Genomic DNA, 57,671 nt, shown 5'->3' with positions numbered 1-57,671 from the left:
GGGTGTTTGATTTTGAGTGGCGTCTATTGCGTTTCGAATCAGGTTTCCAAGAACTTGGCTTAGCCTGGCTTCTTCACCCATCACCATAGAAATATTGGAGGCGATTCGTACTCGAATATCGACGTTTTCGAGATCGGCTTGGTGAATGCGTAGGGTTTCTTGCAGTGCGTCTGTCAGTGACACTGGGTATGGTTTTTCAAGTCTTTTAAAGGCGAATGACTTCAATTGGCTGGTCATGTTTGCCATTCGGTCGATAAGACTCATCACGAGATCCATGTTCGCTTTCAACATCTTGGTCTCGCCTCGTTCCATCAGTAATTGATTACTTGAAAGCAGAGTTTTTAGTCCTGTCAGTGGCTGGTTAAGTTCATGAGTGATCGCACTCGACATCCGCCCTAGTGCGGCAAGTTTGCTTGATTCAACCAGTTCTTGTTGTGCGTCTTTCAGGTCTTGTGTTCGCTCTTCTACACGTAGTTGAAGCGTTTTATTAGCATTTTGCACTGCAATTTCTGCTTTTTTACGCTTACTAATATCGATCACGGTACACAGATAATAAGTGGTCGCATGCCAAGGAAAGGCGCTTATAGAGAACAGTACCGGAAAGTAGCTACCATCGCTGCGCCTTGCCATAGTTTCGACGCTGGTTATTTCGGCCAGTTCTTGGTGTTGCTCTAGGTTCTGAAGCAATTGCAAGGTGGTTGAATTTGGATTGCCTGCCTCAAATAACTGCCAAGCTTTGATGTTACTGATCATTGAATCGGATAGTGAGAAGTAGTTCTTGGCCATGAGATTAATATCATGGATATGACCATGTTTGTCGATCAGCACTAGCCCAACGTGCGTTTTATTGATCATCCCAGACAGACGCTTTTCCGACTCTTCGATGAGTTTTTGTATTCGTAAATTGCTGAGCTTTTTCTGACGTCTTTGATAAAGAATAACCAGCAATAACAGAATGAACAGACAACCTACTGCGACGCTCCAACTTATCCAACTTGTGGTTTGGTTTAGGCTGGTTAACGGCGTTAGGTAGGTTAAGCGCCAATTCAGGTCGTCTAACTTTATGGATTGAATAAGGTAATCTTTATCTTTCAGTCGCCATACGCGAATGTGGGTTTGGTCATATAGCTCACGCTTTGTAGCGAGCGGTTGTGAAGTGAAATTTTCATTGAACCAATCTGCATTCAATCGGTGATCACTCGATAGAAAAAACTGATCGCGAGGGTTTTGAAACAAGATGGCTTCACCATCGGCAAACCATTGGTCGATCAGTAATGATAAATCAATTTGTACTGCAACAATGCCTACCACATCGGATGCTCGATAAACGGGTGCAGCAATAAAATAATCGGGTGTGACGCCTTTATTTTTGGTTACTAGGGAGATCGCACCGCCTTGCTGGTGGATCTTAGCGACAATAGTGCTGGCGCTTTTTTTACTGAGTTTGTTCCTTTCTACGCTAGAAACAAGCAAATCACCGTTTGCAGAGAGTAGATACCATCCTTTGGTGTTAGCCGCTTTGTCTAACTGAATCAGCTGTTTTTTAATGTGTTTTTGGAGGCGAATGTCACCATCAATAAAACGCACGCTGGTTTCATCGTTCGTCACGAGATAAGGCAAATAGTAAAAACGTTTGAGCGTGCGTCTTGCTTCGGCAATGTATCCAAGGAAGCGCTGTTCTGCGTAACGCTGAGCTTGTTCTAGCTTCCATTGGCTTATGCCACTTTTGGTAGTTACCTGAACTAAACCAATCAATAAACAGGCAAACAGGAACAACCAATATCGATTTTTGTTAACCATTCTTGATTAAATCCTTTTTAAATTATTGAGTTGAAAAGCTGCGTTTTATTACCACATGGAAGGTTGAATCTGGAACAAATTGAAGCTAGCAAACATTATAAAACTGTTAAAGGAGTGTTATTCAAAGTGGGAGCTAGCTCCTTTTAGTCTGCGGCTTTTTTACATACCGTGGTCGATATTATTTAGGTGTAAGCGATGGGAAGAGATCATGCAACGTATTGCTTTGATTGAAGATGATGCAATTGTGCGTCAAGCAACCAGCCAATGGTTGCAGTTGGCAGGCTTCGATGTCACCGCATTTGAGGTTGGACAAGACGCGTTAGATGCGGTCGTGGAAGGTGATTTTCAGACCATCATTAGCGATGTGCGCTTACCTGATATTGATGGTGTTGAACTGTTAAGTCGCTTTAAAGATTTGGTGCCAGAAGTACCTGTTATCTTGATCACCGGACATGGTGATGTCGATATGGCCGTTAAGGCATTACAGCAAGGCGCGTATGATTTTATAGAAAAGCCGTTCGATCCAGAGCGTTTGTCTCAAACGGTATCGGAAGCGGTAGATAAACATCAAAGTGGTCAAGATAGGATAAATCGTCAAAGCTATTTGGATAACCTGAAGGGCATTGAACAAGTTCTGATTGGCCGCAGCAGAGTGATGTGTGCATTACGAGAACAAATACAAAAGGTCGCTTCAATTGATACCAACGTGATCATTTATGGTGAAACTGGCTGTGGGAAAGAGCTCGTTGCCTCTTGTTTACATAAATTTAGTCAGCGTAAACCTCATCCTTTTGTGCCACTAAACTGTGGTGCGATTCCAGAGAATCTATTTGAAAGCGAGCTGTTTGGTCATGAAGCCGGGGCATTTACTGGTGCTGCTAAACGACGCATTGGTAAGCTTGAATTTGCCGACAAAGGTACGGTCTTTCTTGACGAAATAGAAAGTATGCCGTTGTCGATGCAAGTAAAAGTGCTACGTACTTTACAAGACAATGTTGTTGAACGTGTCGGTGGTAATCAACAGCAACATGTTGATTTAAGAATAGTTTCAGCTTCGAAATGCGACCTTTTAAATCATCCTGACTTTCGCCAAGATCTTTTCTATCGTTTGAACGTTGCTCAACTGCATTTACCTCCCCTTAGTGAACGAGAAGACGATGCTCTTATCCTTTTTGAACACTTCACTCAAGAAGCGAACAGCGAAACCCGAGCGGCCAGTGAAGCCGATCGCTATGCCTTGTTGTCGTATGCATGGCCGGGCAATGTGCGTGAACTGCGTAATGTTGCGATTCGTTTTGCGCTGGATGAAAGCCTGACCGTTGGTGATATTTTGGCGTGTCGTCCTAATTCTGTCACAGAGTCCACAGCGGCAGGCATCCCGTTGGCGGTTCAAGTGCAGAGCTTTGAACGGAAAGTGATTCATGATGCGCTAGTGCGTTATCAAGGACGCATCAATGATGTTATGCAAGACTTGGATTTACCTCGTCGAACATTGAACCAAAAGATGGTGCGTTATGGGTTGAATCGAAGTGACTACGTCGATTCTCAATGATCGGTTTGACAGTCGTGTTTATTGGATATTGATGAGCAATAAATGGCTCATCGTATATTTATCACTTTACAAACATTGATCACATAAATATAACATGATGTGACCTGACCACCTTTAAGGGGATGTTAACTGCGGCTTTGGATAAGCAAAAAATAGCTTACTCATTAGTAGTGAAATAAGCAGAAAATGGCTTACTTTAGGTGGCTTTTAAAATAAATCATAATAAAAACAGTAGTTTAAAAATTGGCATTGTGCTTGCTATCTAGTGATTGTTGTTAACAAAAATATAACGTGAATAACCCTACATGGAGAGTAACAATGAAATACAACAAGCTAGTTAAAACTTTAGCGATAGCAATGGCTTCTCTTGGCCTTATCAGTAATGCGTCAGCTGAAGAAGATCGCAGCTATATTTTAGCGACGGCCTCAACGGGTGGTACTTACTATCCGGTAGGTGTGGCCTTAGCGACATTGAGTAAAGTTAAGCTTGCGCCTAAGCAGCACTTTTCTTTAGCGGCTATCAGCTCTGCGGGCTCGGGTGAGAACGTAAAGTTGTTGAATGAGAACGAAGCTCAGTTCGCCATTCTACAAGGTTTGTATGGTGCTTGGGCTTGGCAGGGTTTGGGGCCATATGAGAAATCTGGCAGACAAACTCAACTGCGTTCAGTTTCCATGTTATGGCAAAACGTAGAACACTTTATTGTGCGTTCAGATCTAGCAAAAACAGGTACAGTAAGCGATCTAGAGAACCTAAACGGTAAGAAATTCTCTATCGGTAAGAAGAACTCTGGGACTGAAAACTCAGGTCGTCAAATCATGCAAGGCCTATCCGTGGACCCAGAACAATTTAAACTCGCCTTTATGGGTTACGGTGGCAGTGCGAGCGCATTACAAAATGGCACAATTGATGGTATGAACACGCCTGCTGGTGTTCCTGTTGGTGCGGTGACGCAAGCCTTTGCAGCACTGGGTGAAGATATTCAAATCTTGTCGTTTACCGATGCACAAATCAAACAAGCGAATGGTGATTATAATATCTGGACCAAGTATGAGATCCCAGCAAACACTTATCCAGGTGTCGATAAACCAATTACTACGATTGCCCAACCTAACTTCCTAGCGGTTCGTGAAGACATTTCTGAAGAAGATGTGTATCAACTGACCAAAGCTATCTATGAAAACCTACCTTTCCTACAAGGTATCCACAAAGCAACCAAAGCAATGGCACTTGAGAAAGGGATCGCAGGCCTTCCTGTTCCGCTTCACCCTGGTGCTGCTCGTTACTATAAAGAAGTGGGTATAGAAATCCCTTCTGAGTTGATCGTCGACTAACTCTTTGTATTCGATTAGCCATTTATCTTTAACTCGCTATTTGGCGTGAACTGAATATTCGCGTTAATTAATTGCTTGGTGCGTTTTCATCTGTTTCGGCTACTTTGTCTGATTTGACCGTCTCCGACTCGTTCGATTATTTGAAGTGAAAACGCACCACCTTACTTTATGGATTTTCTCTGCGCGTTTGGCTGTGGAGAGCAGGAGTTTTCTATGAGCGATTCGCTGCAGCAGGAACTGAAAAAATTCGAATTGCCTACCCGAACAGATTTCCCTTGGGTAGGCAAAGCAATAACGACTATGGGAGTGATACTCTCCCTCCTACATATTTGGTTTAATACCTTATCTACCTTGCCAGAGCTTTGGATTTCGGCGACGCATTTCGCTGGTTTCGCAATCATTTGCGCACTTTGGTATCCCGCCCATGTATCGCTTAAAAAAAGCAAAATAGCATTAGCTATCGATATTGGGATTGCCTTGGCTGCTTTAGCTTGCCTTATCTACATTCCCTTTGCCGAAGATGCGTTGTATGACCGAGGCGTAAAATTTATCGCCAGTGATTGGTTTTTCTCTATCTTGGCGATTGCCATCGTCATTGAGCTGATTAGACGCACTATGGGCTGGTTCATTCCAGTGCTTATCTTAGTGTGTTTAAGTTATGTAGTGCTTTGGGGACAATGGACCAGCGGTATTTTTCATTTTCCGGGTTTAAGCCTTGAGACGTTACTTTATAGAAGCTTTTATTCATCAGAAGGGATGTTTGGTTCGATCTCAAGAATCAGTTGGACCTTCGTGTTCATGTTCATCCTATTTGGCGCATTTTTAGTTCGATCTGGTGTCGGCGACTACATTATTGATGTATCCCGTGCCGCGGCGGGCAAAGTGATTGGTGGCCCTGGTTTCATTGCCGTTATTGGCTCCGGCTTGATGGGCTCTGTCTCTGGGTCGAGCGTAGCAAACACAGTATCGACGGGCGTGATCAGTATTCCCTTGATGCAAAAGGCAGGTTTCCCTTCGCGTTTCGCGGCAGGTGTTGAAGCGGCTGCATCTACTGGCGGGCAGCTGATGCCACCTGTGATGGGTGCGGGCGCGTTCATCATGGCCTCTTACACGCAGATCCCTTATGTCGATATTATTGCGGTTTCCTTTGTTCCTGCGCTTATCTACTTTTTGTCTGTGGCCTTTTTCGTTCGTATTGAAGCGAAGCGTAGTGGTGTACAAAAGGTGACCTCTGGCTGTGAACCTTTGTTAAAGGTATTGCTGTCGGGTTGGCACAACCTGATCCCATTGGCCGTGTTAGTGACTTTGCTCGTTCAAGGTTTTACGCCGACTTACGCTGCGGGTATTTCGATTCTTTCTGTGGTGGTGGCATCATGGTTCTCTAAAAATCACAAAATGGGACCGAAAGCGATCATTGAAGCTTTGTCTCAAGGCGCAAAAAACATGGCGACAACGGCTGTGCTATTAGTTGGTATTGGTCTAGTTGTTAATGTCATTAGCACTACGGGAATTGGTAACACCTTCTCTTTGATGATCAACAGCTGGGCGAATGGCGAGTTACTGGTGATGATTGCGTTGATCGCACTGGCGTCTTTGATTCTGGGTATGGGGTTACCAGTAACGGCGGCTTATATTGTGTTGGGAACATTGTCTGCTCCTGCCTTGTATAAATTGATTGCTGAAAGTCAGTTGCTCGACTTGTTGGTGTCAGGGCAGCTTCCTGAGCAAGCTAAAGCCATCTTTATGTTGGCTGCGCCAGATAAGCTTGATCTATTGAACGCACCGATGGCGTTGGAAACGGCGAAAGAGATGATTGCGTTGGTTCCTGCTGATTTTGTGGAAACTCTGCTTGAACAGAGCCTTGGCTTAGAAGCAATCAGTCTCGCACTGCTTTCGGCTCACTTAATTATTTTCTGGTTATCGCAAGACAGCAACGTGACTCCGCCTGTTTGTTTAACTGCATTTGCGGCTGCAACCATTGCTAAAACACCCCCGATGAGAACAGGCTTAATGGCATGGAAGATCGCCAAAGGCTTGTATTTAGTACCATTGTTGATTGCCTACACTAACTTGGTAAGTTGGGATGTGACCTCCGTTTTAGTCACGGGTGGCTTTGCTGTTATTGGTACTTACGCGTTTATCGCGGCGATTGAAGGTTATCTAGAGAGCGAAGTTAATATTATTACTCGAGTAGTGTTGGTTGCGATAGGTGTAGCTCTAGTATGGCCTGATGTTTCAGTCGTGATCCGTTTGGTATGTGTTGCCATTTTTGTTGGCATCTTTATCTACAGCGGTCGTAAATACGATGCTAATCAAGTGAAAAAGGAATCAGAAATTGAGGAAAAAAAGTTACCTCAAACCGGGTCTAACACTGTCGCGTCTTCCCTATAATTAAAGGATTGAATGTAGGAATATTATGAACTCAACATACGACTATATTATCGTTGGTGGTGGCATTGTTGGTGTGTCGACGGCATGGCAATTACAGCAAGCTCACCCTGATAAAAGTATCCTTTTAGTCGAAAAGGAGCGTGGCTTCGCGCTGCACCAAACGGGTCATAACAGTGGTGTGATTCACGCAGGCGTTTACTACGCTCCGGGCAGTTTAAAGGCGGATTTTTGTAAGCGTGGCGTAGAGCGCACCATCGCCTTTTGCAGCCATCACGATATCCCTGTCGAAAACTGCGGTAAGCTGTTGGTCGCGACCAATGAGCAGGAAGTCGAGCGCATGAATGCGCTCTATCAACGTTGTCATGATAACGACATTGATGTCGATTTGTTGGACCAAGCGCAACTGAAACTTGCCGAGCCTAACATCACGGGCTTGGGCGCGATTTATGTCAAAACCACCAGTATCGTCGACTACAAAAAAGTCACCGAAGTAATGGCTCAAGAGTTTGTTAAGGCGGGTGGCAAGCTCAGTTTAGGCACAGAAGTGATCATGGCGGATGAGCAAGAAGATGAAGTGCAGTTAACGTGCAAAGTAGATGGTCAAACTCTACAACTGAACAGTCGATTCTTGATCACTTGTTCTGGTTTGATGGCCGACAGAATGACCAGCATGCTTGGCATTGAAACCGACTTTCAAATCGTCCCTTATCGTGGTGAGTATTATCAGTTGGACGCGAAACACAACCAGGTGGTGAATCACCTTATCTATCCGATCCCTGACCCAGAACTGCCTTTCTTGGGCGTGCATTTAACACGCATGATTGATGGCTCCGTAACAGTAGGGCCAAATGCAGTTCAAGGCTGGAAGCGAGAAGGTTATGGCAAGCTTAACTTTAGTTTCAAGGACACTTGGCAGATGCTGAGCTTTGTGGGCTTTTGGAAGGTGACTGCGAATAATCTGAAAACCGGTTTGGTCGAGTTTAAGAACTCGTGGTGGAAACCGGGCTATCTAAAGCTAGTGAATAAATATTGCCCGAGCATTACGGTGTCAGATTTCAAACCTTACCCAGCAGGCATTCGCGCCCAAGCGGTCCTCAAGGATGGTACCTTGGTTCATGATTTTCTGTTTGCCGAAAGCCCAAGAAGCTTGCATGTGTGTAACGCGCCATCGCCAGCAGCGACCTCTGCAATGCCGATTGGTGAATACATTTGTGGCAAGGTAATGAAAAAGACGGCTTGATGATAACTGAGGATCATTGATCGAACTTTTCTCCAAAGAGAATAAAAAATCCGCGAGCTCAATTCTATTAAGGATCGAACTCGCGGATTTTTAGTTTTCGCCATCTTTGTTCGGATTAACGTTAGTTAGTCAATCGATTAACCTTACAGCCAATCAGGGACGAAGTTAGCGACGATAGTGACATCACTAAAGTTACGGTAACCGCGCACCATGATGTTGAATTCACCCGCAGGTTCGTTCAATACACACTGTTCGTTGCTGCTGTTCTGGTATGGACGGCAGTCGTAGTTCGCTTTCGATACGGTACCGTTGTGTTTCACATACAAGTCGGCATCGCCACTACGAGGGCCGGTCAAGGTTACGGTTAATTGACCTGCACTTTCCGTCGTAAATGTGAAGAATTGCTCTTCACCATATCCTGCAGTAAGTCCTTCAACAGGCACGTCATTTTGCAGCTCTTTAAGACCTGCAACAGGCGAATCAAGGCTGGTTTCTACTAGGTAAGCAATTGCCAACTTAGCGAACTTGGTCGCGTGTGTCGCCGTTGGATCTGAGTTTTCAAGCGTGTCGTGCTCTGTATGGATACTTGGGTTGTAATCATTGAACATGCTCTCGAATGGCATGGCTGCTGGGTAGCCAACATTGTGCCAAGAGGCGTGATCAGAACAGGCATAGCCGCAATCATCAAAACCGTAACTGATGTCGCTCGCGTAAGTGTCGATCAGCTCGCTTAAGTAGGCGGTGAGGTTGCTGTCGGTGTAGTCCGTGATGAAGGTGATATCGTGCGCAGAACCGTTGTAGTTGGTCATGTCTAATTGCAATACGGACACAACGTTGGCTTGCTCATCTCTTAAAGCGTTGGCGACATCTTGAGAACCACGTAGGCCCACTTCTTCTGCCGCATAACCATAAAACTTGATGGTCTTGTCTGGCTGAATACCACTGGCGATCATCAGGCGAAGCGACTCTGTTACCGTAGCAATGCCAGACGCATCATCATCAGCTCCCGGTGAGATTGTGCCTTCGCTTGTCCAAGAACCTACCGTTGAATCAAGATGGCCGCCAACCACCACGATCTCTTCAGGATATTTAGCACCAAGCAGTGTCACTTCAACGGATTTTTGCGGATATTCAGCATGCGCGATTTGGCGTGCAGACGCATACGGCACATCTTGAATTTCGGTTTTCCAGCGCTCTAAAAGCCAATCCGAAGCAGCGACACCAGTAGAAGTAGTATAAAAACGGTTGGTGAAGTTGGTTAGATTTTCGATGGTCGTGACCATGTTGTTCGGCTCGACCTGAGCGAGTAGATCGTTCACTGTGTCTTGATGGCTGATCACTGGCTTTTCGAAGCTGCTCATGGTCAGTGGCATAGCTGCCGCTTTGAGTGCACTTGCTTTGTCTTCGTGCACCATGTAGCCACCACAACGGTGAGTTTCTTCATGCATGTGGCTGGATAGTTTAGCCAGCTCTTTCTGGTTGATTTTCGCGACGATGGAATGCTTGTTTCCCGTCACGCTTGGGTAAACCGTTGCGCCATGCTGAGTCATTATATGCTGTGCGTCCGCATCGGTGGTGATCCAAACTTCTTCGTTCGCTGGTGGTGTGATACCTAGGGATGCGTAAACCGCAGTACTGTTGATTAGGGTTAAAGATCCCCCGAGCACAGCCAAAGCTAGCATGCTTTTTTGAATAGCCATTTGTCGTCCTTTTTATGGTGAGTATTGTTATCTTGATGGGTTCGATTTTTGTGTAATGCGTGGTTTTTCATGTAGACGTTTCATTCGCTAAATAACTCATTAGCCAAATAGCGAAAAGGGCTCCTATAAGGAGCCCTGAATCTACTTTCGATTATTGAGTCTTAATGAAACGGTAATGCTTGGTTTCTGAACAGATATCGCTTGAGGTACACACTTGGTACTCAACATCTACTGTGCCGTTGTGACGGAACTTGTCGACGTATGAGTTGAAGTCTGTAGCACCAACATTCTTGCCATTACGCTTAATCACGAAGTAGTCGTTGGTATCGTAATCCCATGCCAGCTTAACGCGCGCCTTGCCGTTCGGGTTTTTGTTACCAAACTTCAGTTTTAGTGGGAAGCCTTCTGCTGAGTCACCTTCAATCGTAATCGACTTGCTGGTTGATGTTGCAACGCCTGCATCGTCAGTCACGGTTAGCGTTACCACGTAGTTGCCTGCTTCAGCGTAGGTATAACGAGTCACTTCACCTGTTTGCGTGTTGCCATCGCCTAGGTTCCATTGGTAAGAAACGATCTGACCGTCGCTATCCGAACTTGTGCTGCGCAGTTCTACTTCTTTGCCGACAATCGAGTGTTCGAAAGAAGAGACGGGCGGTACGTTAGCGTTGCCTGATTCGTACGATGCTTTTAGGTTTGCACCTGCGTAATCTGAGTAACCTAAAACGTTAACCGTATAACGACCTGCGGTTGGGTTTTCAATCACACACACTTCATCGGTCACGGTTTCGCTCTTACAGATATTCTCTTGAGAGCTTGGTGCGTAATCTAGGCCGACATAAATATCTGGGTCACCCGTAGACACAGTAAGATCAATCGTCAGTTTCTCTTGGCCTGATGGTACTTCGATATCAAAGTAAGTTTTCGAACCTGTTTCACCAGCAACTGCGGCTTCAACACCATTTTCAAGGCGTTGATATTCCGGTTCTGGTGGAAGAGGTGGTTCGCCACACGGTGATACACCCACTAAGTTAAACGCAGAAACAACATCATCAGCACTGTAGCCAAGATCGGTTGCTGAGTTCTTCACGCCACAAGCGCCTTGCCAGAAATCACTGTTTTCAGACCAGTAGATTTGGTTGGCTAGCACGAACAGTTCGAACGCTTTCTTGGTGTCCCAACCTTGTGTGGTTGCAAGATGGTAGAACGCCTTGTTGAACACGCCAGAGCTGTAGTGCACGTTTAAGCCATCGTAGTACTCGGATGCATTGTTGATTGAAGAGCCATCGCGTGATGGATCGTCCATGTAACGCAGCGCTCCTTCGCCTTTGAAGATATTGCGCCCGACCATCCAGTCGTTGGTGCCTTTCATGTAGTATTCTGCGGCTTCACCTGCCATGTCAGAAAAGGCTTCGTTCATACCGCCGGATTGGTTTGCGTATATCAAACCTGAGTTTTGCTCAGTGAAACCGTGGCTCACTTCATGGGCTGATACATCTAGGCTAACAAGCGGATAAAAGAAGCTTTCACCATCACCAAAGGTCATGGCCTTGCCGTCCCAAAATGCATTCTCGTAGTTTTCACCGTAGTGAACACGCATCATGAGCTTGAAGGAGAGTGGTGCTGTGTCGAACCAGTTTTTATACATGTCGAACACGATGTTACCGAAGTAGTGTGCATCGTTGAGTGGCGAGAACGCGCCGTTCACGGCTTTATATTCGTTACGAGGGCATTCATAGCTGTAAGTAGTGTCGCCGTCGGTCGCACCATTCAGGTTAACAGTGACCACGTTTTCAGACTCCATCACACACTCTGTGCCCACTTCTTGAACATCAAGGTAGTGGTAGTCGGTGCCGTACTCGTACATGCCTGTTTTTTCGTTACCGCCAGGGCCAGTACCGATCTGAGCGTGGGCAATACCTTCCCAACGGTCGATGACTTCGCCTGTGTGCGCGTCTAGCATGGTGAACGGTCGAGTCGGCTGTTCACTGCCTTCTACTAGGTAAGAGACAACGTACACTAGTCGTGCTTTATCTACGCTTTGTTGTCCGATGCCTTGCTTCACTGAACCTTGATAGATAAATAGCTGATGTTGGACGTTGTCTAGAGATTTGCTGGTTAAGCCTTGAGTCTTTAGATCTTTACTTGCGAGTTCAACCGCTTGAGCGCTGTTGATTGATGGCTTAACAAAAGATCGTTCTAAGGTCGTTGTTTTAAGGTAGCTTCCTTGAACCGACTTTAACGCGCCACCTTGCGCACTTTGGGTGGCATTTAGGTAGTGCCCCCATACTGGCGTTCCCCAGATGTTTTGCTGGATCTTTACTTTGTAGATGCCACGCTTTTTCAGGTTTACTTCTTTCACCATCTTGAAGCTAGAGGCGTTACTGACTCCTAACTGAGCGTTTAACCCAGAGAAGTTAGTAAAGTTGATCGGTTGATCGATTTGAACGGATTCACTTGCATGCACTGACAAAGACATAGCACTGGCTATAGCAACGGCAACTAAACGCTTTCTTATTTTCATTGTTATTTTCTCTTTCCATGTAAAATCAAAGAAAACGTAACAAAATTCTCACAGCGAATTTACATCATTCGATCTGATTAATTAGTAGCATGGCAATGATCTCTTTTATTCATGAAACTTATATTTATCGTATTTACAGATAGTTATCGTTTCTGTTTATTTTTGAACGCACTCATAGGTTTTATTTATAAAATCATGACACTTTTATTAAGTGTTAATTGTTCTTGGAAATTAAGATTTTTGTGCAAATTGATCTGTGCCTCAATTAACGAGTTTCGGGTTGATAGAAGGAACAACGATTTGGGCGTGTCAGTTTGACCGAGAGGCTATTAAGCAAATTTAAGGGATATTTTGATGATAAATCGAAGATTTTCTGGCTTATTTTTCGAATTGTTAGTTATAACAAGGCAGGGTAATTCAGAAGTTCTTTGGCACAGAGCACAAAACCGGTTGGATGAAAAAAGCCAGCGACGGGTCACTGGCTTAGATTAACTTAGTTTGTGCAGGCTACTGATTCAAGGTACGTAACTAAAGCTAATTACTGCTTTTTACCACCAACTTGAACGTAGTCGATACCGATAATACGGTTGATGATACCCAGAACAGAGCTTGTGTCAGAGTTTGTAGAACGAATAGTTTCAACCGTTGCGCCTTCAGGTACCAATTCCATTGCACGATCTTGTGTGTTACCAGGAACTTGGAAGCCTACTATGTTGAAGCTTTCAGCGTGCGCTGTGTAAACTTCTTCGTTGTGGCTGATACCTGAACAACCTGCTAGTGAAACAATGCCTAAAACAACTAATAACTTTTTCATAAAAATACCCTAAGAATGATTGGAACCTAGATGGCAAGGCACAAAGGCAGTGGCATGATTATCTAGATTTAATAAGTTCATGGGAGACAGCATCTCCCGACCGATGTTGAACATTATTCCAGAGGTGTTTTGTAGTTACTGTATGGGTTTGTCAGCTGAATCATTACATAGCTGAATGGTTATGGTGAATACTGCACCTTTTAAGGCTTGGCTCTGACCCACTTCCACGGTTGCGTTGTGTTGAGCGCAGATCTTCTCGACGATAGACAACCCTAAACCATGGCCACTCTTGGCTTTGTTACGCGCTTTATCGCCAACGTAAAACGGTTCAAACAAGCGAGCCTGATGTTCTTGAGTCACACCATCACCATCATCATGTACAGCTATCTGCAGTTGCTCTTGATGCGCGCTGGCTTCAATTAACACTTGAGAGCGTGCGAATTTCATGGCGTTGCGTACGAGGTTATCCAGAGCGCGGTTCAGCAGTATTTCATCCGCAAGAATCTCGTAAGGTTGCTTTGGTAGTGATAGGTTGATGTCGAGCTCTGTATCTTTGTTCCAACGTGTCATCGCGTGGCCAAGAAAGTCATTGATCTCGACAGGCTGCTGCAAATTCTCGAGGCCGCAGCTATCTAGCTTGGCGTAGCACAATAGCTCGTCGACCATCTTCTCCATCTCTTCCGTATCTTCCACAATGCTTTCTACAGTCTCTTGCTGAGACTCGTTGAGCGGTGTGTCTTTGAGCATTTCAGCTTGCCATTGGATACGGAATATCGGCGTGCGCAGCTCATGGGCGACCGCATTGGTGAGCGAGCGATTACTCTCAATCAGTCGGTGAATGCGGTCTGCCATTAGGTTGAAAGACTTATTGAGTGAGCCGATTGCAATGCCGCTTGAGGTCTCGGCTCGCGAGGAGAGATCCCCTTCAGCAAAGGCGAGCGTCGCCGATTCAAGCTTCTTAACTCGGCGGAAGATGATAAATAGGTGGCATACGCCGTATAAGATAAAGCTGGCTAGGAAGAACAACCAAATGAGGTCATCTTCCAATTCTATTTTTTGCCTAACGAACGCTTCGCTGTTGGGTAGGTAATGATAGGTATTGTCACTGCTTGCTAAGCGAAACCAAAGGTCACGCTCATCATCGTGAAAGATAAAGGTATTTGGGTTGGTCGAGAAGAACTCTGAAACAGGGCTTGGTATTTCATCTTTTGGGTTGAACGTAATCAGTTTATTTCGAGTGGTTTCGACAAACTGGTTCATGGCTTGTTGAGCCGCTTCAAGCCCCTGATTTTTTGCGATGTTTTCTATGAGTTGCTGGTGGGCTGTGGCTTCATAATCTTGCAGAACATATTCGTAGTCAGTATTGAGCTGATAGACACAGATTTCGTAGGCGACAATGCCGCTCATGAAGCAAACTAACAGCCCTAATAGGGACTCCAAAAAGATACGTCGCATAATCGCTCTCTTTCATTACGCTCGTACTGAGCGAAGTTAATGCCAGGCGGTTGAAACAAACAAGTAGCCTTTACCGCGAATGGTCTGAATTTTCTCTGCTGGTGTATGGTCGTCGCCTAAAATCTTCCTCAGACGTACAACCTTGTTGTCAATCGTCCGGTCTATTCCGTCGTACTCAATGCCGCGCAATGTTTGCGTCAAGTAATCACGAGATAACGGCGTATCTGGGTTGCTTGCCAATAACCAAAGTAGGTCAAACTCACTGTCAGTGAGTGATAAAACCGCACCTGAAAGCTCGCACTTTTTATAAGTGTTTTTCAGAACGAGTTGATCAAACTGCAGGGTGTCTGAGTCATCGACTGAAGCGGTATTGGTGTCTTGGCGGCGTAATAGCGAACGAACTCTGGCCAGCAGAACTCTTGGTTTGATTGGCTTTGTGACATAGTCATCAGCCCCTGTCTCTAAACCAGCGACGTGGTCAAAGTCGTCATCGCTAGCGGTGAGCATCAAGATTTTACCTTTATAGTGCGTACGCGTCTGTCGGCAGATTGTAAGTCCATCAGTTACAGGAAGCATCAAATCCAGCAGTACGATGTCAGGTTGGTCCGCGAGGATGGTGTGTGCGGCATCACTGCCATCGTCCAACACCGTGACATCAAAATCTTGCGCGACAAAGTAGTCCTGCAACATTTTCTGAAGTTTCAAATCGTCTTCCACGATGATCATTCTAGGTTTTGTCATTCCATTATCAGCCTTGTCGTGCGTTTTACTTATTGAGATTAAGTGAGCGAGTCTTCGTCGTGATGAACCATTACTATCATGCGCTGTTGCATATTGAGTTCACATGCTTCACCAAATACCTAAAGCGAATGATTAAACACTTTATAAGTTAGTTCAATGATGAATTGGCATTTATAGGAAAATAAAAAACATTGTTCAAATAGGTTCGACATTCTCATACATTCCCGCGACAGATAAATTCAACGCTAAATAATAGAATTTTCCCATCAAACACTTTGGGAATGACGCATGAATAACTATAGAAAAACGTTACTGGCACTGCCTTTGATTATTTTAGCTGGGTGTAACTCAAGTTCTAACTCAGGTTCAAGTTCTGGTAACACAGCGACTAAAGCACAAGTGAAACCTAAGGCGGATTACGTATTTTCGTCAGTGAAATTAGGCAAGTTGTATCAAGAACGAGAAGAGCTTCAAGAGTCGATGAAGCTGACCTATGACGGTGTGCAGTATGACAAAATTCAATTTGCTGAAGACATCAGTGAGAAGCAAAAAGTAGTTAGGCTTGCGAGCCGTTTAGGTCAAAGTGTTGACCTGTATTTTCCTGATGCAGGGTTTGATAGCTGCGGTATCTACACAGAGAGCAAGGGTTTGGACGTGTTTGATTGCAGCGCGGCGCTACGCTCTGTTTCTAATGAGACAACGTTAATCCAAACAAAAACGAACAGTGCAAAAGCCGTTGAGCTTGAGTACCAAAACGAGTTGTCGCAATACGTGACGAGCTTGGGTTCGACAATTCTGAGTAACACTAAAAATGGTAATAAGGTCACCATCACCACTTCATTTGCTTTCAATGCCTTTTACCGAGATGTGCTCAAAGAAACTGGCGCTGTTGAGCGAATTCAATCGACTCTAGGTGCATCCACCTATTCTCAGCTTTTTGATATCGTAAAGTTGTACCCGGGAAGTGAGATGACGTTGAAATTCACCAATCATATCGGTGGCAGCGCTGATGACGAGATCAACATGTACACCGGACGCATGATCCACCACAACAAGATGACCACAATCGTCACTGCTACGGGGTCGGTGTTCTCGGGAGGCACGGATCTGTTCGCTGCGGGTAACCCACGGGTTTTGCAACGAGCAGATACCTCCAAAGCTATTGAGCTTAATAAACAGGTTGGTGTGCACAGTTGGGCTGAGGATGATAAAACAGCCAAAGACTTCCCATACAAGAACGAAAGCCATCGCAAGCAAGCGACCTACTTTAAAAAGGTCATGGGAGATACAGGAATCGACTTCTATATATTCACTTTAGATTCTGCTCCGGCTTCTGGTGAACACTGGGTGACTAAGGCCGACTCAGATAAATACGATTTCATTACACGTATTGAGTAGCTTAGGCTCGTAATAACATAAGAAACGACTTGATAAGGTTGGTGATGACGTTGTTGTCACCAACCTTTTTTGTTCATTTTTTGATTCGTTACCTGTGTTGATTGTGGATTTCCTTGTCTTACATTTCAGTATAAAAATTCCTTGATACTTCCTTTTCACTCCCTCCCCAAAAAGTTTCTACACGGACTCTCACTGATTGATTTTTGAACTTTCCAAGCAAAAACATTTGACCATTAACTATCACACCTCAAATCTTTAATTGTTTTCGTTAGTGCTCTAAATGATAGTTAATTTATTGTTTTATAATGATTTTTGTTGTTTTAAATGCTGTATTGTTACGATTTTGTTTTAAATAATCATTTGAACCCTAACTAAATTTCTGTCATTTTATATTTAACTGAACGTTCAATATAAAATAAAAGGACTGAGAAATGCCGAAGGTTGGGATGCCTGATATACGTAAACCACAGCTTGTTCAAGCCACCATGACGGTGATTGATCGAGTGGGTTTGCATGCCGCGAGTATTGCGTTGATCAGCAAAGAAGCGGGAGTCTCCACTGGTATTATTAATCACTATTTTGGTGGAAAACATGGGCTGCTCGAAGAGACCATGCGTGAAATCCTTCGCCAACTTTCTAATACCATCACGACTTCACTAAAAGTGCTTCCTGTTGATGCTCACCAACAGAGAATTAACGCGATCATCGATGGTAATTTCGAAGGTTACCAAGCAGAAAATAAGGTCGCGAAGGCGTGGTTGGCATTTTGGTCATATTCAATGCATGACGAGCAGTTGAAAAGACTGCAGCGTGTGAATGAAAAACGTTTGATTTCACACTTACGTCTTGAGTTGAAAGGTATTTTGAATCATGAACAAGCGGATCTTGTTGCTCACGGGATTGCGTCTCTGATTGATGGTTTATGGCTGAGAGGCACATTAAACCCAGATGGTATCGATGCTCAGAAGGCTCGCGCCATCATCAACGATTACCTTGATAAACAACTGACGTTCTACTCGTGCAGTACCAAATAGAACGCAGTGTTAGAACTAGAACAGCACTAGAACGACCAATACTTACACCCAAAATTCAAACTAGACCAGTAGAGTCTAATTACAATAATTAAGTCAGAATCTCAAATGGAAATGAACTCGTTATACATCGATGGCGCAGCGGTTAAAGCAACCTCTGGTGAAACCTTTGATAGCATTAACCCTGCCAACGGTGAACCTATCGCGACGTTAGGCCAAGCATCTTCAGCAGATGTCGACAGCGCTATTGAATCTGCGAAGCGCGGATTTGTGGTATGGTCAGCAATGACAGCGGTAGAGCGCAGTCGTATTCTTTTGAAGGCCGTTGAAATCCTTAGGGCTCGAAATGATGACCTTGCAAACCTTGAGGTTGTTGATACGGGCAAGCCGCTGCAAGAAGCAATTGAAGTGGATGTGGCGTCTGGCGCTGATGTTATTGAATACTTTGCTGGCTTGGCTCCAACGCTACAAGGCGACCAACAGCCGCTGAGTGAATCTCAATTTTTCTACACTCGCCGCGAACCGCTAGGCATCTGTGCGGGCATTGGCGCGTGGAACTACCCTATCCAAATCGCGATGTGGAAATCGGCTCCGGCATTGGCCGCGGGTAACGCGATGATTTTCAAACCTTCAGAAGAAACGCCGCTCACAGCGCTCAAGCTTGCTGAGATATTTACCGAAGCAGGTCTTCCTGATGGCGTGTTCAACGTGGTTCAGGGCGATTACCGTGTTGGTCAGATGCTAACGGCGCACCCAGATATCGCGAAAGTGTCGTTCACGGGCGAAACCGGTACCGGTAAAGCGGTAATGTCGGATAGCGCTAAGACGCTGAAATCAGTCACCATGGAACTTGGCGGCAAGTCACCAATGATCGTGTTTGATGATGCGAAATTGGATGATGCAGTGTCAGCTTCGATGGTCGCAAACTTCTACACTCAAGGCGAAGTGTGTACTAACGGTACCCGTGTTTATGTACACGAAAACATCTACAACGCATTCATCGATCAACTTAAGACGCGCACTGAGAAGCTGATCATTGGTAACCCAATGGATATGGAGACTCAGATCGGCGCGTTGATTTCTAAAGAACACCTTTCAAAAGTCCTTGAAGCCATTGAGCTAGCAAAACAGTCGGGTGCAACCCTGTTGACGGGCGGCTATCAAGTGACAGACAACGGCCTCGAAAACGGCAACTTTGTTATCCCAACCGTGTTTGTGGATTGCGAAGACAACATGCCTCACGTTCAGCAAGAGATCTTCGGCCCTGTGATGTCAGTGTTGAAGTTTACGGACGAAGACGATGTGATTCGCCGCGCTAACGACACCAAATATGGCCTTGCGGCTGGTGTGTTCACGCAAAACCTTTCTCGTGCGCACCGTGTTATTCATCAAATGCAGGCAGGTATTTGTTGGGTGAACACGTGGGGCGACTCACCCGCAGAAATGCCTGTTGGTGGTTACAAGCTTTCAGGTATTGGCCGTGAAAATGGACCAGAAACCCTACTTCATTATACGCAGACTAAGAGCATTCTTATTGAACTTGGCGATTACGCCAGCCCTTATGCCTAACGCGTAACACTCAATTTTATGGGTTAGCTTAATAGAGCTAGCCCTACTGACTCATCTCAGGGAAATCAAAATATGGAACAACGCTACGATTATATTATCGTCGGCGCGGGTTCGGCCGGCTGTGTGTTAGCGGATAGGCTAACGGAAAGCGGTGAACATAGCGTTTTATTACTGGAAGCTGGTGGTACGGATAAGAGTATTTTTATCCAGATGCCAACCGCACTTTCTTACCCAATGAATACTGAAAAGTACGCTTGGCAATTTGAAACAGAGCAAGAACCGGGTCTTGATGGACGCGAACTGCACTGCCCACGGGGCAAAGTGTTAGGCGGCAGCTCATCAATTAACGGCATGGTTTATGTTCGTGGCCACGCGTGTGATTTTGACCAATGGGAAGAAGAGGGCGCAGTGGGTTGGAATTACCAAGCTTGTTTGCCTTACTTCCGCCGTGCTGAATCATGGAACAAAGGCGGTGATGAATACCGTGGCGACAATGGCCCTGTCGGCACTTGTAATGGTAACGATATGGAGCTCAACCCGCTTTACCAAGCATTTATCGATGCAGGTAAAGATGCCGGTTACCCAGAAACCAACGATTACAACGGCTACCAGCAAGAAGGCTTCGGCACTATGCATATGACGGTAGACAAGGGTGTTAGAGCCTCAACCTCTAACGCTTATCTACGTCGAGCATTGAAGCGTTCAAACCTGACCTTGAAGAAAGGTATCGTGGCGCGTCGTTTCCTACTTGAAGCACAAGACTCAAATGGTCAATCGGGCTTGAAAGCGGTTGGTGTCGAGTTTGAAAAGTCAGGCAATACCCAGGTGGCTGTGGCGAACAAAGAAGTGATCTCTTCAGCGGGTTCTATCGGTTCCGTTCAACTGCTTCAGCTTTCTGGTATCGGCCCGAAAGCCGTGCTTGAAAAGGCCGGCGTTGAGCTTAAACACGAACTAAGCGGTGTCGGTGAGAACCTTCAAGACCACCTAGAAGTGTACTTTCAATATCACTGCAACGAACCTATCACGCTCAACAGTAAGCTTGGCTTGGTCAGCAAGGGCATGATTGGCGCCGAGTGGATTCTGACTCGCAAAGGCCTTGGTGCCACTAACCACTTTGAATCGTGCGCGTTTATTCGTTCTCGCAAAGGGTTGAAGTGGCCAAACATTCAATATCACTTCCTGCCAGCAGCGATGCGTTACGACGGACAAGCGGCCTTTGATGGTCATGGTTTTCAAGTACACGTTGGGCCTAATAAGCCAGAGAGTCGCGGTACGGTTGCGATCACTTCTGCTGACCCGCATGCCAAGCCAGAGATCATTTTCAACTACATCTCGACTGAGCAAGACCGCCAAGATTGGCGCGATTGTATTCGTTTGACGCGTGAGATTTTGTCGCAACCTGCGATGGATGTGTACCGAGGCGAGGAGATTCAGCCGGGTCTAAGTGTGACTTCTGATGAAGCAATCGACGAATGGGTTAAGCAGAACGTGGAAAGTGCGTATCACCCTTCATGTGGCTGCAAAATGGGCGCTGATGATGATCCAATGGCAGTGCTTGATGAAGAGTGTCGCGTTCGCGGTATTGATAATCTGCGCGTTGTCGATTCGTCGGTTTTCCCTGTTATTCCAAACGGCAACCTTAACGCCCCGACCATTATGGTGGCTGAGCGTGCTTCCGATTTGATTTTGGGTAAGCCAATGCTCAAAGAGCAGGACGTTCCAGTGTGGATTGCACCTGAATGGCAAGACAAGCAAAGAATCAATAAACCAGTAAGAGAAGCGTAAGCCTCTGTTATTGATATAAAAATAATAAAAAGTAACAACCAAAATTAGTCAAAAGTCAGCAAAACTGCCCTGATTAGTATGAGTTAGGGCAGAAAAAGGAAAGATAAAAAGGAATCATTATGACGACTCAACATAAACAAACCGCTACAAAAAAGGTATTAGCAACATTAGCCATCAGTTCATTTGCATTTGGTGCTAACGCTTCTATTGAACCACAGCAATGTGAAAACGTCCGCTTCGCTGATGTAGGCTGGACTGACATTACCGCAACAACCGCCGTTACTTCTGAACTATTAAAAGGCCTTGGTTACAAAACCAAAACCGACCTACTTTCAGTACCGGTGACATACTCTTCAATGGCGAACGGCGATATTGACGTATTCCTAGGCAACTGGATGCCAACCATGGAAGGCGATATTGCTAAGTACCGTGAAGAGGGCACGGTTGAAACCGTTCGTGCCAACCTTGAAGGCGCAAAATACACGCTAGCCGTACCAAAATACGTGTACGACTCAGGTGTAAAAAGCTTCGCCGACCTAGCAAAACATGCCGACAAATTTAAAGACCGCATCTATGGCATCGAGCCGGGTAACGACGGTAACCGCCTAATACAATCAATGATTGATTCAGACGCGTTTGGCTTGAAAGATTTCAGCCTAGTGGAATCAAGCGAAGCGGGTATGGTGTCTCAAGTATCACGCGCAGCACGCCGTAGCCAATGGATTGTTTACCTTGGTTGGGCTCCGCACCCGATGAACAGCAATGTTGAGATGGAATACCTTTCAGGCGGTGACGACTTCTTCGGCCCTAACTACGGTGGCGCGAATGTTTACACTAACGTTCGTTCAAACTACCTGTCTGAGTGTGCAAACGTCGGTCAACTTCTACAAAACCTAGAATTCACTCTAGAGATGGAAAACCAGTTGATGGAAGAGATTCTTAACCAAAAAGTGAAGCCAGAAAAAGCGGCTCAACAATGGTTGAACAACAACCCTCAACAAGTTGAAGCTTGGCTAGACAACGTAAAAACGCATAAAGGTGAATCAGCGACTCAAGCCGTTACTGAATACCTAAAGCAAGTTAAAGCTTAGTTCTACCTATCTCAACAGCTACATAAATAATAAAGGTGGGCTTGCCAATTTAGCGATTGGTTTGAAGTAGCCCACCCATAATAAAAGGCAATATTGTGAATTTTATTACGGAAAACAAAATCCCTGTCGGACAATGGATGGAAGCGGGTGTTGATTGGCTAACAATCAATGCAGCAGGATTCTTTGACGCTATTTCGATTTTTCTAGAAACCGTCATTATGTTTTTAGTCGATGTATTTAAGTGGATGCCGCCTGCTCTGCCAATCGTGATTACCGCTGCGATTGCATGGTACTTACACCGTAAACCTTCGTTAGTGATCTTTGTGGTCGCGGCACTGCTGACTATTCTTAACCTCGGCTACTGGCAAGAAATGCTGGAAACCTTTGTTCTCGTCTTTGCGGCGACAACGATTTCCGTATTAATTGGCGTACCGGTTGGCATCATGGCTGCTCACCGTCCTTGGCTCTATACGATGTTGCGCCCAATTCTCGATTTAATGCAGACCGTTCCGACGTTTGTGTATTTGATTCCAACTCTGGTTCTATTCGGCTTGGGCATCGTGCCTGGCTTAATCTCGACCATTATTTTCGCGATAGCTGCACCGATTCGTTTGACTTATTTAGGGGTAACGAAAGTCCCTGAAGAGCTGATTGAAGCGGGTAAAGCCTTTGGTGCAAGTCGCATGAAGTTACTGCTCAAAGTTGAATTACCAGCCGCTCTACCAAGCATCATGGCGGGTGTCACCCAATGTATTATGTTGTCGCTTTCGATGGTGGTTATCGCCGCTCTTGTTGGTGCTGACGGACTTGGTAAACCGGTTGTTCGTGCATTGAACACAGTGAACATCTCACAAGGTTTTGAAGCCGGACTGGCGATTGTATTAGTCGCTATCATTCTTGATCGCTTGTGCAAAACACCCAATCAGAAGGAGGCTTAATCATGTCTAGCTCTCAGGAAAAAAAGACAATGGACGCGATTACCATTAAAAACCTTGATGTTGTTTTTGGTGATAAGTCGAAGCAAGCGCTCGAGCTACTCGACCAAGGGAAAACTCGTCAAGAGATCATTGATGAAACTGGTCAAGTCGTGGGCGTAGATAATGTATCTCTCACGGTTGAAGAAGGTGAGATCTGCGTGCTGATGGGCTTATCGGGCTCGGGTAAATCTTCATTACTTCGTGCTGTGAATGGTTTGAATGAGATCAGCCGTGGTTCATTGGCAATCAAAGATGGCGATAAGCTGGTGGATTTGGGTGAGCAGTGCGATGAAGCGACACTGCGTCATTTACGCACACACCGCGTTTCTATGGTGTTCCAAAAATTTGCCTTAATGCCTTGGTTAAACGTGTTAGATAACGTGGCGTTTGGTCTTGAAATGCAAGGTGTCGCCAAAGATGTTCGTCGTGCTAAAGCGCGTGAACAACTTGAAATGGTGGGTTTGGCAGAGTGGGAAACCAAGTATCCGCATGAACTCTCTGGCGGTATGCAGCAACGTGTCGGCTTGGCACGAGCGTTTGCCATGGATACTGACATTCTATTGATGGATGAACCGTTCTCGGCGCTTGACCCATTGATTCGTGCTCAACTGCAAGATGAACTGATCACGCTGCAAAACAAACTCAACAAAACGATTCTGTTCGTGAGTCACGACCTAGATGAAGCACTGAAGATTGGTAACAACATCGCGATCATGGAGTCAGGCAAACTGATCCAACACGGTAAGCCGGAAGAGATCGTACTCACACCGAAAACGGAATACGTGAAGGACTTTGTTGCTCATACTAACCCATTGAATGTACTTAAAGGCCGTTCTTTGATGCAGCCTCTTGACTCACTGACTCAAGAGAATGAAAGCTGGAAGATCTGCGATTCTAAAGATCTCTGGATTGAACAGAGTGAAGGTGCTTTATCGGTAAAAGGTGAACCGACGTTGGCACTTGTTGAGTGGAGTGAGTCTGACGACTTAACGGCTATCAACGCATCGAGTGTCGTAGTGGCAAGCCCTGAAATTGGTATGCGTGATGCGATTAAGCTCAAGCAGATCAGTAACCATCCGATTTTGCTGGTTGAAGACAATCAATTGGTTGGGATCTTGGATAACAGCGAGTTCTACAACGCGCTGACCGGTAATTTTCAACTAAACAGTGCTGCTTAATCTTTTGAACTAAAATAGTCAGATGTCGAAACATTAAATAGGTAGTGAGGCCATCACAATATCTTTACCTATTTGACTGCTCTACTTTTTTATTTGTTAACGACTTCTGGCTTTTTGTTACCTTGTTAGCCGATATAAGAGCGAAAATCGTGACTCATTGAGCAAAAGTGTTGCCCTGCGCAAATTCAGAGGCATAGAAAAGATTGAGAATAGTATGAACATCAGTACAATGCGGAAAAATTAATGACGTAATTTATCAATTTACAGTGTAATTCGAGCGGTCCTGACTCCGATTTCATGAGAGCTCTTCGCTTCGACGCTGTAAAATCACTCACAGTATATTAGTACAAAGGTCTGCATCTTGGACAAACATGACGAAATCCTGGTCGCTATTCGACAAATTATTCGCGCTATCGATTTACACTCGAAAAAGCTGAGTAAAGAGTATGGTTTGACTGGCCCTCAATTAATCTTAATGAGAGCAATCCAAGAAATGGGTAATGTGACGATCAAAGAATTGTCTAATCACACCAATGTAAGCCAAGCCACCACAACCACGATCATCGATCGCCTAGAGTTGAATGGCTACGTACAACGTATCCGTAGTGTTGCTGACCGCCGTAAAGTGCATGCGAACTTGACGGAAAAAGGCCAAGAGCTGCTAAACAATGCGCCACCGCCGCTGCAAGATAACTTCGTTAAAAAATTCCAAAACCTAGAGCCGTGGGAGCAAAGCTTACTGCTTTCTTCAATGCAGCGAGTATCATCAATGATGAATGCAGAAGACATCGACGCCGCTCCAGTACTTCAACTTGAAGGCATTGCAAACGTAGCCAAGAGCTAATGTAATTTTTAAATTGTTTATTTAGAACAAAAACTTAAGTAACTATTAAATGGTCGCACTAAGCGGCCATTTTTGATCCTGCCATTTAAAATCTCTATTTGCCCTGCGTGTTAGTTACGCCTTCTTATTTTAAATTCCCCTGACTTTTTGCCCCGTTTGTAGCCGCCTCATTGGATTGTAATCAAAACTCCATTGACGATTCTCTGACAATAAAACACTAGACCGACCGGTCTGTTTTGTATTATTGTGTGCTCATCTTAACCACGAGGTGATGTATGAAACACGAATTGACGCCAACACAAATGACCATGACGTTGAACAGCATGCAGGGAGCTTTTGCACAGAAACCGATGCCAGCGATATCGGAGAGGATTGAGCATCTGCTCGCACTTAAATCTGCGCTAATCGATTACACAGATCGTTTGTGTGTAGCTGTGAGTGAGGACTATGGTCACCGCAGCCGACAAGATACTTTGATGGCTGACATATTGCCTTGTATCGGAAATATTGATCACAGCATTGAATGTTTGCCTCATTGGTCGACATCTTCAATTCGTCATTCCGGCCCATTGCTTTCAACCTCTCGTGTTGAAGTGGTTTATCAACCCAAAGGCGTCGTCGGGATTATTGCCCCGTGGAATTTCCCGATCATGTTATCCGTCGGCCCGCTTATTTCGGCTCTGGCTTCAGGCAATCGCGCCATGATCAAGATGAGCGAATTTACCCCAGCGACGAACCAAGTATTAACAGCGCTATTGGCGGAAGTTTTCCATGCCGATGAGGTGTGCTTGGTTGAAGGTGAGGTAGAAATCGCAGCCGCATTTTCGGCGTTGCCGTTTGATCATCTTCTGTTTACAGGGTCAACCCAAGTGGGTCGCCAAGTGATGAAGTCAGCGGCTGATACGCTAACCCCAGTCACGCTAGAGCTGGGTGGAAAGTCGCCGGTTATCGTTGCAGAAGACATGCCGATGGATATTGCGGTAGAGCGAATCATTTATGGTAAAAGCCTAAACAACGGCCAAGTGTGTGTCGCTCCAGATTACGTGCTACTCCCTGAAGATAAGCTCGAAGCCTTCATTCTGGAGTACAAAAAACAATACCAACAGCTGTTTGATGAAGGGATCTACTCTGAGAGTTTAACCTCGCTCATTAACCCTCGCCAATGTGATCGTATTGCTGGTTTATTGAATGAAGAGCAGGAAGCAGGGACACGAATCGTTGCTTGCCATGATGAAGCGATGGACCTAGATACTCATCGCTTGGTGACACATTTGATCGTTGAACCAAGCCTGTCATCCAAGGTGATGAACGAAGAAATTTTCGGCCCATTATTGCCCTTGATTACGTATCGCAATGTCGAAGAGGCGTTCCAAGTCATCAATAGCAAACCAAGGCCGTTAGCACTCTACCTAATGAGCTTTGATTTGAGCTTACAGGCTCAGGTTAAGCACCAAGTTCACTCCGGTGGCATGTGTATCAATGACTGTGTTTTTCATTTAGCGGTTGATGACGCGCCGTTTGGTGGCATTGGCGAATCAGGGCAGGGCAATTATCACGGCAAAGAAGGGTTTATCACCTTCTCTCACGCTAAAACAGTATTGGAAACCGGCTTAGATCATCGCGTTAAGCATCTGTTTTCAAAAGAAGACAACGAATTAAAGACGGCTGTGATGAACATGCTAGGCAAGTAAATCGCACCTGACATTCCGCTATTCATTTTAGAAATTATTTAAGAGGTTACTTATGTTAGAACGTTTTTTTGAAAGAACCATGAAGTCTTATTTGATGATTACGGGATTGTTGACTGCGACTGCTTTTTCTACCTTTCTGGCACCGGATTGGAGTATGCAGACGCTGTTCTCCTACAACGAGGCGATGATGGAAAACAAAGAGTACCTGTTGGGTACTTATCAGCACTGGGGGGTGATGGTTGGTTGTATTGGCGTGCTTTTGATGTTCTCTGCCAAGTACAAGTCACTACGTACTTCGACCATGATTTACAGCGCGTTTGAGAAGTCGATGTTTGTTGGCATCTTCTTATACAACGTTTGTATTAATGACTATGAGTGGTTTTACGGTTGGAGTGGTGTGTTTGCGCTTGACGCGTTTGTAACCATCTACTCTTTGGTTTATCTCTACTATTACCTCAATCGAGATAAAACCAAGGTGCCCGCTCACTTGCGTTAACCTCGGTTGTTTAACTCATTGAATCAAATATTCCTAAGCCCGCATTTGCGGGTTTTTTTGTATGTGCGAAATGATCTTCAAGGATCTTAATTGACATATCTTTGACATTTACACCCTAGACCGACCGGTTTGTATTGGTTATTGTTTAGTCATCAACTAGAAATGAGGTAACCACCATGACAGCCAATAATTTTAATTTTCAACTGAAAACCATTGTTCACGCTCAGGAGAACGGCATCGAAAATATTCCGTCTCTGTTTGCTCGATTGGGTGCGAAGCGAGTCGTGCTTTTTTCTGATAAGGGCTTGGAATCGTTGGGCTTTGTTGAGCAATTCTCGGCACTGTTTGTTAATCCGGAAGCTAGCCAAGATGCTGCGCAACTCGTCGGCGTATATACCGACATTGCTCCGGATGCGACGTGCGACAACATTAACTCTGCAATTGAGTTTGCGAATAACTTGAATGCAGACGCTATTTTGTCAGTCGGTGGCGGTAGTGTGATTGATGCTTCGAAAGGCGTGAAATACGCACTTCATAAACAGATTGATGATATCCGCACTGTGATTGCCGGCGGTGGCTTTATGGAAGTGTGGCCAAATAACGAAGACATTCGAGTGCCCCACATTGCGGTGCCAACAACAGCAGGCACGGGCGCAGAAGCTTCTCCGATTGCTGTTTTTTACAACGAGCATGAAAACATTAAGGCAAGTTTGGTGGCGTCTGGTTTAGAAGCTGACATTGCGATTCTTGATCCGACTGTTACCACCAAACTACCAGCTCATCTGACTCGCTCAACAGCAATGGATGCATTAACGCACGCCGTTGAGGCCATTGTTTCTCCAATGAGCAATGCCTTTACCGATGCTTACGGCATTCAAGCTGCAAAACTGATTGTTGAAAATTTACCCGTGGCACTTGAGGAGCCTGAAAACCTAACGGCACGCGGCAATCTTCTTCAAGCGAGCACGATGGCGATCTCTGCGTTCTACTCTTCACTGGGCGGTATCCCAATCCACAACTGTGCTCATGCATTTGGTGCGATTAGCCATATCTCGCATGGCGATGCCAACACGGTATTGATGCCGGTTGTGATTGAAGCTCTGCCGGAATTCTATATGCCAAACGCATTCAAATTAGCTCAAGCGTTCTCGCTAGAGAGCACTGGAACGGATGAGATGATTTACCAACGAGTTTTGGATTTCTTACACAACTTCCAAACCCAAGTTGGTGCGATGAAGCGTTTCAGTAGCTGGGAATTTGATGACCAAGAGAAGCGCAATATTGCTCAAGCGATTGAGAAAGATATCTGCTTCCAGTTCTACCCAATCTCAAAACAAACGATTGAACAGATTATTGAAAAATCAATTTAGTGTCTGATTAAGCATCCAAAAACTCACTGTAAATCGAGGACAAATTATGAAGATTGAAAACGTATTGCTATCGAGCTTGTGCATCATCGCGCCATTCCTACTTTTCACCTAATTCACTCGACAGGGACGTTGTGACCTTTATTCCTGAGGAGGAAATAAATGTTCAATAAACGTTTAACTACCGTGACTTTGACTGGTGTTTTGGCTGTTCTGCTTTTTGCCAAGGCAAGCGTTGGAAGTGAAAGCTCCGCGGCTTTGTCTGAACAGCACCGAGATGTTGTTCAGGTGTTGGATGAAGCCTATGGAGGACAGCCTGAAGCACAACTTGCTCTCGCTTATCGGTATTTGAGTGGTGATGGTGTTGAGCAGAATGACGAGAAAGCGGCGGAATGGTTTGAAACTGCAGCCAGTGCCGGTAGCCCTGAAGCTCAAACACAGCTTGGCCTAATGTACTTCTCTGGAAGTGGCGTTGAGGTTAGCCAAGCGGAAGCTGTCACCTGGATAGGTCTGGCAGCCGCTCAAGATTATGACCCTGCGCTCGACTTATTACATTGGATGTCCCAAGCCGCGCACTAATTAAGATTCTAACCAAAGTTAGTCACAGAAAAGGTTAATCACAGAAAAAGCTCATCACAGAAAATTTAACTACAGCTATCGGAGACATCTTATGCAGACATTCAAGAAATCCCTACTATTCACCGCGATGGCCGCAGCAAGTAGTGCCGCCTTCGCCGCCGAATCAGACAAGCCGAACATCGTTGTTATTGTCGGTGATGATGTTGGCTTTGCTGATACCCAGCCTTATGGTTCAGAAGTCGAAACACCGAACTTAATGGCGTTGGCTGAAGAGGGGGTTAAATTCACCAACTTTCATGCATCACCGACCTCATCAGTCACTCGCTCAATGATGTTAACTGGAGCGAACAGCCACGAGGTTGGGCTAGGTACCTTTGATTATGCTGTCTATCCGGACGCGATTGGTAAGCCGGGCTATGAAGGTTACCTGACCAAGAAAGGCGTAACAATAGCTACGTTGCTCAAAGAAAATGGCTACAACACGTATTTATCGGGTAAATGGCATTTAGGTCATGATGATGGGTTCCTGCCCGATGACCGCGGCTTTTCGGAAAGTTATGGCATTTTAGCGGGCGGTTCTAATCACTTTAACCGCGACATGATGTTCCCAGCCAAAAATGCAGCGACAGCCGATGCGCTGCAAAAAGGTGACATTCCCGGTGTTGAAGTTGAGCCTACCTACAGAAACGGTGAAGTGGTTGAGGACAAATACCAAGGCGAGTACTCCGACCAAGTTTACACCAACGAACTCATCAAGATGATCGATGGCAAGAAAGACGACGGTAAGCCTTTCTTCGCTTATCTTCCTTTCACTGCCATACATCTTCCTCTGCAAGCTCCAGAATCAGCGTATCAAGATAAAGTCGACTACTACGTCGAGCATGGTTGGGATTCGATTCGTGAAGACCGCTTTGAACGCATGAAGGAGATGGGCGTCATTCCTAAAGATGCGGATATCTCAAGTCGTAATGCATTAAGTCGTCCTTGGGACTCTTTGTCTGAGAAAGAACAAGAGTGGTATGGCAAGAAGATGGCGGTGGCGATGGGCATGATGGAGATGCAAGATCAACAAGTCGGTCAGGTTGTTGATTACCTAAAAGATATTGGGGAATACGACAATACCTACATCATGTATCTGGCAGACAACGGCCCTGAAGCGACCGATATCACCGGTGAAAACACCAGTGATCTGATTCGAACATGGACGGCGCATAATTTCGACAACTCGACGGAAAACCTAGGCAAAGCAAACTCCAGCGTTTCATTGGGCCCAGAGTGGGCAAGTGCATCAACCGGTGGTTTGTCTTGGTATAAAGCTTACACGGCTGAGGGCGGTATTCGTGTGCCGTTTATCGTTAAGCCTGCAAAAGCCGTCTTAGAGGGGGAGCAAGCATTAGAGCCTGGTACTCAAACTGATGATTTGTCACAAGTAAAAGACATCGCAGCCACCATTCTTGAAATCGCCGACGTAGAGCATCCAGGCACTAAGTATCAAGGCCGAGAAATAGCACCGATGAGTGGTGTGAGCTTGTTGCCTTACTTTAAGGGCGAAACTACAGAGGTTCACAATGCGGATAATGCGATTCCATTTGAATTGTTCGGTAGTGGCATTTTGCTCAAAGGGGATTACAAGATCATCCGAATTTCTACAGGCATGGGCGGTGACAGTGAATGGCACCTGTACAACACCAAACAGGATCCGGCTGAGCAGCATGACTTAAGAAACCAGATGCCAGACTTATTCCTAGAGATGGTTGCTGAGTATCAAGAGTACGAAAAAGCGCATAACATTGTGCCAGTTGATGAAGCGTGGAACCCGTTTGAGAACGTGAAATAGAGGAAATGAATCAGTTGGCCAGCTTAGCGCGGTAAAGCTGAGTTGGCCGCTAGATACCGTGTAAAGGAACTACGGACTGTTTTAGCCAATACAAAAACTTTTACATCGAGGTACTTTTCATGACGACATTGTCACTATCAAATCTAAGCACTATTCCTCAATTTAACGGTAAAGCACACAGTAAACTTCAGGCATTGGCCAAACCGATTGGGGCGGTATGCAATATCAGCTGCACCTACTGTTATTACTTGGAAAAGCAACAGCTGCTTGAATACCCTAAGGGCACTCAATATGTGATGGATGAGGAACTGCTAGAGCGGTATATCAAGCAGTACATCGAAGGCCAAAACACTCCAGAAATTATCTTCTCTTGGCATGGTGGCGAGCCTACCTTACTGGGGATTGAGTACTTTAGAAAGGTGGTTGAACTGCAAAACAAGTATTGTCCGAGCTACAGTAAAATTAGTAATGACCTGCAAACTAACGGCACTTTACTCAATGACGAGTGGTGTGATTTTTTCAAGAAGAACCACTTCATTATTGGTGTGAGCATTGATGGCCCCGAGCATTTGCATAATCACTATCGCACCACCCGAGCGGGCAAGGGGACCTTCTCTCAAACCATGCGAGGGATTGGTTTTCTAAAGAAGCATGACGTTGAGTTTGCAACTTTAACTTGTGTGAACGATGTAACGGGCCAAAACCCGTTAGAAGTTTATCGTTTTTTACGCGATGAAGTGGGTTCGAAGCAGCTTCAGTTCATCCCGGTCGTGGATAAACGAGAAGCTCACATCAACAACCAATGGCTTTCCCATCAGCAAGCGATCATTCCGGTTTCGGGAGAGGTCGAATCTTGGAGTGTCGGTTCTGCACAGTGGGGAGAGTTTCTTAAAGCCGTTTTTGATGAGTGGTTCGAACATGATTTTGGTCGAGTACTTATTCCTTACTTTGAAAACTTTGTCGGTGTATGGATGGGAAGAGACAGTACCATGTGCACCTTGAGTGAAATTTGTGGAAAGGGGCTGGCGGTCGAACCTAATGGCGATGTGTATTCATGCGACCACTATGTTTACCCAGAATTTAAGTTGGGTAATATCCACGATAAGCCATTGTCAAAATTAGCGTTTTCACCAGACCAACAAACCTTTGGATTTGCTAAGCAAAAGTCACTACCTAAACAGTGCCAAACTTGTGAGTTTAAGTTTGCTTGTCATGGCGAGTGTCCTAAAAACCGAATCATCACCAGTCGTGACGGTGAGGCTGGGTTAAATTACTTGTGTGAAGGTTGGCTCAAGTTTTTCAAACATATCGACCCTACACTTAATGCCCTTTTGCAAGCCAATGGGATGCCGCAGCGTGCAAGGTAAAGTTATCTTACTGGTGACAAATAAAAGTCGAAGTAGACAATCATTGAGCTTGAAAAAAAAAGCTCGCTAAATATGCGAGCCTTTGAGCATTGTCGTTGATTAGTCTTTTGAACTCAAAGCGAGTAAGGTTTCCTCCATCGCATTGCTTAGAATCGAACGATTTCTTTGCATCGCAGCTATTAACGTAGATCCTAGCCAAAGACCGTAAAGCGTTCGAGATAGCGATTCTGGCTCTGCGATAGTGAAATCACCAGCCTCATTGCCTTCTTCAAACAGTTTTTCCATACGTAGGATTATCTTCTCAGCACCTTCTGCCATGGTTGATTGCAATGGGTTAGCAGAGCCAGATACTTCTCCCGCCAGTTTTACGACAAGGCATTGGATATTGAAGTCCTCAGTCAGTTTTGATGCGCACCAAAACTCGAAATAGGCTTTAACGCGATCACGACGAGAAAGCGACTCATCACTTAAAAAGTCATCCAGCTTAGCGAGATGCTCATCAAAGTAGTTGGTAAGAAGGATCTCACCAAAGTGCTCTTTGGATTTAAAGTAGTGGTAAAAAGAACCCTTCGTGCCTTCCGCTTGGTTGATGATCTTCATCAGGCCAACACCAGCAAACCCGTGTTCATTAATAAGGCTAAATCCTGCATCGAGCATAGCTTGTCGCATGTCTTTCATTGTTCTTACTCTTTATGCTGAGAATGAGGAATAGTGTAACGAGCAACATACCAACCGTCCAGTCTAGCGCGTTAGGACGCGGTCAATAATTGACTCGTTTCGTGAAAGTGACTTTTCTCTTATTGGCCTTCTAAGCGACAAAACTTTTTTCAAGGTAAACACATCCTATAAATCGAAAATAACAACCTTAAAGGGCTTGTTTGGTGCCTTAAAATGGCTAAATTAGGGTGTTTTAAGTTGCTGTTTTTGTTCGTTTTTAATTTGGTTTTTTCTTAAGATCGCAATGGTAGTCTTAGCTTAATTTCTTTAGGGGGCTAAATGGACACCAATAACAGCACTTATCATCAGCACAGTTTTGCTCAGCAAGACTTATCAGAGCTTACATTTACAGCCTGCACGTTTATCCGTTGTGATTTCAGACGTTCGAACTTGCGTGATGCAACGTTTATTAACTGTAAGTTTATTGAACAAGGCGATATTGAGGGATGCCACTTTGATGTTGCCGACTTACGAGATGCAAGCTTCCAGAATTGTCATCTGGCGATGGCGAATTTTAATAATACGAATTGCTATGGGATTGAGCTACGTGAATGCGACTTGAAAGGGGCGAACTTCACTCGTGCTAACTTTGCCAATCAGGTGAGCAATCACATGTATTTTTGCTCGGCATACATCACGGGTTGTAACCTGTCTTACGCTAATTTTGAACAGGCTTGTTTAGAGAAGTGCGAACTGTTTGAGAACCGTTGGATAGGCACTTATCTTGGTGGCGCGTCACTAAAAGAGTCTGATCTCAGCCGAGGTGTGTTTTCGGAAGACGTATGGGGGCAATTCAGCATGCAAGGTGCTAATTTATGCCATGCTGAATTAGAAGGGTTAGATCCTCGCAAGGTAGACACATCGGGGATTAAAATCGTTGCTTGGCAGCAAGAGCAACTGCTTGAGACCATGGGTATTGTGGTAATGCCTGATTGATTTTTTTCACTCGGTTGGAGTCAACCACAGTCGATAGAAGAAAAGCCCAAAGCTAATAACTTTGGGCTTTTCCGTATTTGGTGTCCCATCTGACTTTTTTATGCAAGTCGTTTGCATGTCGTGAGGCTAGATGAGTGAGTCAGCAGTTTGTTATGTCGTAAAATTTCAGTTGAATGGTGTTTGGATTTCATACGCGATCTTGATCACTGATTTTAGCGTGTTACATTCCTTGCTTTACGAATATAAACATCATCATTATCACAATTAATTTATGGTCAACCGTCTAACCTGAGCTCATGTCTCATTTTCTTATTTTAAATTAATTTAGGTTATTGGGGTTAATGTCAAACTTAGACTATTGACTTGTTTCTAATTATAAATTTGTAATTTAATTACAGCTTTAATTTGAGGGGTAGCGTAGAAATATCCGATTGACAGTTATTTATAGGTGACTAAAGTCACGTTTCTTTGCCATTTCTCGATTCGACAACTTCCATTGATAATAATCCCAACAACAACGAATAAGAATAACTGGGATATATTATGCTTTATGACCTTATTGACCACGACTTAATTGATGTCATTAACCACTCTGAATATAAGTGGGAAGATGCAGTTAAAGAAACGACTCGTTATTTGCAAGACAAAGGTTACGTTACCGATAACTACGCAGACGCGATCATTCAGTCAACGCATGATAATGGACCTTATTATGTTCTTTGTCCAGGCATTGCTATGCCTCATGCCCGTCCAGAAGCTGGTGTACTAAAGACAGGGTTAGGTATCCATGTTTTTTCAACCCCAGTTGATTTCGGTTCAGAAATGGGACCAGCGAATGTCTTATTAACATTAGCTGCAAAGGATTCAGATACACACATCGAGGTTATTCAAGCACTTAGTGAAATGTTAGTTGATGAAGAAAACATTGCCAAGCTTGCGGCTTCATCTTCAAAAGCTGACGTACTTGAAATTATTAAAAGCTACTAAGAATAACCTTTGAAAATAAGGAATATACCGTGTCTACAAATATAAGAGCAAAAGTGCAATCTTTTGGTGGTCATTTGACTGCGATGGTATTGCCAAATATTGGAGCCTTCATCGCATGGGGATTTATTACTGCATTATTTATTCCAACAGGTTGGATGCCTAACGAATATTTTGGTGAATTAGTGGGTCCGATGATCACTTATTTACTTCCTCTGCTTATTGGTTATACCGGTGGACAAATTGTCGGGGATAAGCGTGGTGCAGTTGCTGGTGCGATAGGTACTATGGGTGTTATCGCTGGCGCTGAGATTCCAATGTTTGTTGGCGCAATGATCATGGGTCCATTGAGTGGCTGGGTGATCGTACAAATCGATAAACGCTTACAAGACAAGATCCCTTCAGGTTTCGAGATGGTGGTAAACAACTTCTCGCTAGGTATCTTCGGCATGTTGATGTGTCTGTTTGCTTACGCGATTGTTGGTCCTGCTGTGACTGCAGCGAACCTATTCGTTAAATCGGGCATTGAAGCACTGGTTGCTACTGGCTTCTTACCGTTACTTGCGATTATTAACGAGCCAGCAAAAGTTCTGTTCCTGAATAACGCTATTGATCAAGGTATCTACTATCCATTAGGCCTGCAAGCCGCGGCGGAAACTGGCAAATCTATCTTCTTTATGGTGGCGTCTAACCCTGGTCCTGGTCTAGGTATGCTTCTGGCTTACGCTAAGTTCGGTCAAGGTTTAAGTAAGAAGTCAGCACCAAGTGCAATCATCATTCACTTCTTTGGTGGTATCCATGAGTTGTACTTCCCATACGTTTTAATGAAGCCAATCATGATTCTCGCGATGATTGCGGGTGCAGCGACAGGCATCGCAACATTCAACCTGCTTGATGGTGGTCTGGTTGCTGGCCCAAGCCCTGGCTCAATCTTCTCTTACTTAGCTCTAACACCAAAAGGCAGCTTCTTCGCAACCATCGCTGGTGTAGCAACAGCAACGATTGTGTCTTTCCTAGTGGCAAGTGCCATCTTGAAAGTGAGTAAGAAGGAAGAGACAGAAGAGGAATTCGAACAATCGATGACTGACATGAAAGACATGAAAGCAGAAGGTTCAGTGGCTAAAACTCCTGTTTCAGCAGCGAAAACTGAAGCGAAAGACATCAAATTTGTAGCTTTTGCATGCGATGCAGGGATGGGTTCAAGTGCCATGGGCGCTTCAACGTTCAAACGTAAGCTCGAAAAAGCAGGCTACGAAGTTGAAGTGAAAAACTATGCGATTGAGAAAGTGCCAAGCCATGCCGATGTAGTGGTTACTCACGAAAGCCTTGAGAGTCGAGCAATCAAAGCCACAGGTTTGCCAGTCGTAACAATTAAGAACTTCCTGCATGATCCAGCGTTAGACACGCTAATGGATACAATCGGTCAACAAGCTTAAATTTAAAATTTTAAATTTTGGGGTCAGGTCATGGCCCCACCTTATCGGAGATAAAATCATGGTTCAAACAACTGCTGCGGTTATTTGTGGTGAGAAAGACGTTCAATTGAGAACCTTTGATCTACCAAAGATTTCGGATGATGAACTGCTAGTAAAAAATATTTCTAATAGCATTTGCCTTTCAACTTACAAAGCAGCACTGCTAGGAAGCAATCATAAACGAGTTCCTGACAACATTTCAGAAGTACCTGTGATGACTGGCCACGAATATGCGGGGGTGATTGTTGAGGTTGGCGCGAACCTAAAAGACCGTTTTAAGCCGGGTGAACCATTTGTACTGCAACCTGCAATGGGGCTTCCAACGGGTTATTCAGCAGGTTATAGCTATGAGACTTTTGGTGGTAACGCGACTTATTCGATTATCCCGAAAATAGCCATTGATTTAGATTGTGTACTTCCATATAAGAGCTCTTACTACGCCAATGCATCACTTGCTGAGCCAATGTCTTGTATTATTGGTGCATTCCACGCGAGCTACCATACAACGCAATATGTTTATGAGCATCAAATGGGTATTAAAGAAGGTGGCTCACTTGCTTTACTTGCGTGTGCTGGCCCTATGGGTATCGGTGCGATTGATTATGCGATTAACGGACCCGTGAAACCAAGCTTGATTGTGGTGACAGACATTGATGAAGCACGTCTAGCGCGCGCTGAAAGCCTTATTCCAGTATCAAAAGCCGCGGAAAATGGTATTGAATTACATTATGTGAATACCGCTAAAGTTGATGACCCGGTTACTTTCCTAAAAAGTCTGAATAAAGATAAAGGTTATGACGATGTCATGGTATACGCAGCGGTTGCACAGGTGCTAGAGCAAGCCGATGAGCTACTTGGTAATGATGGTTGTTTAAACTTCTTTGCTGGACCTACGGATAAGCAATTCAAAGTACCGTTTAATTTCTACAACGTTCACTACGAATCAACGCATATCGTCGGTACCTCTGGTGGTTCAACAGGTGATTTGATTGAGTCAGTAGAGTTGTCAGAAGCAGGCAAGATCAACCCATCGTTCATGTTAACGCACATCGGTGGCCTTGAAGCCGCGCCACATACCATTTTGAACCAGCTGGATCTTCCAGGTGGCAAGAAATTGATTTACCCACATATCGACTTACCGCTGACAGCGATTGACCAATTCCATACACTGGCAGAGCAGTCTCCATTCTTCCTGGAGCTTGATGAAATTTTGAAAGCCAATAATTACGTTTGGAATGAATTGGCAGAAAAAGCGCTACTTGAATTTTATGATGTGAGCTTAACCGTTTAATATGGTTCATTATTGTGGTGGCTAGCCAGTCACCACAGCTTCATGAGGTAATTGATATTTTGTTGCAAGATGAATTATTAGACGCATTGGAACAGTGTGATTCCGCGACGAGTTTGATCGAAGCGTCTAATAAGTTAATAAACCAAAAACTGAAAAAGCTATTACCGAACGTGTTTGTTCAAGATGCTTTGGTGATGGAGTACGCCGTCGTACCTCTTTTAAAAGAAGATGGGCCTCTTGTGACAACCGACGTCGCCTCTAAATTGATGTTTGCGATGGGTAAGATCTCTTTGGAAACCTACGCAGATATTGGCTTATTCGACCAAATGTATGAATACACTAGTAAGCAATCGCAAGTGCTGACATTTGGCGATGACATGGTTTACGACTTCATCAGTAATCAATCAAACCTCTCGAAAGGCAAAGATAGCTTCTACTTAGATTCAATTAACCAATTAAAATTCTCGTCATTCGATTCATTCACTCAAACACGTTACGAATCACTGATTAAAACAGTGCTGAAACTCTGTTGCGAGAACTTGTTGGAAAATATTGAGAAAGAGATATTAGGATAAGGTTGAACATGAAAGTTTCCTTAAATGTGAGTGGCTTTGAAACCGAAGCGACATTCCCTGATAAAGATATTGAACAGATTCATAAACCACTGGTTGAAAAATTTACGCGACTTTTTGAGCAGAAAAAAGAACGTACGATTATCTTTTTGTGTGCCCCCCCTGGCAGTGGTAAATCGACGTTAGCCGCGTTTTGGGAGCATTTGTCCCATCAACAAACCAACGTTGAGCCACTTCAGGTATTGCCATTTGACGGTTTTCATTACCCCAATGAGATATTGGACTCAAACTACATCGTTCGTGATGAAGAGAAAATTAAACTCCGTACCATTAAAGGCTCTCACGAAACGTTCAATCTAACCTCGTTGATCGATAAGTTAAAACAGCTGAAAGTAAAAAATCCTACATGGCCGTACTACGATAGAAATCTTCATGACCCTGTGGATGACGCAATCTCGGTAGACAAGGACATTGTCGTGATTGAAGGCAACTGGTTGTTACTGAACGAGCCAGTTTGGAATGGATTGCATGAGTTGGCTGATTTCACCATCTTCATAGACACCGACGCTAAGTTCCTCGAAGAGCGCTTAGTAAACCGCAAGGTGCGAGGAGGTACCACATTAGAAGAAGCGGTAGAGTTCTATAAAAATTCAGACTCAAAAAACGTCGATAAAGTGTTAGACCATTCTATCCCTGCTGACCTAACACTCTTCATGAATCAAGACGGCTCGTTTCAAATCAATTAAACAATTTAGGAGGTCATAATGGAGATTGTTGTCGACAGCCATACTCATACATTGGCAAGTGGCCATGCCTATAGCACCATTATCGAAAATGCACTGGCATCGAAAAATAAGGGGCTAAAACTCCTTTGTACAACGGATCATGCTCCTGAAATGCCGGGAGCCCCCCACTACTGGTTTTTCAATAACCAAAGGATTTTGCCCCGTTTTCTGCACGATGTAGGTATCTTGCGGGGTGTGGAAGCCAACACATTGAATACTGCTGGAGAGTTGGATCTTCCTCCTTCTTCTTACCAACATTTAGACTGGGTGATTGCGAGCTTGCATGAGCCAGTTTTCAAGCCATCGACGGAACAAGAACATACACAGGCGTTAATCAACGTCATTAGGAGTGGCAAAGTTGATGTGCTAGGGCACTTAGGGAACCCAAACTACAAGTTCGATATGGAAGCGGTTCTGCTGTGCGCAAAGGAGCACAATGTTGCAATTGAAGTGAACAATACGTCACTGACAGGCAAGAGCCGAAAAGGAAGCGATGTGCGATGCTCAAAAATTGTCGAGATCGGTAAACGAATCGGCGTTTATTTCTCAACGGGTTCTGATGCTCACTTCTGTGAAGAAATCGCTCGTTTGGATCTTGTAAAATTATTACTTGAAAAGCACAGTGTTGAAGAAGACAAAATCATCACTACCTCAACATCTCGTTTCCTAAACTTTTTACTTTTACGCGGGAAGAGTAGGATCGAAGAGTTTTCAGAGCTCTATTAAGCTTCTGTTTTACTAATCAAGATTGATACTAAAAAGAAAAGCCCAAAGCTAATAGCTTTGGGCTTTCTGTATTCGGAGCCTGCATTTTATAATGAAGTTTAGAAAAGAGAATGCTTGGCGAATATAGGGCTGATTAATGCATACCTGAACGCATTTTGTCGCAGAGTGCAAAGAACACGAATAGGATAAAGCATACTAGCGCGACACACAGCGAGGCTATGATGGTTGTGGCATCTTTGGAAATCAGTGGAACGACGATAGAAGCCAACGCGACCAACATAACAAGGATATGAACGATTCGTCCAAGAATAGGGTTTTTATGACAGAATGAAGCCCATAGGTAACGCATTTTTAACACCCGTACAATATTAGTGGATTTATTCTATTTTCTTAATGAGTATTTTGTAAATAGGTTTTGGTTACAGGTGCTCATAAATATGATCTAAGTCGTTCTAGTATAAAACTGGTTAAATAACATAAAGTTATTCTATATTGATAGAATACGTAACATTTATATGAGAATCATGGTATTCCGTATTCTTTAGTATTGTAAGTCAAATATTGTTCGATTTTTGGTTTCTTGACTGAAGATCTCATTTATTGAGTCTTCTATTAAGAGGCTGGTTGCTTACTAATATTTACCTAGTAAATATCACTCAGGCTACAATCAAAATTTTAACCAGCTACACTTTTTCTGTTATTTATCAAAGCGACGCCTCAAACTGAGATCACAGTAATCTTGTCAGTTGTCGTGTTTGATATACTCATAATTCGTTCGAAAAAGATGACGGAGATGATATGTCGAAAACCGCGAAGATCATTAATGAAGATAAGCTGGTAAAAAAAGCAGTTGAGGTCGGTTTTAAGATGGCAAAACTACAAGGTTTTGATTTGCCACATTCATCCCAACCGATAAAGGTTAAAGCGGTGTATTTGTTCCTTGTAGAGGTAAATCAGATCACACCGTTACCTGATGATAAGCTTGATGGTGCGAACATCAAGAAGCGTTTAGCACTCTGGCTTCATAATGCACTTCCTGACAATGACCCTTTGAAGTAAACCTTTTTTAAGCTGATATTCCTGAACTCGTTTCCTCTGAGTTCATTATTCATCGATATGTTAGATAAGAAACCTAGCGAGCTCTCGCTAGGTTTTTTGTTTTTTTAAGACAGGTATTTTAATAGTGGATAACGAGTCACTGCCATTAGAAGCGTTGCTATCGACTCGATAGAATGTTCAGCATTGAGAGTTTTGGTGATTTATGCCGCTTGTTAAGCAATCTGAGCATCGTTATTTTCTAATAACTCTAACTCTCTTTTGGCGCCTATTCCGTTTAATACATTTTCTTAAAATCCTCATTAATAAAATACATTAGAGCTCAAAATATTATTTTATTCATGGCGATCGTTATTAAGTGTGATTTGTGTCACCTTTTTCTAATTTTAAAGGCTAGGTTGTTGATCTTATCAGGCAGTAAATGCTCATAATAAAAAGGAATTTAATTAGAGTTCAAAGGATTTTATCGGTATGATTACATCAGCGCCTGGGATCTTGTATCCAGAGGTTGTAGAAAAAATGATTGAAAAGTGGAATTTTCGTGAGCCTGAAGTTTCGGATGGCAACAACATTTATCAATTAATTTCAGAGTGCCCTCCATTAGACACTAACTCTTCATATTGCAATTTCTTGCAGTCTACTCACTTTAGTGAAACTTGCATTTTAGTGGAGCATGAAGGTGACCTTGCTGGCTTTATTTCTAGCTACCGGAAACCTAGTGAGCCCAATGTTCTCTTTATTTGGCAAGTAGCGGTGGCGCCTAAGTTTAGAGGTAATGCTTTAGCCTACAAGATGCTGAACACCTTACTTAATCGAGAGTGCCTAAAGAGCATTGAAGCGATAGAAACGACTATCACTAAATCAAACCAAGCGTCTTGGGTACTGTTCAAAAAGCTAGACGAAAAAAACGGTAACACCGGGCGAGTGACTACTTTCTTAGATGAAAACCTTCATTTTAACGGGCAGCACGATACCGAATATCTCTATCGAATCCTCCTCAAATAATCAAACACTTATAGGAATTAAATAACGGCATTATCATGGATATTTTTAAGAAGCAGGAATCTAACGTACGTTCATACTCGAATAGTTTTCCAGTAACTTTTGCTAAATCAAAAGGCTGCTGGCTTGAAACAAAACAAGGTGATCGTTACCTCGATTTTCTTGCTGGAGCAGGATCTCTCAATTACGGTCACAACAATCCAATACTAAAGCAAGCTCTACTTGAGTACATTGAAATGGATGGAATTACACATGGCTTAGATATGCATTCAGAAGCCAAAGCTGAATTTCTAGAAGCTCTTAGTCGCTTTATTTTGGAACCTCGAGCATTAGATTACAAAGTTCAATTTACCGGCCCGACAGGAACAAATGCGGTTGAGGCAGCGATTAAATTGGCAAAAAAAGTGACTAGTCGAAGCAGTATTGTTGCATTTACCAATGGCTTTCATGGTTGTACGGTGGGTGCATTGGCTGCTACAGGCAACCAACACCACAGGCAAGGTGCGGGCTCAAATCTGAACAATGTTACGCGTTTGCCATTTGAAGGTTACGCTGGAATTGATGGTTTAAAATTATTTGAAACGATGTTAGCCGATAATTCCGCTGGTATGGATAAACCTGCCGCCGTTTTATTGGAAACGGTTCAGGGTGAAGGCGGTTTAAATGTCGCTTCAAATGAATGGCTACAGAAGTTAAGCAAAATCTGTAAAGCCCACGATATCCTATTTATTGTGGATGATATTCAAGCCGGTTGTGGTCGAACAGGAACGTTTTTTAGCTTTGAACCTTCAGGTATAAAACCAGATATCGTTACGCTATCTAAGTCGATAAGTGGTTATGGCTTACCGATGGCTGTGGTTTTATTAAAACCTGAACTAGACAAGTGGGAGCCGGGAGAACACAACGGCACCTTCCGTGGTAACAACCATGCGTTCATTACTGCTGCGAAAGCGTTAGAAATGTATTGGTCAAATGATGATTTTGAAAATCATATTCAACGTAGCTCAAGCATGGTCGATGATGTCATTCAACGCAATCTCAAGCGTTTCCCTGAGCTATTTGTTCAACGCAAGGGACGCGGAATGATGATTGGCATTGAATGTAAAGATGGGAACACAGCTGATGAGATTGCAAAAGTGTGTTTTGACAAGGGCATGGTAATTGAGACCGCAGGTCCAAACGATGAAATCTTGAAGTTCTTTTGTCCATTAACCATTTCAGAATCGGAATTGATGCAAGGTTTAACTATTTTCGAAGACTCAGTTGAAGTGGTAGCAACCAAGCATTTCAAGAAAGCATCGTAATAGGGAGAGTAAAATGATTGTTAGAACACTTGATGAATGTCGTAATAGTGGAAGACGTATTGTATCGGATAACTGGGAAAGTACTCGCATGTTATTGAAAGATGACAATATGGGATTTTCTTTTCATATCACAACAATTTACGAAGCGACAGAAACACATATCCATTACCAAAACCACTTGGAGTCAGTGTTTTGTATGAGTGGTGAAGGAGAGATTGAAGTCGTTGGTGGTAAAACTTACCCAATCAAACCCGGTACGCTGTACATCCTAGATAAGAATGACGAGCATTATTTACGCGCATATAAAAACAAAGAAATGACAATGGCTTGTGTGTTTAACCCACCAATTACTGGCGCTGAAGTACACGATGAAAACGGCGTTTATCCACTCGTTGATTAACCCATATCTTCAGGGGTGATATCTCACCCCGCTCCCTATTATTTCGTCTTTAATCTCTTCAAGAACAAAAGGTCTTTTATGACATTTACCGTAGAAAAAATCGGCGGTACATCAATGACAGCATTTGATGCTGTGCTCGACAATATTATTCTCCGCCCTCAAAATCCGTATAACCGAATCTTTGTTGTGTCCGCATACAGCGGTATGACGGATGCATTGTTGGAATGTAAAAAAACAGGTAAGCCTGGTATCTATCAATTGATAGCGATGCGTGACGATTCGTGGAAGGATGCTCTATCTTATATTGAACGCCGCATGCTATTGACCAATGAGCATATTTTTGCGGATCCAATGAATCGTATGAGAGCTGATAAGTTCATCCGGTCTCGTATTTCAGAAGCTAAAAACTGTATCACTAACATTCTTGAAACGTGTCAATACGGACAGTTTTCACTGAGACATTATTTACCACAGATTAGAGAGTTTCTTTCTTCAATTGGAGAGTCACATAGTGCATACAACACGGCTCTTAAATTAAAAAACATTGGTATAAACTCGACCTTTGTTGACCTTTCTGGTTGGGACAACAAAACCCCTCAAAGTTTGGACGATACCATTAGAGAGGCTTTCTCTGACATTGATGTTACTGAGGAGCTTCCCATAGTAACTGGTTATGCATATTGCAAAGAAGGTTTGATGCATACTTATGATCGTGGTTACAGTGAGATGACGTTTAGTCGTATCGCTACTATTACTGAGGCATCATTGGCGATCATCCATAAGGAGTATCATTTTAGTTCGGCTGACCCAAAAGTCGTTGGTGTAGGTTCGGTTAAACCGATTGGGGCAACCAATTATGATGTTGCCGATCAACTGGCTAACCTTGGTATGGAAGCTATTCACTCTAATGCGGCTGCTGGGTTACGAGAAAGTGGCATAGAACTGCAAATCAAAAACACTTTCGAGCCAGAACATGAGGGAACACTGATTTCTTCTGATTACCGACCAGACACTAATCACATTGAGATCATTGCCGGAAAACAGAAGGTATATGCGTTACACGTTTTTGACCAGGGAATGGTCGGTAAGGCGGACAATGTTAGTTATGAGTTAATGGAGATTATCGCAGATGCTAGAGTGAGCCTTATCGGTAAAGAGATGAACGCCAATTCTATTACCTATTATCTAGGTGGTAGCACCGAGAGTTTAAACAAGGTGTCTTATAAAGCTGAGAAACGTTACCCTCAGGCATCTATTTCAGGTCGAATGGTCGCTATAATTTCAGCGATCGGTTCTCAAATTGATACCAATAAAACGCTCGCTAATGGTGTATTGGCTTTGATGAATCATAGTGTTACGCCTATTGCATTACATTCGTCTATGAGAAACGTAAATGTGCAATTTGTTGTGAGTGATGACAAGTATCAACAAGCGATTTGCGCGTTGCATGAAGAGTTCTTTGATCAAGATAAAAGCACCGAGACATCGGTGAATGCAGCATAAAATGTAACAGTGGAGGGCTCACCCTCCACTGTTACATTTTCATGGCAAAGCAAAACATTAACTGCAAATTAACGATCGCCTGTATCTATTTTGATCACACCGATACAGTAAACGTTACTTGATTTTCGTGTTGATACTGTACTTTCTTGAATTAATCGGTGATTTATTAAGTATTCGGTTATCGGCTATTTCACCTTTCACCTTTCACCTTTCACCTTTCACATAGCAACATCAGATATGAGTATTACTACTCTTGATACTTATCGAGCTTGTTATAAAGCGTTTTGATGCTGATTCCCAAGTCTTGTGCTGTTTCCTTTTTGTTGCCAATCATCTTTGGTGCTTTTATTTCCTTTCTATGTAGTCCTCTAGTTAACCCCGAATTCATTCGATAAAGACGATAGAGATGATATGTCGAAAACCGCGAAGATCATTAATGAAGATAAGTTGGTAAAAAAAAGCAGTTGAAGTCGGTTGTAAGATGGCAAAGCTACAAGGTTTTGATTTGCCAAATTCATCCCAACCGATAAAGGTTAAAGCGGTGTACTTGTTCCTTGTTGAAGTCAATCAGATCACACCGTTACCGGACGATAAGCTTGATGGCGCGAACATCCAGAAGCGTTTAGCACTCTGGCTTCATAAGGCACTGCCGGATAATGACCCGCTAAAATAAAGAAGTTCTGAATACTGGTGCAGTTCACCTGATTTGAACTGATGGTTGGCAACCTTTCCCCTAATCTCACTTATTGTTTTAATGTATGAAAGCCTAACGATTACTCGCTAGGCTTTGTTTTAAGCTTTACCTTTCAATAACTCGAGTAGAATTTTTCGCTATGGGTACAATTACATAGCTGACTTGTTGCCCGTTCACTTGTTTGTTTTGACTGCGGATGGCTTGACCATCTACGACTAATGTTGGGTAATCGCCATAGAACCATGCTTCCCATTCGAGGGCATGCTCAGAATGGTTGGTAAGCGTTGACTTCGTGAGCCCATCATGACGTAGAGTTAGCTCATGTTCACCCATTGGTAACTGATCCACACTTAACCATTCTATGTCACGGGTGAGGTGAGAAGCTGTCGACACTCGGTGCTCTGCGGCGTTTGGTTTTATGCCCATTAAGCCTTCAATCGTATTTGAAATGAATGTAAAGGATATTTCTGGGTAGTCACCATTGGTTCCTTGAGTTGGACGTTCGTGTGGCTCATCTTTAGTGTCCATTATGTACTGCATCCACTTCCATGCTTCGGCATTGCGATTATATGGAAAGTAGGTTTCAGGAATGTAGGTGTAGGCTTCAATATTGTTTGGTGCCTCTGGCGTGCTACCAATGCCATCGCCTAGATTGTTAGCAATGAAATCAAGATACCTGTTGTTTCTTTCTCCTGGTTCAGTGATGAGTTTCATCGGCATGAACCAACTATTCTCCTTACCAAAATCGTTTAGGCGGAGCCCATCTTTTTGAACAATGTTAACGTAGTTCTCTAGTGGTTTATTTGGATCTACGACGCTCCAGTCTTCATTAAAATAACGCTTAAGTTCTTGGGCTTTTTCTCGCCAGAGTGTGGCTTCATTATATTCTTCTCGTGCTTCTAACATTGCTGAGTAAGCGAGAGTAGCTTGGTATTGTGAACCAATTCCGTCACCGGCTTCGATTGGAAACTCTCCTCGTTCGTTGTACGTTGCAGAGCCTTCAAAAATACCGCCATAACCTTCAGCGATACCATTTGGATCTTGGTCATCATGCAGCTCGATGTAATCGGTGAGAACCTTGGTATAAAACTGCCAGAGATCATCATCTTCTATATAGCGTTTGTCTCCTGTCCATTGATATTGCTTCCATGCCTTTTCAACAAATTCAAACTGTGCTGGCACTTCACGAACAAACCAATTGTCGTCATCATAATCAATAGTGTGTGGCGTACCATCGAAATTAATAGCCCATAGTGTGTACCACTTTCTTGACTCGGTTGAATGCTTGGCGAAGGTTTTGAACATTGAGAAGTTTTCTGGTTCAAGTCCTGCGATTTTTGCGCCACTTGCTTGGTGTAAGAAGTCTCTCGAGTAAAATGCTGTTCGGTCAAAATAGCCAGCCCAATAAGATGGAATGTAATCTACGCTGCCATCACCATCGTTATTGTATTCATCCCGGTTCACGAGGTCGTGTTGACCTGTCATTACGAAGCGCTGAGTTTTCTCCATAGCCCATTCGAAAGAGTCTTGAAGCTTCGTATTCGAAGAGGTGACCACCACTTGCTTTTCTTTCTCGATAGCCGTGATCGTCCATAGCTGTTCTTTATTGTTGTCATCTATCACTGCTATTTGTACCGGCTGACTGAAGTCGATGACATCACCTGTGTTGATAGACGAATAGCTGCCTTCAGAGATTAGGAATTTTCCTATGGTTAATGTGGTTAGATCTGTGCCAAACGGGACCTGGAACTTTATATCCCTAGAAATCTTATTAACGCTAGTGACACCGACTTGTTCTTGAGTTGAGAACTGAATAATTTGGTTGAAATGTAGAGGTTTACTTTTATTACTTTTGATTAACGCAACGCTGTCGACACTGACCCCTCCTTGGTTAGAACCTGAGAACCAGACTTTTAGCTGCTCGCCCTTTTCTAGTGGGATGTGTTTTAGGTTTTTTCGTTGATATTTGGTGCTTTGTTTTATTGTGTCACTCACTAATATTTGATCGGTGAGGTTAGTCATTGCGATGGTGGCATCGTTAGAAGGACTAATAAAATACGCAGATAAATCGTAGTAGCCTGTCTCGGGAATCGTTACGACTTGACTGATGTGGTGATTCTTGCCTTGAGCGATACGACCTCGGTATTCTCCTTCATGAGCGAAGTCATTTTTGATATTAGAAAACCAGTAGCTCCATCCTAACCCTTTGTTTTAAAAGCTTGGGTTAGTAAGAATGTTGTCGTTTTTTTGTGCGTGAGCTCCAGCTGATAGCATGAGTGAGAAAGTGATGGCAGAAGCAAGTACTTTGAGTTTCATACGGATCTCTTTTATTGGAAGTAGAAAGGCTAGTGAGGGTTGAGAGTTGTTGCTATGAACGTCAATGTGGTTTCCGAAAACCTACATTGACGTTGCTTTACGATTTATGTTGCTTGTGCCGGTTTCGCGGTTTCCCCTTTGTCTGAGCCTTCGTTTGTAATGTGGTCGTATTTCTCTGTTAAGTGATCTTGAATCTTTTGGTGATAAGCACCGTTCAGCTTGTAGAAGCGGAAGTAGATGATTAACGCAGTGGCAAAGAAGAAAGCAGGTAGGCCGACCATGATGCATTGCATGCCGAATACGGTTTCAGGGCTTTGCGTTACGTTGGGCACATAATCAACAGCGGTGAGTGCGATACCAATGAAGAAAGCGGCAAATGCTGAGCCTGCTTTTACAACCAGAGTTTGCACCGAGTAAGCGATACTTTCACAACGAGAACCCAGTTTAAACTCACCGTAATCGACCGTGTCTGCCACCATAATCACGTTCAATACCCAGAACAGAGCGGTACCGATTTGCAGGAAGACGCCCGCCGTTGATATCAGCAGAATACTTTGTTTGTCATACATGCCGACATAGATGAGTACCGCGCTGCCTAAGATAGGGAAAGTGGATGCACAGGCCCATAAAACTCGGCGTGAGAACATCTGGGCAAGTTTAGGGAACAGCACCAGTGTGATGAGGTTAGCAATACCTGCATACGCCATGTAGTACGGGAACAGCTCTTTGTTGCCAACAACATAAGTGAAGTAATAAACAGCAAAGGCGGTAATGATGTTGGTCGCGAGGTTATAAGACAACGCCATACACAGAACACTGGTCAGTTGGTCGTTTTTGTAGATAAGCGCGAGAAGCTTTTTCAGTGAAACCTTTTCTTCCGGTTGTGTTGTGTCGAGGTTAGCCGTTGAATAGCGCTCTTTCACATTGCGTAAAGTAATGAAAGTAGAGACTAAGAAACAAGCGATCAACAAGAGGGTGAAAATCTGGAAGCCGAACCCTTTATCGTCCCCACCTACGTAGTTCACGAAAGGCATAGCGATAGCTGCGGTTACTATCCATGCAAGGCTCGCGAAAAATCGAGGGTATGGCACAAGCTCTTCACGTTCACGCTTGTCCAAAGTCAGTGTTGGGACCAATGACCAAAAAGGAATATCCATTAGTGTGTAGGTCATGCCCCATAGAATATAGGTAACAGCAGCGTAAGCGATTAGCCAAGGTCCTTCGATGTAGTGAGCGCTAAACACCATCAAAAGAACGACTGAATTGGCGAGTGTGCCGATCAAGATCCAAGGCTTGAATTTACCCCAGCGAGTGCGTGTGTTGTTGACCACCCACCCCATAATAGGGTCATTGACCGCATCCCAGATTCGCGCGACGAGGAAAATAGTTCCGACTGCAGCGGCAGAAATACCGACCACATCTGTGTAGTAAAACATTAGGTACATATAGACGATGGTGATTGCGAAGTCTTTACCAAATGCACCAAAGCCATAACTGAGCTTGGTATTCATTGAGATACTCATTGCCACTCCTTACGCCTCCTCAGTGAGAAGGCGTTAATATTCACGTTATTGTATTTTTATTAGTATGAAATTACTTGTTAACCCACTCTGGTAACCAACCTTCATGAGCCTCAATTAAGTCATCGACCAGCGCGTATATCTCTTCTATTCCAAGTACTGCGGCGGTATGAGGATCAAGCATCGCAGCATGATAGATACGGTCACGGTTTTCAGTGAGAATGGCTTCGGTTAATAGAGTTTGTACGTTGATATTGGTTTGCATCAATGCGGCCAAGTGATTTGGAAGGCGGCCGGCTTTGATTGGTTGGACACCATTGGCATCGACTAAACAGGCGACTTCAACACAGCAACCGTGCGGCAGGTTATCGATTAAGGCTTCGTTTTTAACGTTGCCATAGATGACGCTCGGTGTACCCGTCCAGATAGAATTCATGATGGTGCTCGCGTATTCATGAGACTGCTCGACGGTGATCTTGTCGGCCTGTTTGAACTCTTCAAGATCCTTTTTCCAATCGGCAATTTGTTCGACACAACGTTTAGGGTATTCATCAAGTGGCACTTTATAACGTTCGATTAAATCCGGACGATTTGGCTTGATAAAGTAGGGGGTGTATTCAGAAAAATGTTCAGAAGACTCTGTCACAAAGTAGCCAAGCTTCTTAAACATCTCATAGCGGACTAAGTTGGTGCAGCGACCATTGTGATAAATACCCGGCTTAGGTGCCTTGCCACTCTCAAAGGCTTCCAGTAGGTCTGGATAAATGTCGACGTACTCACCACTTGCTGTTTTCTTCTCGAGGGTCAGGTAGTAAGCCATGTGGTTGATGCCAGCGCAGGTGTAGCGAAGGTCTGCGTAATCTAAGTCTAGGTCGCGTGCTAGTTCTTCAGCAGTACCTTGTACAGAATGACATAAACCGACTTGTTTAATATGCGGGTACTTCTCGTACATTGCCCATGTGTTCATTGCCATTGGGTTGACGTAGTTGAGCATGGTCGCGTTCGGGCAAACCTCAGTCATATCTTCACAGACACTCCAAAGATGCGGGACTGTGCGCAGTGAACGCATAATGCCGCCCGGGCCAAGTGTGTCTGCGATGGTTTGTTCCAGACCATGGCGCTTACATACGTCGAAATCTGTGACTGTACAAGGTTCATAACCGCCGATTTGGAAAGCGATGACGACAAAATCTGCGTCTTGTAGTGCTTCTTTCTGATTTAAGTGACATGAAATAGAGCCAGTAGCGCCTGATGATTCCATCAACTTACTGACGACAAGGTGAGACTCTTCTAAACGGGTCTCATCAATATCCATCAAGGCGACATGAGCGTTTTGTAATGCAGAACGGTGGAAAACGTCACCAAGAATGTTCTTAACAAAAATGGTTGAGCCAGCACCGATGAATGTGATCTTAGGGCTTTGCATAGTGGAATCCTTTATCTCTCTGAGTTCTGTGTTGATGCAGATAAATTACACCTAGAACCCATGTCGATTCGTCTCAGATAACCGAAGAGCTCTCCTGTTTTCTAATATTTTTAAATCACTACATAGAAATCTTAGGAAATGGGACAACTTGCTGGCTTTTAAGAAGAGGGGGCATGCAATGAAGCGAGTTTTGCACTTAAGATACTGACTCGAATCACATCGTGATGATCTTATGAATTGGGGTATTTCGGCATTATGATCGCCTTCAGAGTTTTATTATCGAGGAACTGCTAAAAATCAGCTATACGATTTCCTAAGGAACGAGATATGCCGCAATCAACCCCTGATACGCTGAGAATTATCACTTTAGATAAGTACTCATCCGAGACCGTGTCGGTAAGTCCGCTTTCTCTTTATTCTTCCTATGAGCAAATCGATATCGAACTTAGAGCTCCTCACTCCATGCCCGGCTATCATTGGCATGGTCAAATTGAGGTGAATATTCCTTTTGGGGACGATGTGGAATACATCATTAACGGCAGCCCAATCGTGGTTAAGAGTGGATCGATTGGCTTGTTTTGGGCATCGGTACCTCATCGACTCACCAATCCCGGCCAAAGCCATAATATGGGGATCATCAACATACCGATTCACCATTTTATGTCGTGGACTCTCAGTCGAGATTTAGTCAATCAGATAACTCACGGCAGTGTGTTGCAATCGAACTCTTGTTCGTTAGTGAGTGAATTTGAAATTGCCCGATGGGTACAAGAGATAAAGCATTCGTCAGAAAGTCGCCAGCAGTTGGCCATCGATGAAATTGGCTTGATGCTTAAGCGAATCTGCCTTGATGGTTGGCAACAACTGCTCGTAAATCGACAGGACAAATCGACCAAAAAAGGGGGGTCGAAACACTCCCAATTCTATGTCAGCCAGATGTTGGAATACATTGCGACTCACCATAATCAGCCATTGACCGTTAAAGATATCGCTGAACATATCGGGTTACACAGCAACTATGCGATGAACGTATTTCAGCGAACGATGCAGATGACCATTAAGCAGTACATCACAGCGATGCGCATCAACCACGCTCGTGCTTTGCTGAGTGATACGGATAGAACCATTCTCGATATCTCACTCACGGTGGGCTTCAACTCGAGCAGCCGATTCTATGAAACCTTCCAAACGTACATTGGTGTCACGCCGACTCAATATAGAAAATTAGCGAGAGAAGATCACCGATGGAGCAGTCATGGGGCCAGCCCGCTATATGATCTTGAGAAAGGGGCATGTGATGGGAAGCGGCCGTTAACAACGACAGACAGTTAGCGATATTGATACAACCCGATAAAAGCAAAGCCACAGCATGTGCTGTGGCTTTGTTGCTATGGAATCAAGAGAATTTGTGCTCTCTAGATCGTTATCGACTAGCGATTCACTTGTTCAACAATATCGCGTGTTAGGCGGGCAATCTCATCCCACTTGCCGTTTTCAACGAGCTTCTTATCCACCATCCATGTACCACCGCAGGCTAATACTTGAGGCACTGCTAAGTAGTTATCGATGTTTGATGGCGTGATACCGCCTGTAGGCATGAGTCGAATATCGCCGTATGGGCCAACGAGTGATTTAACCATACTGATGCCGCCCGATGCTTCTGCTGGGAAGAATTTCAAGGTTGTTAAGCCCATCTCTAATGCCGCTTCAACGGTGCTTGGATTGTTTACACCTGGAATGATATCGATGCCGATCTCTTGGCATGCTTTAACTGTGTTCGGGTTAAAGCCCGGTGATACTACAAACGTTGCGCCTGCTTCTTTCGCGGCCAGTGCTTGCTTATGGTTCAAGATGGTGCCCGCGCCGATCAGCATGTCAGGCTGAGCTTCTTGAAGCAGTCGGATAGCTTCAACAGCGGCGTCTGAACGGAAGGTAATTTCAGCGGCGGGAAGCCCATTCTCAGCCAATACTTTACCTAGAGGGATAATATCCTCTGCGTTATCAATGGCGATAACAGGGATAACTTTAAGTGCTTTTAATTGGTCATTAATTGTAGGCATGGTTTACTTCTTAATAGGGTTTGAAAGAGTGTCAGTGATGGATTTTGGAATGATTGCGCCATGATGTTGAATCACCAATCCTGCTAATGCATTACCTTGATGACAGGCTTCTTCAATAGAACCTCCAGCGAGATAGCAAGATAAGAAACCGCCGTTAAAAGAGTCGCCAGCAGAGGTGCTATCAACCACAGTCTCGACAGGTGTCGTTATGATTTTTACGGGCTCATTTACGAGGCTTTCGCTGATCAAGCAGCCTTCAGCACCAAGCTTGACTACAACGGTTTTGACACCGAGAGCATGCAACCTTGTTATGGTGTCTTGTGGCGTTTGATCGCTCCACAACAGTTGCTCATCATCGAACGTGACTAGGGCTATATCGGTCGTTTTATAGCCCAATAGATAGCATTCTTTAGTTGCGGCCTCTGAGCTCCACAGCTTTGGTCTGTAGTTACTATCAAAAGCAATGGTAACGCCACGTTCACGTAGGCTTTCGATGATAGTGAGTAACTTTAGCTGATCGCTATGTGGCAATATCGCGAGGGAAATACCACTCAGAAACACCATATCAACATCACGAAGTTGGTTGGCTATCTTATCGAAATCGGGGTGCTGTACCATGTAGCGAGCCGACGAATCGTTGCGCCAGTATAGGAAGGTGCGCTCACCAACATCGTCGAGTTGAATGAGATAGAGCCCGGGTGAACGCTGCTCATCAATAAGCACGAATTCGGTTGATAGTCCTTCATCTTGCCATCGGTTAAGCATCTCTTGGCTGATAGCGTCAGAGCCAAGCGCCGAGACATAGCTTGTTCGTATCGCTGGATTCGTAGTGTTATTGCAGCTCATGGGATTGCTAACCGCAGCGCTGCGGTTCAAGTAGATTGCCGCGTTTAATGTGTCTCCACCATAGCTTTGTTGCATGTTGCCAAATGGAGCCCCATTCAGTTCAATCATACACTCACCGATGATTGCGATGTGGGTCATAATATAGCCTTAGAAAGGAAAGGTTGGGTTTGTTCGTATTGAAGAAAGCATGACCAGAACGAGATATGGTCATGCTTTTTCGATTCTAATCTTACGGGAGTGAGACTAGCCGATTACTTGTTGTCTAGTTTTACGAACAACATCGTTAGGACGAAAGACAGTGCAAATACACCCACCACGCCCATCAGTGCTTGAATGAAGTTTTGCGTACCGCCTGCAAGGTAAGCTGGCAAGCTGAATACAGAAGAAAGAATGTAGCTTGTTAAGTGCGTATCGATCGTTACCGAGATAGCACCAAACACACCTGCAGCCAAACTCGCGGTCATCATCGCTTTGGTGTATTTCGTGAGGACACCAAATAGAGCCGGCTCCGTGATGCCTAAGATAGCGGTAACACTTGAGCCCATCGTAATTGAAGATTGCTCTTTAGAAACCGTTTTACGTTGCTTGTGCCAGATAGCCATGGTTGCCCCCGCAATTGCCATGTTACCCAAACACATGATAGGCATCAGTAGATCCTTACCATACAGTGCAAAGTTGTTCAGGCTGATCGGCGTCATGCTGTGGTGGATACCAAATACGATGGTAATCGGGCGAGTTAGACCAAACACAAAGCCGGTTAACGTCGGAGAGATTTCCAGTAGTGAACTCATCACCCAACCTGCGCCATTACTTAGCCAGATACCAGCAGGGCCAACAAATGATAGCGTGATGGTCGAAGTTACCGTAAAGGCAAGCAGTGGTGTAAATACAGGCTTCGCAGAAGAAGGAACTAGACGGTCAACTAACGGAGTCACCTTAGACAATAACCAGATTGCTAGAATCGCAGGAACAATTGCTCCGCCGTAGTTGAGCAGCTCAATAGGAACCACGCCAAGAACGGTCAGCTCCGGAGCTGCACCTGCGTCTTTTAGCATTGTTGCTTTATCAACGAGCAGAGGCGCTAGCATTGCAGAAGAGACAGCAAGCGCAATGTATTCGTTTACTTTGAATACCTTAGCGGCAGAGAAAGAAACCAGCATCGGTAAGAAGAAGAACACAGCAACAGAGATAGAGCGGAAGAAGTAAACTGTGTCTGAGGTTTCAGAGATAACATTGGTTGCAATAAGGCCAGACAACAGACCCATCAACATACCAGCGCCAGCGATTGCGGGTACAACTGGACCAAAGATGCCTGCGACAATGCGCATCACGCCTTGGAATAGCTTGCCTTTCTCTAGCTCATCGGCCGGAGTCGCGTCAGCTTGTTGAGTATTTGACAGAGCGTTGAACCATTTTTCTACCTCTACACCGATGATGACTTGGGTTTGGCCTTGTTGAAGGACCACACCTTTCACGTCTGCGATCTGCTTGATCGCTTCTTCGTCTACCAGCGATTCGTCTGCTAATTTGAAGCGCAACCTTGTCATACAGTGCGTGATACTCACGATATTGTCTTCACCACCAACAGCGGTGACTAATAACTGTATATTTTCGTTGAAATTTTTCTTTTTCGATGATGACTTCGAGTTATTCACAACGGCATCACTCTTTTCTACCATTTGCATACTACACCTGTTATTGGAATATATTTAACTCGAGAAATCATAACGACAACCAATTTAAATCCAACGGAGTAAAAAGAGATCTCAATCACATTTAAAATTCGAAAAATTAATTTTTCAGCGTTTTTTGCCAATTGGTATGTTTTGTTTGTCAAAAAAAAACACTTAACGTACCAATTATTTTTGGGCAAAAATTAGCGCTTGAAATGTGAATTTTAAAGCGGTTAGATAATAGGAGTTGACTTAAGTTTAGGTTATTTAATTGTGAAAGAAACTATTATATCCGATATCCATTGTATTATTACTAAGCCAGACAGACACAATCTCATTACCGTTGTCGTTGAAACGAATGAAGGTGTTACTGGCTTTGGTTGTGCGACATTCCAACAAAGACCGCTTGCTGTAAAAACAATGGTCGATGAATATTTAAAGCCTATTCTTCTTGGTAAAAATGCCAACAATATTGAAGACTTATGGCAAATGATGATGGTCAACGCTTATTGGCGAAATGGCCCTGTCATCAATAATGCGATTTCTGGTGTTGATATGGCACTGTGGGATATTAAAGCCAAATTGGCAGGCATGCCGCTACACCAACTATTTGGTGGTAAGTCTCGTGATGCTATTCCTGTATACACACACGCGACTAGCGACACGATGGAAGGGATTTATGAGCTGGTGGAATCTTTCCTAGACAAAGGCTATAAGCACATTCGTTGTCAGCTTGGTTTCTATGGCGGTGTTCCAACCGATTTGCATACTACTCAAAACCCGACTGAAGGTTCGTACTACGATCAAGAGCAGTACATGGACAATACTCTAACGATGTTTAAGTCGCTGAGAGAGAAATATGGTAACCAATTCCATATTCTTCATGATGTTCACGAGCGTCTTTTCCCAAATCAGGCAATACAATTTGCGAAGGAAGTCGAGCAATATAAGCCGTATTTCATTGAAGATATTCTGCCGCCAAATCAAACGGAATGGTTGGATAATATTCGCAGCCAGAGCTCAGTTTCATTAGGTTTAGGGGAGTTATTTAATAACCCTGAAGAGTGGAAATCTCTGATTGCTAATCGTCGTATTGATTTCATTCGTTGCCATGTTTCACAGATTGGTGGTATTACGCCAGCTCTGAAGCTCGGCCATCTATGTCAGAACTTCGGTGTTCGTATTGCATGGCATTGCCCGCCAGATATGACGCCAATTGGTGCTGCGGTAAACACGCATTTGAATGTGCATTTACACAATGCCGCCATTCAAGAACATGTCGAGTACAACGAGAATACACATAAGGTATTCCCGAACGCTGCAGAGCCAATTAATGGCTACTTATACGCTTCTGAAATCGCAGGTATTGGTGTTGAAATCGACCGAGAGGTTGCAGCTGAGTTCCCTGTTATGTATCGCCCCCACGAGTGGACTCAAAGTCGCCTTCCTGATGGCGCGATTCACACTCCATAACTCATTGAGTTAATCAAAATGGCCGCAGATAGCGGCCATTTTTTTGTCTGAAAATTACCGTTCGTTTTAGCTTCTTTGTCAGTCTTCGTTCTCAATTTGTTGCTGTTGCTTAACTAGCTAATCAATCAGCAAGTAATCAGAATTTTCATATCCAAA

General features: G+C 44.1%; 45 protein-coding genes and 3 pseudogenes (1 of these 48 running past the window's edge). 33 read left to right on the top strand and 15 right to left on the bottom strand.

From position 1 onward, the window contains the following. On the bottom strand, window positions 1-1,800 hold the 5' portion of the coding sequence (locus A142_RS00415; RefSeq protein WP_019824546.1) for an ATP-binding protein. The gene continues 264 nt to the left of window position 1, outside the view; the window shows 1,800 of its 2,064 coding nt (coding positions 1-1,800); the start codon lies at window positions 1,798-1,800; its stop codon lies beyond the left edge, outside the window. Between the two features lie 208 nt (window positions 1,801-2,008). Here A142_RS00415 and A142_RS00410 point away from each other — a divergent pair, with 208 nt between their 5' ends. The 4 genes from A142_RS00410 to lhgO all read left to right on the top strand — a co-directional run bounded on the left by A142_RS00410 (window position 2,009) and on the right by lhgO (window position 8,315). Then, complete coding sequence (locus A142_RS00410; RefSeq protein WP_016789977.1) at window positions 2,009-3,352, top strand: sigma-54-dependent transcriptional regulator; 1,344 nt, start codon at window positions 2,009-2,011, stop codon at window positions 3,350-3,352. Window positions 3,353-3,670: 318 nt separating this feature from the next. Next, on the top strand, window positions 3,671-4,684 hold the full coding sequence (locus tag A142_RS00405; RefSeq protein WP_010432072.1) for a TAXI family TRAP transporter solute-binding subunit: 1,014 nt from the start codon (window positions 3,671-3,673) through the stop codon (window positions 4,682-4,684). A 213-nt stretch (window positions 4,685-4,897) separates the two neighbouring features. Beyond that, complete coding sequence (locus tag A142_RS00400; protein WP_019824545.1) at window positions 4,898-7,075, top strand: TRAP transporter permease; 2,178 nt, start codon at window positions 4,898-4,900, stop codon at window positions 7,073-7,075. 25 nt (window positions 7,076-7,100) lie between these two features. Beyond that, window positions 7,101-8,315: an L-2-hydroxyglutarate oxidase gene (lhgO, locus tag A142_RS00395; RefSeq protein ID WP_019824544.1), complete on the top strand. Its 1,215-nt coding sequence runs from the start codon at window positions 7,101-7,103 to the stop codon at window positions 8,313-8,315. A gap of 143 nt (window positions 8,316-8,458) precedes the next feature. Here lhgO and A142_RS00390 read toward each other — a convergent pair whose 3' ends face one another. The 5 genes from A142_RS00390 to A142_RS00370 all read right to left on the bottom strand — a co-directional run bounded on the left by A142_RS00390 (window position 8,459) and on the right by A142_RS00370 (window position 15,546). Further along, a complete protein-coding gene (locus tag A142_RS00390) occupies window positions 8,459-10,015 on the bottom strand; it encodes a M28 family metallopeptidase (protein ID WP_019824543.1) in 1,557 nt (518 codons plus the stop codon). A 151-nt stretch (window positions 10,016-10,166) separates the two neighbouring features. Then, window positions 10,167-12,536: a M4 family metallopeptidase gene (locus A142_RS00385; RefSeq protein ID WP_019824542.1), complete on the bottom strand. Its 2,370-nt coding sequence runs from the start codon at window positions 12,534-12,536 to the stop codon at window positions 10,167-10,169. 538 nt (window positions 12,537-13,074) lie between these two features. Next, a complete protein-coding gene (locus tag A142_RS00380) occupies window positions 13,075-13,350 on the bottom strand; it encodes a hypothetical protein (RefSeq protein ID WP_017632032.1) in 276 nt (91 codons plus the stop codon). Window positions 13,351-13,485: 135 nt separating this feature from the next. Then, window positions 13,486-14,805, bottom strand: coding sequence for a sensor histidine kinase (locus tag A142_RS00375; protein WP_019824541.1), 1,320 nt, complete (start codon window positions 14,803-14,805; stop codon window positions 13,486-13,488). A gap of 36 nt (window positions 14,806-14,841) precedes the next feature. Continuing rightward, on the bottom strand, window positions 14,842-15,546 hold the full coding sequence (locus A142_RS00370; protein ID WP_019824540.1) for a response regulator: 705 nt from the start codon (window positions 15,544-15,546) through the stop codon (window positions 14,842-14,844). 288 nt (window positions 15,547-15,834) lie between these two features. On the opposite strand from A142_RS00370, the gene A142_RS00365 reads away from it, so the two are divergent. The 14 genes from A142_RS00365 (at window position 15,835) to A142_RS00300 (ending at window position 32,756) form a co-directional block, all read left to right on the top strand. Then, window positions 15,835-16,944, top strand: coding sequence for a hypothetical protein (locus tag A142_RS00365; protein ID WP_019824539.1), 1,110 nt, complete (start codon window positions 15,835-15,837; stop codon window positions 16,942-16,944). A 431-nt stretch (window positions 16,945-17,375) separates the two neighbouring features. Continuing rightward, complete coding sequence (gene betI / locus A142_RS00360; RefSeq protein WP_019824538.1) at window positions 17,376-17,978, top strand: transcriptional regulator BetI; 603 nt, start codon at window positions 17,376-17,378, stop codon at window positions 17,976-17,978. Window positions 17,979-18,083: 105 nt separating this feature from the next. Then, the gene (gene betB / locus A142_RS00355; RefSeq protein WP_019824537.1) at window positions 18,084-19,544 is read left to right on the top strand and encodes a betaine-aldehyde dehydrogenase; all 1,461 of its coding nucleotides are present in this window, start codon (window positions 18,084-18,086) and stop codon (window positions 19,542-19,544) included. A gap of 72 nt (window positions 19,545-19,616) precedes the next feature. After that, on the top strand, window positions 19,617-21,329 hold the full coding sequence (gene betA, locus A142_RS00350; RefSeq protein ID WP_019824536.1) for a choline dehydrogenase: 1,713 nt from the start codon (window positions 19,617-19,619) through the stop codon (window positions 21,327-21,329). Between the two features lie 119 nt (window positions 21,330-21,448). After that, the gene (locus A142_RS00345; RefSeq protein WP_017070132.1) at window positions 21,449-22,420 is read left to right on the top strand and encodes a choline ABC transporter substrate-binding protein; all 972 of its coding nucleotides are present in this window, start codon (window positions 21,449-21,451) and stop codon (window positions 22,418-22,420) included. A 95-nt stretch (window positions 22,421-22,515) separates the two neighbouring features. Next, on the top strand, window positions 22,516-23,358 hold the full coding sequence (gene choW, locus A142_RS00340) for a choline ABC transporter permease subunit (protein WP_019824535.1): 843 nt from the start codon (window positions 22,516-22,518) through the stop codon (window positions 23,356-23,358). A gap of 2 nt (window positions 23,359-23,360) precedes the next feature. Continuing rightward, a complete protein-coding gene (gene choV / locus A142_RS00335) occupies window positions 23,361-24,575 on the top strand; it encodes a choline ABC transporter ATP-binding protein (RefSeq protein WP_019824534.1) in 1,215 nt (404 codons plus the stop codon). Window positions 24,576-24,936: 361 nt separating this feature from the next. Continuing rightward, window positions 24,937-25,419 (top strand): MarR family winged helix-turn-helix transcriptional regulator, encoded by a 483-nt coding sequence (locus A142_RS00330; protein ID WP_017632044.1) that lies wholly within the window; start codon window positions 24,937-24,939, stop codon window positions 25,417-25,419. Window positions 25,420-25,694: 275 nt separating this feature from the next. Next, the gene (locus tag A142_RS00325; protein WP_019824533.1) at window positions 25,695-27,110 is read left to right on the top strand and encodes a coniferyl aldehyde dehydrogenase; all 1,416 of its coding nucleotides are present in this window, start codon (window positions 25,695-25,697) and stop codon (window positions 27,108-27,110) included. Between the two features lie 52 nt (window positions 27,111-27,162). Next, on the top strand, window positions 27,163-27,606 hold the full coding sequence (locus A142_RS00320) for a hypothetical protein (RefSeq protein ID WP_019824532.1): 444 nt from the start codon (window positions 27,163-27,165) through the stop codon (window positions 27,604-27,606). A 176-nt stretch (window positions 27,607-27,782) separates the two neighbouring features. Beyond that, on the top strand, window positions 27,783-28,976 hold the full coding sequence (locus A142_RS00315; protein WP_019824531.1) for an iron-containing alcohol dehydrogenase: 1,194 nt from the start codon (window positions 27,783-27,785) through the stop codon (window positions 28,974-28,976). Window positions 28,977-29,135: 159 nt separating this feature from the next. Beyond that, complete coding sequence (locus A142_RS00310) at window positions 29,136-29,552, top strand: tetratricopeptide repeat protein (protein WP_019824530.1); 417 nt, start codon at window positions 29,136-29,138, stop codon at window positions 29,550-29,552. Window positions 29,553-29,643: 91 nt separating this feature from the next. Then, window positions 29,644-31,389 carry an arylsulfatase gene (locus A142_RS00305; protein WP_019824529.1) on the top strand — a complete coding sequence of 582 codons (1,746 nt, stop codon included), beginning with the start codon at window positions 29,644-29,646 and terminating at the stop codon, window positions 31,387-31,389. 119 nt (window positions 31,390-31,508) lie between these two features. Further along, window positions 31,509-32,756: an anaerobic sulfatase maturase gene (locus A142_RS00300; RefSeq protein WP_019824528.1), complete on the top strand. Its 1,248-nt coding sequence runs from the start codon at window positions 31,509-31,511 to the stop codon at window positions 32,754-32,756. 99 nt (window positions 32,757-32,855) lie between these two features. On the opposite strand, the gene A142_RS00295 is transcribed toward A142_RS00300, so the two are convergent. Continuing rightward, entirely contained in the window at window positions 32,856-33,434 is a 579-nt protein-coding gene (locus tag A142_RS00295) for a TetR/AcrR family transcriptional regulator (protein ID WP_019824527.1), read from the bottom strand. Window positions 33,435-33,752: 318 nt separating this feature from the next. Here A142_RS00295 and A142_RS00290 point away from each other — a divergent pair, with 318 nt between their 5' ends. The 7 genes from A142_RS00290 to A142_RS00260 all read left to right on the top strand — a co-directional run bounded on the left by A142_RS00290 (window position 33,753) and on the right by A142_RS00260 (window position 40,242). After that, entirely contained in the window at window positions 33,753-34,409 is a 657-nt protein-coding gene (locus tag A142_RS00290) for a Qnr family pentapeptide repeat protein (RefSeq protein WP_019824526.1), read from the top strand. A 543-nt stretch (window positions 34,410-34,952) separates the two neighbouring features. Next, a complete protein-coding gene (locus tag A142_RS00285; protein WP_019824525.1) occupies window positions 34,953-35,396 on the top strand; it encodes a PTS sugar transporter subunit IIA in 444 nt (147 codons plus the stop codon). A gap of 29 nt (window positions 35,397-35,425) precedes the next feature. Then, window positions 35,426-36,829 carry a PTS mannitol transporter subunit IICB gene (locus tag A142_RS00280; RefSeq protein WP_029405589.1) on the top strand — a complete coding sequence of 468 codons (1,404 nt, stop codon included), beginning with the start codon at window positions 35,426-35,428 and terminating at the stop codon, window positions 36,827-36,829. A gap of 58 nt (window positions 36,830-36,887) precedes the next feature. After that, a complete protein-coding gene (locus A142_RS00275; protein ID WP_019824523.1) occupies window positions 36,888-38,159 on the top strand; it encodes a zinc-binding dehydrogenase in 1,272 nt (423 codons plus the stop codon). 56 nt (window positions 38,160-38,215) lie between these two features. Further along, window positions 38,216-38,734: an MltR family transcriptional regulator gene (locus A142_RS00270; protein WP_167353367.1), complete on the top strand. Its 519-nt coding sequence runs from the start codon at window positions 38,216-38,218 to the stop codon at window positions 38,732-38,734. A gap of 8 nt (window positions 38,735-38,742) precedes the next feature. Then, the gene (locus A142_RS00265) at window positions 38,743-39,477 is read left to right on the top strand and encodes a nucleoside/nucleotide kinase family protein (RefSeq protein ID WP_019824521.1); all 735 of its coding nucleotides are present in this window, start codon (window positions 38,743-38,745) and stop codon (window positions 39,475-39,477) included. Between the two features lie 18 nt (window positions 39,478-39,495). Then, entirely contained in the window at window positions 39,496-40,242 is a 747-nt protein-coding gene (locus A142_RS00260; RefSeq protein WP_019824519.1) for a phosphatase, read from the top strand. 133 nt (window positions 40,243-40,375) lie between these two features. Here A142_RS00260 and A142_RS24115 read toward each other — a convergent pair whose 3' ends face one another. After that, complete coding sequence (locus tag A142_RS24115) at window positions 40,376-40,591, bottom strand: hypothetical protein (protein ID WP_026012328.1); 216 nt, start codon at window positions 40,589-40,591, stop codon at window positions 40,376-40,378. A gap of 449 nt (window positions 40,592-41,040) precedes the next feature. Here A142_RS24115 and A142_RS00255 point away from each other — a divergent pair, with 449 nt between their 5' ends. From A142_RS00255 to A142_RS00235, 5 genes are all read left to right on the top strand, one after another. Continuing rightward, a complete protein-coding gene (locus A142_RS00255) occupies window positions 41,041-41,301 on the top strand; it encodes a DUF5062 family protein (protein ID WP_019824515.1) in 261 nt (86 codons plus the stop codon). Between the two features lie 468 nt (window positions 41,302-41,769). Then, window positions 41,770-42,303, top strand: a complete 534-nt coding sequence (gene ectA, locus A142_RS00250) for a diaminobutyrate acetyltransferase (RefSeq protein ID WP_019824510.1) — start codon at window positions 41,770-41,772, stop codon at window positions 42,301-42,303. 35 nt (window positions 42,304-42,338) lie between these two features. Beyond that, a complete protein-coding gene (ectB, locus tag A142_RS00245) occupies window positions 42,339-43,604 on the top strand; it encodes a diaminobutyrate--2-oxoglutarate transaminase (protein WP_019824504.1) in 1,266 nt (421 codons plus the stop codon). Between the two features lie 13 nt (window positions 43,605-43,617). Continuing rightward, complete coding sequence (locus A142_RS00240) at window positions 43,618-44,004, top strand: ectoine synthase (RefSeq protein ID WP_019824502.1); 387 nt, start codon at window positions 43,618-43,620, stop codon at window positions 44,002-44,004. 78 nt (window positions 44,005-44,082) lie between these two features. Next, a complete protein-coding gene (locus A142_RS00235; protein ID WP_019824500.1) occupies window positions 44,083-45,507 on the top strand; it encodes an aspartate kinase in 1,425 nt (474 codons plus the stop codon). 247 nt (window positions 45,508-45,754) lie between these two features. Here the strand turns inward: A142_RS00235 and A142_RS24640 are convergent. Beyond that, window positions 45,755-45,835: pseudogene (locus A142_RS24640) on the bottom strand (helix-turn-helix domain-containing protein); the annotation flags it as partial. Between the two features lie 83 nt (window positions 45,836-45,918). Here A142_RS24640 and A142_RS00230 point away from each other — a divergent pair. Then, window positions 45,919-46,180 (top strand): annotated as a pseudogene (locus A142_RS00230) (DUF5062 family protein). Between the two features lie 126 nt (window positions 46,181-46,306). Here A142_RS00230 and A142_RS00225 read toward each other — a convergent pair. The 3 genes and pseudogenes from A142_RS00225 to A142_RS00215 form a co-directional block, all read right to left on the bottom strand. Next, window positions 46,307-48,517 (bottom strand): annotated as a pseudogene (locus A142_RS00225) (hypothetical protein). A gap of 104 nt (window positions 48,518-48,621) precedes the next feature. Further along, complete coding sequence (gene melB, locus A142_RS00220; RefSeq protein WP_019824495.1) at window positions 48,622-50,040, bottom strand: melibiose:sodium transporter MelB; 1,419 nt, start codon at window positions 50,038-50,040, stop codon at window positions 48,622-48,624. 70 nt (window positions 50,041-50,110) lie between these two features. Further along, the gene (locus A142_RS00215; RefSeq protein WP_019824493.1) at window positions 50,111-51,463 is read right to left on the bottom strand and encodes an alpha-glucosidase/alpha-galactosidase; all 1,353 of its coding nucleotides are present in this window, start codon (window positions 51,461-51,463) and stop codon (window positions 50,111-50,113) included. 327 nt (window positions 51,464-51,790) lie between these two features. Here A142_RS00215 and melR point away from each other — a divergent pair, with 327 nt between their 5' ends. After that, window positions 51,791-52,795 (top strand): transcriptional regulator MelR, encoded by a 1,005-nt coding sequence (gene melR, locus A142_RS00210; RefSeq protein WP_019824491.1) that lies wholly within the window; start codon window positions 51,791-51,793, stop codon window positions 52,793-52,795. A 98-nt stretch (window positions 52,796-52,893) separates the two neighbouring features. Here melR and A142_RS00205 read toward each other — a convergent pair whose 3' ends face one another. From A142_RS00205 to A142_RS00195, 3 genes are all read right to left on the bottom strand, one after another. After that, entirely contained in the window at window positions 52,894-53,523 is a 630-nt protein-coding gene (locus tag A142_RS00205; protein ID WP_019824489.1) for a bifunctional 4-hydroxy-2-oxoglutarate aldolase/2-dehydro-3-deoxy-phosphogluconate aldolase, read from the bottom strand. Between the two features lie 3 nt (window positions 53,524-53,526). Continuing rightward, a complete protein-coding gene (locus tag A142_RS00200; RefSeq protein WP_019824487.1) occupies window positions 53,527-54,507 on the bottom strand; it encodes a sugar kinase in 981 nt (326 codons plus the stop codon). 113 nt (window positions 54,508-54,620) lie between these two features. Further along, window positions 54,621-56,054, bottom strand: coding sequence for a PTS transporter subunit EIIC (locus A142_RS00195; RefSeq protein ID WP_019824484.1), 1,434 nt, complete (start codon window positions 56,052-56,054; stop codon window positions 54,621-54,623). Window positions 56,055-56,315: 261 nt separating this feature from the next. On the opposite strand from A142_RS00195, the gene A142_RS00190 reads away from it, so the two are divergent. Next, window positions 56,316-57,515 carry an enolase C-terminal domain-like protein gene (locus A142_RS00190; protein ID WP_019824482.1) on the top strand — a complete coding sequence of 400 codons (1,200 nt, stop codon included), beginning with the start codon at window positions 56,316-56,318 and terminating at the stop codon, window positions 57,513-57,515. Window positions 57,516-57,671: the final 156 nt, after the last annotated feature.

Origin of the sequence: Vibrio splendidus 12E03 (assembly GCF_000272105.2) — a bacterium.
GTDB classification, from domain to species: domain Bacteria; phylum Pseudomonadota; class Gammaproteobacteria; order Enterobacterales; family Vibrionaceae; genus Vibrio; species Vibrio splendidus_I.
Note: the sequence above shows the minus strand (reverse complement) of the source record. Positions and strands in the feature narration are given on the sequence as shown.

What these genes read in the sequence shown, in the direction of transcription:
- A142_RS00410 (WP_016789977.1), top strand. Translation starts at nt 2,009, where the DNA reads ATGCAACGTATTGCTTTGATTGAAGATGATGCAATTGTGCGTCAAGCA.
- A142_RS00405 (WP_010432072.1), top strand. Translation starts at nt 3,671, where the DNA reads ATGAAATACAACAAGCTAGTTAAAACTTTAGCGATAGCAATGGCTTCT.
- A142_RS00400 (WP_019824545.1), top strand. Translation starts at nt 4,898, where the DNA reads ATGAGCGATTCGCTGCAGCAGGAACTGAAAAAATTCGAATTGCCTACC.
- lhgO (WP_019824544.1), top strand. Translation starts at nt 7,101, where the DNA reads ATGAACTCAACATACGACTATATTATCGTTGGTGGTGGCATTGTTGGT.
- A142_RS00390 (WP_019824543.1), bottom strand. Translation starts at nt 10,015, where the DNA reads ATGGCTATTCAAAAAAGCATGCTAGCTTTGGCTGTGCTCGGGGGATCT.
- A142_RS00385 (WP_019824542.1), bottom strand. Translation starts at nt 12,536, where the DNA reads ATGAAAATAAGAAAGCGTTTAGTTGCCGTTGCTATAGCCAGTGCTATG.
- A142_RS00380 (WP_017632032.1), bottom strand. Translation starts at nt 13,350, where the DNA reads ATGAAAAAGTTATTAGTTGTTTTAGGCATTGTTTCACTAGCAGGTTGT.
- A142_RS00375 (WP_019824541.1), bottom strand. Translation starts at nt 14,805, where the DNA reads ATGCGACGTATCTTTTTGGAGTCCCTATTAGGGCTGTTAGTTTGCTTC.
- A142_RS00370 (WP_019824540.1), bottom strand. Translation starts at nt 15,546, where the DNA reads ATGACAAAACCTAGAATGATCATCGTGGAAGACGATTTGAAACTTCAG.
- A142_RS00365 (WP_019824539.1), top strand. Translation starts at nt 15,835, where the DNA reads ATGAATAACTATAGAAAAACGTTACTGGCACTGCCTTTGATTATTTTA.
- betI (WP_019824538.1), top strand. Translation starts at nt 17,376, where the DNA reads ATGCCGAAGGTTGGGATGCCTGATATACGTAAACCACAGCTTGTTCAA.
- betB (WP_019824537.1), top strand. Translation starts at nt 18,084, where the DNA reads ATGGAAATGAACTCGTTATACATCGATGGCGCAGCGGTTAAAGCAACC.
- betA (WP_019824536.1), top strand. Translation starts at nt 19,617, where the DNA reads ATGGAACAACGCTACGATTATATTATCGTCGGCGCGGGTTCGGCCGGC.
- A142_RS00345 (WP_017070132.1), top strand. Translation starts at nt 21,449, where the DNA reads ATGACGACTCAACATAAACAAACCGCTACAAAAAAGGTATTAGCAACA.
- choV (WP_019824534.1), top strand. Translation starts at nt 23,361, where the DNA reads ATGTCTAGCTCTCAGGAAAAAAAGACAATGGACGCGATTACCATTAAA.
- A142_RS00325 (WP_019824533.1), top strand. Translation starts at nt 25,695, where the DNA reads ATGAAACACGAATTGACGCCAACACAAATGACCATGACGTTGAACAGC.
- A142_RS00320 (WP_019824532.1), top strand. Translation starts at nt 27,163, where the DNA reads ATGTTAGAACGTTTTTTTGAAAGAACCATGAAGTCTTATTTGATGATT.
- A142_RS00315 (WP_019824531.1), top strand. Translation starts at nt 27,783, where the DNA reads ATGACAGCCAATAATTTTAATTTTCAACTGAAAACCATTGTTCACGCT.
- A142_RS00310 (WP_019824530.1), top strand. Translation starts at nt 29,136, where the DNA reads ATGTTCAATAAACGTTTAACTACCGTGACTTTGACTGGTGTTTTGGCT.
- A142_RS00305 (WP_019824529.1), top strand. Translation starts at nt 29,644, where the DNA reads ATGCAGACATTCAAGAAATCCCTACTATTCACCGCGATGGCCGCAGCA.
- A142_RS00300 (WP_019824528.1), top strand. Translation starts at nt 31,509, where the DNA reads ATGACGACATTGTCACTATCAAATCTAAGCACTATTCCTCAATTTAAC.
- A142_RS00295 (WP_019824527.1), bottom strand. Translation starts at nt 33,434, where the DNA reads ATGAAAGACATGCGACAAGCTATGCTCGATGCAGGATTTAGCCTTATT.
- A142_RS00290 (WP_019824526.1), top strand. Translation starts at nt 33,753, where the DNA reads ATGGACACCAATAACAGCACTTATCATCAGCACAGTTTTGCTCAGCAA.
- A142_RS00285 (WP_019824525.1), top strand. Translation starts at nt 34,953, where the DNA reads ATGCTTTATGACCTTATTGACCACGACTTAATTGATGTCATTAACCAC.
- A142_RS00275 (WP_019824523.1), top strand. Translation starts at nt 36,888, where the DNA reads ATGGTTCAAACAACTGCTGCGGTTATTTGTGGTGAGAAAGACGTTCAA.
- A142_RS00265 (WP_019824521.1), top strand. Translation starts at nt 38,743, where the DNA reads ATGAAAGTTTCCTTAAATGTGAGTGGCTTTGAAACCGAAGCGACATTC.
- A142_RS00260 (WP_019824519.1), top strand. Translation starts at nt 39,496, where the DNA reads ATGGAGATTGTTGTCGACAGCCATACTCATACATTGGCAAGTGGCCAT.
- A142_RS24115 (WP_026012328.1), bottom strand. Translation starts at nt 40,591, where the DNA reads ATGCGTTACCTATGGGCTTCATTCTGTCATAAAAACCCTATTCTTGGA.
- A142_RS00255 (WP_019824515.1), top strand. Translation starts at nt 41,041, where the DNA reads ATGTCGAAAACCGCGAAGATCATTAATGAAGATAAGCTGGTAAAAAAA.
- ectA (WP_019824510.1), top strand. Translation starts at nt 41,770, where the DNA reads ATGATTACATCAGCGCCTGGGATCTTGTATCCAGAGGTTGTAGAAAAA.
- ectB (WP_019824504.1), top strand. Translation starts at nt 42,339, where the DNA reads ATGGATATTTTTAAGAAGCAGGAATCTAACGTACGTTCATACTCGAAT.
- A142_RS00240 (WP_019824502.1), top strand. Translation starts at nt 43,618, where the DNA reads ATGATTGTTAGAACACTTGATGAATGTCGTAATAGTGGAAGACGTATT.
- A142_RS00235 (WP_019824500.1), top strand. Translation starts at nt 44,083, where the DNA reads ATGACATTTACCGTAGAAAAAATCGGCGGTACATCAATGACAGCATTT.
- melB (WP_019824495.1), bottom strand. Translation starts at nt 50,040, where the DNA reads ATGAGTATCTCAATGAATACCAAGCTCAGTTATGGCTTTGGTGCATTT.
- A142_RS00215 (WP_019824493.1), bottom strand. Translation starts at nt 51,463, where the DNA reads ATGCAAAGCCCTAAGATCACATTCATCGGTGCTGGCTCAACCATTTTT.
- melR (WP_019824491.1), top strand. Translation starts at nt 51,791, where the DNA reads ATGCCGCAATCAACCCCTGATACGCTGAGAATTATCACTTTAGATAAG.
- A142_RS00205 (WP_019824489.1), bottom strand. Translation starts at nt 53,523, where the DNA reads ATGCCTACAATTAATGACCAATTAAAAGCACTTAAAGTTATCCCTGTT.
- A142_RS00200 (WP_019824487.1), bottom strand. Translation starts at nt 54,507, where the DNA reads ATGACCCACATCGCAATCATCGGTGAGTGTATGATTGAACTGAATGGG.
- A142_RS00195 (WP_019824484.1), bottom strand. Translation starts at nt 56,054, where the DNA reads ATGCAAATGGTAGAAAAGAGTGATGCCGTTGTGAATAACTCGAAGTCA.